The following is a 55,788-nucleotide window of genomic DNA, read 5'->3' on the forward strand; positions in this document are numbered from 1 at the left end:
GTCAGCGAGACGCACATCTCGGTCGCGGACACGCAGACCGGTCGGGCCGCCTACAGCGCGTTCCGCGACGCGGTCCAGTCGTACAACGAGCGACAGATGGCCCACGAGGAGAACCAGTCCGCGGCGTTCCCGGTCGTCGTCGACCTCCAGTACCGCGAGCGCGCCGCGCTCGTCCCGGCCGGAAGCCGCGTCGACGGCGGCGCAGGTGGAGGAGGTGGCGGAGTCGGAACCGGCGACGGCGGGGGAGCCGGAACCGGTGGCGGCGGAGCCGACACCGGAACCGATGGCGGAACCGCTGACGACGCGGGCGGAACATCCGCCGACGGCCCGGACGCGTCCGACGCCGCGGCGGCCGACGACGGCGGCGTCGACGCCCCGTCGCTTGGTGGGATAGCGGGCCTCTTCGGCGGCGACACCAGCGGGTCGCCGGCGAGCATTAGCCCGCCGTTTCCGTTCGCCTCGCTCGTCCTCGCATTCGCTTTCCTCGTGCCGATGAACTTCGTGATTCAGGCCTACGGGTCGAGCGTCCTCAACGAGCGCATCAACCGCCGCGGCGAACTGCTCCTCGTCGCGCCCATCTCGCCGAGCGACATCGTCGCCGGCAAGACGCTGCCGTACCTGCTCGGCACGGTCGCTATCACCGTCGCTATCGCGGCGGCGGTCGGCGGTGGCGTCGTCTCGGTGGCCGCGGTCGTCCCCATCGGCCTCCTGTTTCTCGCGTCGACGTTCGTCGGCGCGATGTTCGCCCGCTCGTTCAAGGAACTCACGTTCGTCACGGTGACGGTGTCTGTGTTCCTGACGACGTACACGTTCGTCCCGGCCATCTTCACGAACGTCACGCCCATCGCGCTCATCTCGCCGTTGACGCTCGTCGTGCGCGACCTCGCGGGCGAGTCGATTCCGCTCGGCGAGTTCCTGTTTTCGGTCGGGCCGATTCTCCTCGCCGCGGGCGTGTTGTTCCTCCTCGGCGTCGGCGTCTACCGCGAGGAAGACATGTTCACCCAGCGGCCGGTCCCGCTGAAGTTCCTCGATGCGCTCGACAGCCGAATCTCGCGGGCGCGTTCCGTGGCGACCCTGTCGGCGCTGTCGATTCCGTTCGTCTTCATCGCCGAACTGCTGGCCATCGCGGTGCTGTTCGTCCTCCCGGTGGACCTGACCGTCCCGATGATTCTTCTCGCGGTCGCGATCATCGAGGAGTTGGCCAAGAGCCTCCACGTTCTCGCGGCCTTCGAGAAGGCGCGCTTTTCCCGGACGCTCCGGTCGTCGCTCGTCCTCGGTGGGCTCTCCGGGCTCGGCTTCTTCGTCGGCGAGAAGTTCACCGCTATCGCCCAACTCGCCGGGTTGCAGTCGCTCACACTGGGACAGACCGCCTTCGCGCCCTCCGGGGTCGGTATCGGCGACGGCACCGGCGTGAGCGCCCTCGTCGTCCTCGGACTGTTCCTCGCGCCGCTGGCACTCCACGCGGTGACCGCCAGCGTGACCGCCCTCGGGGCGAGTCGGGGGCGCTCGGCCTACGGTGTCGCGCTCGTGGGTGCCATCGTGATTCACCTCGTCTACAACCTCCAGGTGGTGAACGCCCTTGGGTAGCCCGCGACTCGCCATCGCCCGGCGCGAACTCGGCAGTCTCCGCAAGGAAAAGACCATCGTGCTGGCGCTGGCCATCCAGCTGTTCGTCGCGGCGTTCTCGTCGTTCCTCGTCGTCGGGCTCGTCTCGTTGTACGACCCCGGCGCGGCGAGCTATCAGGTCGACGTGGCCGTCACGGGCGACGAGGAGGCAGTCGAGGACCTGCTTCGCGCCGTCGGGTCCGAAGACGGGCTCAGCGGGCGACCGTACGACTCCACGTCGGCTGCGATGACGGCGTTCCAAGAGCGGGAGGTCGATGCCGTCTTAGCGGCGTCCACGGGCGAGGACGGCAGGATACGAATCGCGGCGGTCGCGCCCGATACGGGCGTGGAGACGACGGCGGTCGTCACCCGCCTCCGCGACGCGCTCCGCGAACTGGAGCGCAACGAGCGCGAAGAGTGGAGCGCGTTCCTCGCCACGGACCCGCTTTCCCTCCCGCCGGCGGCGGAGTCGAGCCCGTACTTCGGCTTCACCTACACGGTGCTCGTCCCGCTGTTGTTGTTCCTGCCCGTGTTCATCTCGGGGTCGCTGGTGGTCGATTCGCTCACGGAAGAGGTCGCCCGCGGGACGCTCGAACTCCTGCGGGTCGCGCCTGTGAGCTTCGCGGCCGTCGTGGACGGGAAGCTCCTCGCGGCCGGCGGACTGGCCCCGGTGCAGGCGGTGGCGTGGATGCTCCTCCTCCAACTGAACGGGTCGACTATCGAGAGCGTTCCGTGGCTGTTCGGCATGGTCGCCGGGCTCTCGGCCGTCGTCGTCACCCTCGGCGCGGCGGTGGCGATCACCTCGCCCGACCGTCGGGTCGCCCAACTCCTGTACTCCATCGGCGTGCTCCTCGTCTTCGCGGGCGCGTCGCTGCTGCCCCTGAACCCCGCGAACACGGCCGCGCGACTGGCCCTCGGGACCGCGGGCGTCGGCGCAAAGGTCGCCGTCGCGGGACTCGTCTTCGTCGGCGTCGTCGCGCTCGTCGGCCTCCGGTTCGTCGTCGACCGGGTTGACCCGAACGAACTCGGCTGAGGTCCGGTCCCTCAGTTCCGCTCTCGGCGTTCGCGTCCGTCGCTCCGACATCGCACCGGAAGTCGTACAAGCCCCGAGTCCGAGAGGCGAAACATGGCACTCGGAGGAACCGCGAAGAAGCTCCAGAAGGTCGCAGAGATGGCCGAAGACGTGTACAAGAAGCTCAACGAACTGCGCGAGCAGGTCGTTGAAGTCCGCGAGACGGTCAACGAGACGAAGTCGCGCGTCGACCGGCTCGAAGCCGAGAACGCCGAACAGCGGGCGATTCTCGAAGCAATCGCGGAAGAACAGGGCGTCGACCTCGACGCCGCCATCGCGCAGGCGCACATCTCCGAAGCCGAGGAGGACACCGCCGGAGACGAGGCCGACGCGTCTGACGGCGACGCCGACGCGTCGAGCGACGCCGCCACCGACGAAGCGTAGGCCGACCGACCCCTCCGTCCCTCTCGTTCGCTTTCGGCATTGGTCCCCTGCCACAGCCCCGCTTCCAGTCTCAAAGACGGTGCTTTCGACCGGCCTCAACCGCTCCGACCCCGAGCCGACTGTCGATGAGGTGGTGAATCGGGATGAAAACGTTCAGGGCCAGGGGCAACTTTTGCCCACGTATGACCACGCACCGCGACCCTCTCGACTCGGTGCTCGACACCGTCGGCGAGACGCCGCTCGTCAGAGTCCACGCGTCGCCCGACGAGGTGCCCGTCTACGCGAAGCTCGAATCGTTCAACCCGGGCGCGAGCGTCAAGGACCGCATCGGGACGTACATGCTCGAACAAATGCTCGAATCGGGTGAGCTCCCCGAGGGCGGCACTATCGTCGAGCCGACCGCCGGCAACACCGGCATCGGCTTCGCCGTCGGGGCCGGACAGCTCGGCATCCGCGCGGTGTTCGTCGTCCCCGAGCGGTTCAGCGTCGAAAAACAGACGCTCATGCGCGCGCTCGGTGCCGACGTGGTGAACACGCCCACGGAGGACGGGATGGGCGGCGCTATCGACCGCGCCCACAAGCTCGCCGACGAACTCGACGACGCCGTCGTCCCCCAGCAGTTCTCCAACCCGCTCAACCCCGAGGCGCACTACAAGACGACCGCGCCCGAGGTTTACGACGCGCTCGACGGCGAAGTGGGCGCGCTCGTCGCCGGCTGCGGCACCGCGGGCACGCTCATGGGAATGGCGCGCTACGGCCGCGAGCACCACGAAGACACGTTCGTCACCGCCGTCGAACCCGAAGGCTCGCTCTACGCCCGGCTCCACGGCCGCGACGTGGCGGAGGCGTCGTACAAGACCGAGGGCATCGGGACGCACGACCCCGCGACGAACGAGCTGTTCGACCCCGAACTGGTGGACGAAATCGTCCAAATCGCCGACCGCGACACCCACGACGAGATGCAACGCCTCGCCGCCGAGGAGGGCCACCTCGTCGCGTCGAGCGCCGCCGCCAACTCGCTGGCCGCCGTCGACGTGGCCGAGCGCGCCGCCGCCGGCGACCTCGACCTCCCGTACGACACCGTCGTCACCGTCTTCCCCGACTCCTCGGAGCGATACCTCTCGAAGGGCGTCTACGGCGACTTCGAGTCGTGGGAAGGGTAAAAACGGCGGTTCAGCGGCCGGCTCCGACCGACTCGTCGCTCCGCCGCCCGCTCAGGCGAGCCGCGAGTGCTCGACTTTGAAGCACTTGTCCTGAACGAACGAGAGTCCCGCCTCCTCGGCGCGGGCGGCCGCGTCGTCGTCGCGGATGCCGAGTTGGAGCCAGACGGCCGCCACGTCGCCGCGGTCGGCGGCGCGCTCGATTGCGGTGTCGACGATGTCGCCAGCCTCCTCGGACGGTCGGAACACGTCCACGAGGTCGATGTCCTCGTCCACGTCGGCGAGCGAGTCGTACGCCGTCTCGCCGAGGATTTCGTCGTGGAAGGGGTTGACCGGAACGACGCGGTAGCCGTGGCGCTGCATGTACGCCGGGATGTCGTGGGCGGGCTTGCCGGGCGTGGCCGAACAGCCGACGACCGCGATGGTCTCGGCGTCGAGCAGCACGCGGATGTCGTCGTCGCTGGTGATGGGCATACCTACGACGTGGCCGGCTGCGGATAAAAACGTCAGGCGGGTGTGCGGCGCGGCCGTCGTCCCAGTCGGGACACCCGGACTCCCGTCTCAGTGGTCCGCGATGCGGATGTCCGGCGGCGCGTCCTCGTGGGTCGTGATGATGCCGTCGAAGAGCTGTTTGATGGTGTTCATCGTCCGGTCGTCGTGGGCGTCGGCGTCGATGGTGAACAGGCCGAGGCCGCCCACGCTCTGGATGCGGCCGGTGAACACGTGGAGAAATCGGAAGACAGTCTGGAGGTCGGCGTACATCAGGAGCGTCGACAGCGAGTGGAGCATGATACGGTTCTCCGGGAGCCCGCGGTCCTGGTAGTACTCCTTGAGAATCTCCGAGAGCTTGATTCCGATTCCGGTCATGTCGACCGGCGACGACGTGTATCGGATTCGGTCGTCGTCGCGGACCTCGCCGACACCCTGCTGTTTCGTGACGCAGTCGACGATCGCGACGGGTTTGCCCTCGTAGTCGAGTCGCTTACCGAAGTCGTTGAGAATGCGGTCCGCGCCGTCTTTGGTCGTGACGATAACCGCGCCCTCGCCGTTTCGAGTGCCCTCGGCAAGGATGTCGAGCGCCAGTGAGCGCTTGCCGGTCAGTGGCGGTCCGACGAGAAGGAGGTTCGTCCCCGGTTCGACCTCGACGTCGAGGTCAGCGCCTAGCTTATACATGCGGGTACCTCGGTTCGACGGTATCGACTCCGAGGAACGCAATCGCGTGACGCTTCCGCTCGCCGAGGGTCATCGGATAGTACGACCATTCGGTGAGCCGGTAATATTCTTTTTGATTGGCGGATAGAACGCCCTCCGTTCGTCGGCGCGTTCCCCGGAATCCGACCGATTGTTCGTCCGCATACATTTATATGGTTCCTCCAGTCTGCGCCGTCGCCCGTCCGACGATGAAGGCGAACGCCGCTAAAAACATCCCGTATTTGAGTCGGCGCTGGGCGGCGGCCGGGTCGGCGAACGCCCGCGTCGCGGCAGCAAGCATGACCGCGTCGGCGGGGACGACGACGCCGAGGTACGCCAGCCCGAACCCGCCCCAGATGAACGGCACTGCGCTCGCCGCGACGGCCACGACCAAGACGACCGCGCCGAGCCACAGCGACGCCTCCTCGCCGACGACGATGGGAAGCGTCCGCAGTCCCTCTTCCCTGTCGCCACCGATGTCCTCCACGTCTTTGACGATTTCGCGGGTCAGCGTCGCCAGCGCGGCGAGCACACAGAGGACGACCGCGCCCAACGGCTCGCCGATGGCCGCGCCGCCGAAGAGGAACGTCGAGCCGGTGAGCGCGGCGACGACGACGTTGCCGATACCCGGGAGCCCCTTGAAGAACTCCGTGTACGCGAGGAGCGCAACGAGGTTGACGACGGCGATGGCGATGGCGACGACCGGGAGGACGAACGCCGAGACGACCGCCCCGCCGAACAGCGCGACGCTGAACCACTTCGCCTCGGCCGCGGTCACCGCGCCGCGCGGAATCGGCCGGTCGGGGCGGTTGATGCGGTCGATATCGCGGTCGAAATAGTCGTTGATGGCGTTGCCCGCACCCGTGGCGAACACGGTGGCGAGCATCGCCGCAACGACGACGAGCGCGTCGCTCGGGGCCGCCCCGGCGACGAACGCCCCGGTGAACGTGAGGACGCCGGCAGCGACGGCGTTTCCCGGTCGGGTGAGTTCGACGAACCCGCGCGCTCGCGTACCGAGAGACATACCCCGTACTGTTCGGAGGTCGGGTATAAATCGCGCGGAGTCGCCGCCTCGAATCAATCCATTTAAAACAGTCCACAACAGACGAAGTCATGTAGGGCGCTTAGCTCAGTCTGGACAGAGTGCTTGGCTTCGGACCAAGTTGCCGTGGGTTCAAATCCTGCAGCGCCCATGATTCTTCCGCGAACAACGTGAGTGGAGAATCATCTCCGCGAAATATTGGAATCGGTGAGCGACGGAAGTGAGCGACCGCTGTTCACAATCCTCTAGGTCCGAGAGACCGCCCGCCGCCGGGCGCACCGCTCGCCTTTCGGGTGCTCGTCGGAGCCGCCGTACCGACCCTCGGCTTTCTCGCTTAACTGGGCCGCCGACTCGTCTTCGGAATCAAAACTCACGCCGCGTCGAAAGCCCGATTCTCCTAGGCACAACCGAGTTAGGTACGGCTCCCCTCATATTTACCCCCATGGACCGGACCGAATACGCGATACTCACGGTCATCGCACTCGCGACGGTCGGCATCGGCGTGTTCACGACCACGGAGCCGCTGGGGACGTTCCTCGTCGAGAGCGCCCGAGAGGCGCTTTCGACCACCGCGGCCATGGCGTGGGTGACGTGGTGGGCACTCGTCGTCGGCTTCGCAATCGCCGGCGGCGTGGAGGCGTGGACCTCGAGCGAGGAGGTCTCGGAGCTACTGGAGGGCCACGGCCCGCGGGAAATCGGCTACGGCTCGCTGTTCGGCTTCGTCTCCTCGTCGTGTTCCTACAGCGCCATCGCCACGGCGAAGAACCTGTTCAAGAAGGGCGGATCGGCGGCGGCGACCCTCGGGGCGTTCATGTTCGCCTCGACCAATCTCGTCATCGAAATCGGCGCGGTCATCTGGATTCTGCTCGGCTGGCAGTTCCTCGTGGCCGACATCCTCGGCGGGTTCATTCTCATCGGGCTGATGGCGTTCGGCTTCGTCTACCTCGTGCCCGACGAGGTGGTCGAACAGGCCCGACAGAACGTCCAAGACGAGGGCTCGGAGACCGTCCGCGACCCAGTCTGCGGGATGGAGGTGAATCCCGACGAGACCGAGTACTCCGTCGAACACGACGGGCGGACGTTCTACTTCTGCTCGGAGTCGTGCAAGGAGAGCTTCGACCCCGAGGAGGCCAACACGACGGTCCGCGAGCGGGCGACGTCGCTGTCGGGGTGGAAGGCGCTCGCCGACAAGCAGTGGAAGGAGTGGGGCATGCTCTGGGACGAAATCGCTATCGGGTTCATCTTCGCCGGCCTCATCGCCGGGTTCATCCCCGAGTCGGTGTGGACCTCGGTGTTCTCGGGGCCGGCGTTCGGGCTTCCGGTGTACGTCTTTTGGACCGCGGTCCTCGGGGCCGTCATCGGCGTCGTCACCTTCGTCTGCTCGGTCGGGAACGTCCCGTTCGGGGCGGTCCTGTTCTCGAACGGTCTGCCGTTCGGGAGCGTCCTGAGCTACATCTACGCGGACCTCATCGTCCCGCCCATCATGGACGCCTACCGCGAGTACTACGGGACGACGTTCGCGGCCGTCCTCTCGGGGATGATATTCGTCGCGGCGGTCTTGACGGGCGTCGTCATCCACTTCGTCTTCCTCGGCGCGGGGCTCATCCCGGCGCCCGAGAGCGTCCAAATCGCCGAGGTACGCATCGAGGCGGATTACAAGCTCGCGTTGAACGTGTTCGCCACCGGCCTGTTCGGCGTCCTCTACTGGCTCCACCGCTCGGAGTCGGTCGGCGACGACGGCCACGGCGGCCACGACGAGGTAACCCAGGCCGGCGACTAAGCCGGTAACTCGACCCGTGACCCGCAAAAAACGAAGTCGTCCCCGAACCGCCGAACCCTCGACTTACGCCTCGAGGTGTTCGATACCCTGCTTCGAGACGTTCGCCCGAGTGACGTAGTCGTCCATCCACTCGGGGGCGTCGTCGTCTTTCTCCTCGGTCCACGCCCACCCCTCGTAGACGTGGACGCGGTCGGTTCCCCGCTCGCGGAGCCTGAGCGTCGCTTTCCCGTCGATGTCATCGGGGCTCGGGGCGGGGTGGAGCCGTCGAGCGGCCTTCAGCGCTGCCTGCCGGGGATACGTTCCGCTGAACACGCTCGTCTCCTCGCCGTCTTCGACGAGGACGAAGTTTCGCTTGCCGTCTTCTCGTACCATGCTTGTCCCTACCACGCACTCCGAATTAGTAGTTCGTGTCGGCGCGGGGCGCGGCGCGCCTTCGAATGGAGTCGACGGCACCGACTCCGAGCGGGGTTACAACAGCGCGTCGAGTCGGTTCAGATGGAAGTCGAGCGCGGCCGCCCCGGTCCGCTCGGGATAGCCGGGACGGGTGACTTCCCCCGCCGAATCGACCGCCGAGTGGACGACGGCGGCGACCCGATAGGCGCGCGGAACCGCCGGGGGCGGCCGGACCGACTCGTAGCCCGCCCGGAACGCCCGGCGAAGTGGCGCGCCGTCTTCGACGTACCAGTCGGCGACGAGGTGTTCGACCTTGGCGACGGCAAGCCCCGGCGCGGCGGCCATCGGCTGTCCCCAGTCGAGCACGGCGGTCACGCGGCCGTCGGCGACGAGCGCGTTCCCCGGTCTGAAATCCCACGGGTAGAGGCGGGACGGCGGGTTCGCGGGGAGCGACGCGGCCGCGACGGCGTCCGCCAACCGCTCTCGAAGCCCGTCGAACTCGGTCGGAAGCGCGGCGATTCCCTCGCGGGCGTAGGCGGAGAACCACGTCTCCCAGTCGCTGCCGTCGGCGCTCGCGGCGTCGAACCCGCGGTCGGTCAGCGAGTCGACGACACCACAACCGCCACCGTCGGCCCGCGGTCTCCCGCGGGCCGACCGTCCGAGCCGACCGTACCCCCCGAAAGAGAACGCTTCGTGAAGCTGGCCGAGACCGACGCCGAAGGACCGGGCGACCCGTCGCCGGGCCGCCGAATCGAGCGAGACGAACCGCTCGTGGAGTTCGTCGCCGGCGGCGCGCTCGACGACGACGTATCCGAACCCGTCGAGCGCGCCCGACGCGAGAATGCGGGGGACCGGAATCGTCGTGCGCTCGCGGACCGCCCGCGAGAGGTCGGCTTCGAGGGCCAGCGCCGCGGCGTCGGTCGCCGTCTGGACGACGACTTCCCCGCCGTCGGCGAACGTCGCCACCGCGGTCCGCTTGTGGTTCCCGTTCGGCACGCGGGCCGTCGCCGCGACGCGTCGCTCGGGAAACTCGCGGGCGAGCACGGTTGCGACGGGGTCCATGGAGCCACTCTAGGGGCGACGCCAACAAAGGTCCAGCGGACGGCGCACGGGCGGGCGGCCGGCGGCGACCCCAGCCGTCGTCACCGCCTGTCGTCGAGAATCGCCAAAAACTCGGTGAGCGACCGGAGGACGTACGCTGGGGCGTGCGCCCCGGCGTCCGGGGCGTTCGCACCGTCCGCCTCCGTTTCGACCGGGCACCACGCGGCGTCGAGGCCGGCGCGATGGGCACCGTCAACGTCGAACTCCAGCGAGTCACCGACGTGGAGGCTCGCGTTCGCCTCGGCGTCGAGGTCGGCGAGCGCCCGGTCGAACGGGTCGGGATGGGGTTTTCGTCGCGGCATGTCGCCCGCGAAGACGACCGCGTCGAACGCGTCGGCGATGCCGAGCGCGTCGAGTTTGATGGACTGCCGCCGCTCGGGCCCGTTGGTGACGAGGCCGACCGACGCGTGGTCGCGGGCGGCGGCGAGCGCGGCCTCGGCACCGGGACGGAACGAGACGGCGGAGTAGTCGACCGTCTCGACGAACCCGCGGGCCAGCGCCCGAACGTCAACCCCCTCGCGGTCGTGCTTCGCCGCGACGCGCTCGAAGCCGTCGGCGAGGTAGCCCTCGTGGTCGTCGTGGTCCGGCGGGCCGTCGAGCGCGGTCCAGAGGTCCGACGGCTCGCCGAAGCGGTCGAGACCGGCGGCGTCGAACGCGCCGGCGTAGATGGTCTCGCCGCTCTGGTCGTTCGTACAGAGCGTGTTGTCGAGGTCGAAGAGAATCGCGTCGAACGGTGCCACACTCTCCCTTGGAGCGGCGGCGGTAAAACCTCGTCCACGAGTGATGTCGTCCGCGGCGGCGGCCAGACGCCGCGAGCCGCGGGCAGTCTCAGACCCGACTCAGAACCCCTTGCCGAGCAGTTCGCGGGCGATGATATTCTTCTGAATCTCCGTAGTACCCTCGTAAATCTGCGTGATTTTCGCGTCGCGGTAGAGCCGCTCGACGTCGTGGTCGTTGACGAAGCCGGCCCCGCCGTGAATCTGGACGGCCTCGTCGGCCACGTCGGTGGCGACGTTCGAGGCGAACTCCTTAGCCATCGACGCGAGCGCAGTCAGTTGGTCCTCGTCGTTGTCGACGCTCCACGCCGACTTGTAGGTCAACTGTCGGGCGGCCTCGGTCGCGGTGTGCATCTCCGCGAGCTTGTGTTGAATCGCCTGAAAGTCGCCGATGGGGCGGCCGAACTGCTCGCGCTCTTTGGCGTAGTCGAGCGCCCGCTCGCAGGCACCCTTGGCGATGCCGACCGCCTGCGCGGCCACCGCGGTCCGGGTCTCGTCGAAAAACTGCATGAGCTGGAGGAAGCCCATCCCCTCGGTGCCGACGAGGTTCTCCTCGGGCACGCGCACGTCGTCGAAGACGAGTTCGGCCGTATCGCTGGCGCGGATGCCCATCTTCCCCGTTATCTTGTCCGCGGAGAACCCGTCGCGGTCGGCCTCGACGATAAGCTGCGAGAAGCCCGCGTAGCGGTCGTCCGCGTCGGGGTCGGTCTGGCACATGACGACGAAGTAGTCGCCGACGCTCCCGTTCGTTATCCACATCTTGGTGCCGTTTATGATCCACTCGTCGCCGTCCTTCTCGGCGCGGGTCCGCACCGAGGTCACGTCGGACCCCGCCTGCGGCTCGCTGATGGCCGCACCCATGACGGATTTACCCTCGGTAATGGGCGGCAGGAAGCGCTCTTTCTGGTCGTCGGTGCCGAAGCTGATGATGGCCTCCGCGCCGAACCCGGCGCTCGTGATGCAGAGCCCGATTCCGGGGTCGACTGCGAACAGTTCCTCGGTGACGAGTGCGTTCTCCAGCGAGGAGTAGCCGACGCCGCCGTACTCGACGGGGAAGTGCGCCCCAGTCAACCCCATCTCCGACGCCTTGCGGACGGCCTCAGCGGGGTACTTCTCGGCCTCGTCGTACTCGCCCGCGACCGGTGCGACCTCGTTTTCGGCGAACCGTCGAACCTCCTCGCGGATGGCCCGCTGTTCGTCCGAGAGCGAATATTCCATGATTGTTAATCACATACATATCCGATAACAGTTGTCACACAGCGGGAAACGTGCGGTGAGTTGATCCGACGGACGGTGCGCCAGCCGCGACCGGGTCGCTCAGTCCGCGGCTTCGACGGTCACGAGCGGGAGTTCGATGACGAAGACGCTCCCCCGCGGTTCGTTGTCCTCGATATGCACGGTGCCGCCGAAGTTCGTGACGATGGTCTCGACGAGGTACAGTCCCGTTCCGGTGCCGGGGCTTTCGAGCCCCTTCGCGCCCTTCCCGAAGACGACCGACTTCCGCTCGTCGGAGATGCCTGGGCCGTCGTCGGCGATGCGGACGGTGACGCACCCGTCGTCCACCGCCGCCGAGACGGCGACCGACGGCTCGTCGCGGTCGCTGTGGACGACCGCGTTCTTCAGGACGTTCACGAACACGGAGTCGAGCAGGTCGTTAGCGGACACCGTCGCAGACGGGAGGTCGCCGACCTCGAACATCGCGTTCGAATAGCCCTCGCGCACGTCTTCGACGGCCTCTCGGAGCGTGGCCCCGACGTCGAGGTGACGGCGGCGCTCGTCGTCGTTCGTCGCGCGCATCAACTGTCCGAGTACGTCGGTGAGGTCGACGGTGTTGAGCGCCCGCCGGAGCGCGGTCTCCAACTGCGACCGCGCCTCGTCGGACAGCGGCTCGTGTTTGAGGACGATGTCGATGTACGCCGTCACGAGCTGCATGTCGTTTCGGATGTCGTGGCGGACGATGCGGTTGAGCACCTCCAGTTCGTCGTTCCTCGACTCCAAGGCGAGTTCGTAGTGCTTCCGCGGCGTCACGTCCCGGACTGAAATCACCCAGCCGAGTGGGTCGCCGGCTTGGTCGAGCGGGATGCGCGTCAACTCGACGTAGCGTTCGCCCTCGACCAGTACGTCGCACGACGAGCGACCGTCGCCGAGGTCGTCGTAGTTCGGGAGGGCCTCGCTCGCCGAGCGGCCGAGGAGCGGGTCGCCGGTGCCCAACAGCGGGCGGACGTGGTCGTTGACGTGGACGACGACCTCGTTGGCGTCGAGGACGATGAGACCGTCGGCCGAGTGCGCGCCGGCGGTCGCGTAGGCGAGCGGGAGGATGTCGAGGAGCTTGTAGCGGTAGACGGCGATGCCGAACGTCACCGAGGGGACCGCGAGCGAGGCGGGGATGAGATTGATCCCTCCGGCGAGTGGCGGCGTGCCGGTGAGTTCGAGCGCGGCGACGACCGACGGCACGAGCATCCCGACGATGAGGAGCGTCGCCTGCGTCCGGTAGGGGCGGTCGAGTTCGAGGGCGTACTGACCGATGATGCCGAGTCCGAGAAACAGCAGGACGAAGCCGTAGACGAGGCCGAACACGCTCACCGGGCCGTCGGCGACGGAGAGTATAGTCACGCCGTCGACGGTCGACAGCTCCCAGCCGGTGTAGCCCAACTCCAGCGGGTTGGTGAAGAGGACGACGAGGAACACCGCGGGGACGACGTACAGCGACGCCACCACGTGCCTGTCGAGCAGTTCCCGGCGGTCGGTGTACGCGAGGGCGAAGACGAAGAACGTCGGCGCGGCGGCCATCGCACCGACGTGGAGGAACTTGTACGCGAGCAGTTTCGCCCCGGGGTCGACGAGGAATAGCTTGACCGCCGTCGTCGCGGTCCAGAGGCTGACGGCGGCTGTCAGCACGGCGAACGAGACGACGGTCGGGTTCCGCCCGCGGTGGCGGACGAACTGGACCGCGTAGGCCGAGAGGACGCCGGCGACCACCGCCGCGAAGACCATCGGGTAGGCGTAGGCGGTGTGCTGCCAGTTCATCGAACACCTCGCTCGTCAGTCACGGTTCGAGCGGTGCCCTCGGAGGCGTCGTCTCGGAGATGGTGCCCGGCATCGTTGACTATGGACGGCGATACTCCGCCATCGGATAAAGAACTTCTCAGGGGAACCCCTCGACTACGGGAGCGCTTCTGTCGGGGGCGGCGTCAGGCGTGCAGTTCCTCGTCGACGAGGTCGACCGCTCGCGAAATCGCGCCGACCGAGGTGAGGTGGCCGGCTCCGACGGTTGCCTTCATCGCCTTCGCGGCCTTCCCGCGGAAGATGCTCGGGCCGACCTGCGCGACCGCGCCGTCGCCGACCGAGACGATCCAGCCGGGCACTTCGAACCGGTAGGGGTCGGGCCGCGGCGCGAAGTCGTTCCCGTCGCCGTCGAGTTCGAACTCGACCTGCGCCGCGACGTTGCCGGCGACGGTTTTCGCCTCCCGGAGAGCCGCGGAGGCGCTCGCGGGGACCGGCTCGCCGTCGGCGTCGACCGCGCGGGCCGCGTCGCCGACGACGAACGTCCGCCGGTCGAGTCGGAGGTCCGCCCTGACGAAAGGTCGCTCGCCGCCCATCGCGTCGTCGCCGGCGATGCCGCCCGTCCAGACGAGTAGGTCGTAGTCGATGTCGCCGGTGTCGGTCGCGACGGTCGCGCCCGTCACCGACTCGACGGTCGTCTCGGTCCGAATCTCGACGCCCCTGTCAAGGAGTTCGTCGCGGACCGCCCGCTGGAACGACTCGGCGAACGACGGCGCGACGGCGTCCAGTTGTTCGACGAGAACGATATCGGCGTGCGCGTCCTCCTCGTCGCGGAGGGCGGCGAGCTCGCCGGCGACCTGCACGCCCGACAGCCCCGCGCCGCCGACGACGACGGTGCCGCCCTCGTCGCAGTCGTCGAGGAACCGCTTGCGGATGGTTTCGGCGTCGGCGACGCGCTTCAGCGGGACCGAGTGGGCTTCGAGACCGGGGATGCCGTGGTAGGCGGTCTCAGCGCCCAGACAGACCGCGCAGTAGTCGTAGTCGAGGGCGTCGCCCTCGGCCAGTTGGACGGTCCGCGCGTCGCGGTCGACGCCCGTCACACGGCCGACGACGACCTCGGCGCGGTCGAGCGCCTCGTCGAGGGGAACCTGAATCGCGTCGGCGACCGCCGGCCGCCGAATCGCGCGGTGAACTTCGTGTTGGACGAGGTGGTGGGGGGAGTCGTTCACCACGGTCAGGTCGGCGTCGGCGGGAAGTCGGCGTTCGAGGTCGCGGGCGAGCGTGAGGCCCGCGTACCCGGCACCGAGAACCAGGACACGCATGACTGACGGGTAGGGCGCGAGAGAAAAGAGGGTGACGGCGGGTGCAGCCGGCGCGTTCGCGACCGCTCAGAACAGCGCTTCGGACTCGTCGAGCACTTCGGCGGGGCCGCCGACACCCCACACGTCGGTCTCGACGCCGCAGTCGGCGACGGCTTTCTCGACGCGGTCGACGTGCTCCTCGGTCGTGTTGACGTAGACGCTCGCGCCGGTGTCGGTCGAGAAGTAGACCGGCACGTCTTCTTCGTTCCGGAGCCTGCGGACGGCGTTGAAGACGGCGATGGTGCGCGGCTGCCAGTAGACCCAGCCGGCGGGGCCGGTCATCGTCGTCGCCGCGAGCGACAGCGAGTCGTGCTCAGCGAGTTCGAAGGCGGCGTCGAAGTCGCCGTCGTACAGCGCGTCGCGCATGTCGTCTATCTGGGCGTGGATGTGGGCCATCCGCGCCTGGAACATGTGGCTGTCGGCGGCCTCGGCGTGGGCCTGCTCGGTCTCCTTGTAGGCGGGGACGTGCGCGGCGACGATGCGCAGGTCGTCTTCGAGGTCGGTCTCGATGCGCTCGGAGCGACAGTCGGTGTCGTTCATCCCCGAGTAGAGGTGCGACACCGCGCCCGTGACGGCGCGAGCGGCGGACGCCGACCCGCGGCGGGCGATGGTCGAGACTTCGGGGCGCGTCATGTCGAGGCCGGCCGCCTCGGCGAGCGCCATCGCGGCCGCGGCGAACCCGGACGCCGACGAGCCGAACCCGATGTTCGAAGGGAAGGAGTTCTCGCTTTCGAGGCGGACGCGGTGGTCGAAGCCGGCCAGTTCGCGGACCCGGTCGACGACGGCTTGGATGCGCTCCGCGCCGCGCCCTTCGACTTCCTCGCCGCCGATGACGTAGACGTCTTCGTCGGCGTCGGGGAGGAACTCGACGGTCGTCTTCGTGTGGCTCGGTGCCGTACAGACGCTGATGCTGTCGTGGTACGGCATCCGGCGTTCCGTGTCTCGCATCCCGTGATACTTCACGAGGCCCTGAATCGGGTGGGCCTTGGCGGTGGCCTTCATGTTCGAACGCCCGTCGGACTCGGGGTTAAACGTCCCGATAGGTGTCGGCTCCGGCGGGTAACGAGTCCAGCCGGTCGGACGGGTACAGTCGGTCGGAAATCGAGTGCGCGCCGGCGGAACGGCCGGCGCGAGTCGGTCGCAACGGTGCGCAGGAAGGACGCACGTTCTCCCTCTCCAGCGGGAGGCGGTCGAGTTCGATGCAGTCGGTCGATCGGTCGGTTACGTGGGTCGTTGTATCGTGTTGGCTGTCTCGTGGTTGATTCGCTGGGTTCGTTTCGATTGGTTGGCTGGTTGGTCGAGTTCGGTGCGAGTGGTTCGTTGCTGTTCGGTCGGTTCGTTGCTGTTCGGTCGGTTCGTTGCTGTTCGGTCGGTTCGTTACGGTTCGATTAGTTGGCTGGTCGGTCGATTCGATGCGTGTGGTTCGTTGCTGTTCGTCGTCGTGCGATTGGTTCTGCCCGGCTATTCTGTGGACTCGGATTCGTGTCCTCGCTCCCAGACGTTCGTGACACTCTCGCCTGTCGGCGGTGTGTGGCTGACGTCTCGCATCGTCGCATTCGGGCGGTCACTTGTGTTGCTCATGTGTTGCCTTGGTAATTGCTACCACGGTTCGCGGATAAAGATTTCGGCGATATTATATTACGACTTATTAGCATACTAGGAGATATGAGGGGTGAGTCGAGCCGGACCCGAACGCGGGTGGAGCGCACGCCTGAGGGGCGGCGACTGGTCGTTTCCCGGCGGATTTCGGCTCCCGCGGCGGCGGCGTGGGACGTGTTGGTGTCGGTCGCCGACTGGCCCGACTGGGGGCCGAGCGTGTCGGCCGTCCGCGGCGTCGACGGGCGCATCGAGGCAGGCAGTCGCGGCGAGGTCCGCGTCGCCGGCGTCTGGGTGCCGTTCAGCATCGAGACGTGCGACGACGAGTCCCATCGGTGGACGTGGCACGTGGCCGGGATTCCGGCGACGGGACACCGAGTGGAGTCGGTCGGGGCCGACCGCTGCGAGGCGGGGTTCGAAGTGCCGGTTCTCGCAGGGCCGTACGCCGCGGTCTGTGCGCTCGCGCTGCGCAGAATCGAGCGGCTCGCGAAGCGTCGCGCTCGCGGGTGAGACGGGTCGCAGGGAAGACAGGTCGCAGGGAAGGCAGAATGTGTGAGTAAGCGACCCCAAACGCCGTTCAGAACGGCCCGAACAGCACGAACGCCGCCGCGACCGCCGCGATGACCACGGCCGCGACGAGGAGCGCGAGCGCGCGACCGGACCCCGCGTCCGACGCGGCGTCCGCCTCGGCCGCAGCGCGGGCTTCCTCGGCGTCAATCTCGTCGACGATGTCCTCGAACTCCGGTTCGTGCGGCTCGTGGTACTCGTCGATGATGTCCTCGTCGAGGTCGGCGTCTTCGAGCGCCTCCACGAGGTCGGGAAGCGCCACGAGGTCGATGGGGCGTTCGACCTCGTCGGGGTCGACGAGGAGCGCCCGGTCGCCGTCCTCGTCGGGCTCGTCGAGCTGCTCGTCGGTCGCGAACGCGAGGGCGAGCGTCTCCGCGGCCTGCGCTTCGTCGCCGGTCGTCAGGAGCGTCCCGTCGATGCCGCGGTCGTCGCAGCGCTCAGCGAACGCCTCGACACTCCGGGCGTCGAACGCGGCTTCCACGTCTATCCAGACGACCTCGGTCGGTTGTGACTCGCCTTCGGGGGCCGCAAAGAGGAACGTCCGCCCGTCGCGGACGCTCCGTTTCGTTCGTTCCCCACGGGTCGCGCGGACCCGCTCGACGACGGTCGCGGCGTCATCGGTTTCGAGAAACGAGAGTACGCTCGACAACGACACGTCGCTCATTGGTTCGACAGACTCCGTATCCCGCGATAAATCTTCGCGCCCCATTATCAATTTTCGATAACGGGAGGGTCGTCGGAGCGGTTCCGTCGGAAGGGGCTAGTCCGGGCGGACGAGTTCGAACCGGTCGTCGGTCGTCGCGTACTCGTTGCCCGCCAGGCGGCCGACCGCGTCGAGTTTCCTCGTGTCGAGTTTACCGTCGGTCAGCACCTCGTCGGCGACGTGCGCGTGGACGACCTCGCCGAGGACGAGCGTCGATGAGCCAACCTCCATGCTGTCGTAGAGGGTGCACTCGAAGACGACTTTGGCGTCGGCGACGCGGGGGGCGTCGACCCGGACGGCCTCGGCCTTCTCGATGCCGGCGTGTTCGAACTCGTCCACGCCGGGCGGGACCGTCGCGGCGGTCTCGTTCATCGCTTCCACGAGGTCGCGGGTGACGACGTTGACGACGAACTCGCCGCGGGAGATAGCGTTTCGCGGCGTGTCCTTCAGCGACGGGCCGCGGCCGACCGGCGCGAAGACGAGCACCGGCGGGTCGACGCTGGCGACGGTGGAGAAACTGTACGGCGCGAGGTTGTCGGCGTCGTCGCCGCGGGTGCTCACCCACGCGATGGGGCGCGGGACGACGGCCCCCGAGAGCAGGCGGTACGGGGAGCCGAAGGCGTCGGGCGCGCCGTCCATCAGCGACCCCCCGCCGCGGGCGGTCGGGATCGGCTACTCGGCAGGTGACGAGGATGTGTCGAATCCGGTATTGCGTCGGTCACGAATGGGTATATGGTGGGTTCGGACGCCGATGAATCTGTGGGGCGGTGACGCCTCGGGAGTCCGCCGAGGTCGCGTCGGAACGCGCGTCAGGGTTCGTGTCGTGAGTTGCGTCGGCGGTCAGAACAGCGTCAGGCCGATGGCGTAGGACCACGTCGTCCCGCTGAGCGCGAGGAAGACGAGCGCGCCGCCGAGCATGACGACGTTCTTGAGGAAGCCGGTCATCTCGGACTCCTGTTGGTCCTCGGGGACCGCCCAGAAGTTGTGGAACACCGGCGTTCCGACGACGAGGAAGACGGCGACGGCCCCGGCGGCGAGCGCGGGGAAGACGCCAAGGGCGATACCGAGACCGCCGAACACGAGCATCCCGCCGGAGACGACGACGCCGAGGCGGGGTGCCGGCAGGCCCTTCATCTCCGCGTAGCCGGTCATGTGGTCGAGGTTCAGGAAGTGGTTGAGTCCCATGAACGCGAGCACCGCGCCGAAGAGGACGCGCGCGAGGAGGAACGCGATGTCCGCGCCGGGGGCGGCGAACTGGAGCGCGACGCTCATCTCGGCACCTCCGTCGCGTCGGTGGTCGTGTGGCGGTCCGTCGTCGGGGGTACTACTATCATTGCGTTACCTGGTACGAGACCGAACTGATATATGTGTTTGCTGGCATACATGTCACCGGGTAACCGTGCAGGTATCCGGTTACGTCGGCGTCACTCCACGTTGGTACGTCCGCAAAGAGTTCGGTCTTCGGTGACTGAATCGTCACACTCTGGGCAAGTAAGTGGGAGTGCGTCCCGTTCTCAGCCGATATATGGTACGTATATGGTAGTATTGTCCAACCCTCGAAAGATATACCACGCTTGCCATTGCATATCAGTACGGGACGTGTCAATCATGATGAAAACAACCAGCGGAGAGTCTCATTTATGACCGAGACGTGGGATTCCGCGGGGTATATCGCGAGTTCCCGGTACCGACTGGCCGTGTGTCGGTACCTCTCGGAGCACGGTTCGGGACTGCCCTCTCGAATCGCCGCGGAGACCGACCTCGCACAGCCGCACGTGTCTCGAGCGCTCTCCGAGCTGCGGGAGCGGGGCATCGTCGAACTGTTGGTACCCGAGTCACAGCAGAAAGGGCGACTCTACGGATTGACGGACCTCGGCCAACTCGCCTACGAGCGGGTCGCACTCGACCAACAAGCGGACATTACCGTCGTCGAATCGGGTGAGTTCCCCGCGCCAGAGCTATCATCTGGTCTACAGGAAGCGTACGGAGATGCGCTCCGGGCAATCGTGTGGTGCGAGCCGGTTCAGACGCGGGTTCGCTTCTTCGAGCAGTCGCTTCTCGACCGTTACGACGAAGACACCGTCAAGACGCTCGTCGCGACGCTCACGAACGAGGAGGCCATCGACCAACCGCTCGAAGACCTCCCAATCGGGGGTCCGGAGCTCGTCGCGTTCGCCATCGACGACGCACTCATCGTCAGGGTACCGCTCAACGACGGCGTAAAACTGCTCGTCTCGCTCGACGCGAGCATCGACGTGACGCTCGGTGAACTGCGCGACACCTGTCGGCAGATGACCGCTGTGGCTCTCGATTCCTGAACCCAGAGCTTTTCTCTCGCTCGACGGCGTAACTCGACTCGTGCCACAGCGATGCGTTTCCCCCGTTATCGGCGTCGACGGCTGCCGGTCGGGCTGGGTGTGCGCCGTCGCCGACACGGGCGGTCTCTCCGTGCGGGTCGTCTCTGATTTCGCCGCCGTCTGGAAACTCGCCCGCGAGCGGGACGCTGGGCGGGTACTCGTGGACATCCCTATCGGCCTGCCCGACTCCGACCGCCGCGCATGCGACCGCGAGGCTCGGGAACTGCTCGGCGCTCGGCGCGCTACCGTCTTCTTCGCCCCCGTCCGCGCCGTCCTCGACGCCGACTCCCACGAGGCGGCCAGCGCGGCGAACCGCGAGCGGACCGGGGCGGGACTCTCGATTCAGGCGTGGCACCTCGTGCCCAAAATCCGCGAGGTCGACGCCGTCCTCCGGGAGACGCCGCGCGCCAGAGACCGAGTGTTCGAATCCCATCCCGAACTCGCCTTTGCCGCCTTCGCCGGCGAACCGCTCTCGGACTCGAAATCGATGCCCGAGGGCCGCGCTCGCCGCCTCGACGTACTTCGGACGGCGTTCGCCGGAGGCGAGGAGAGAAACGGAGTCGGCGACCACGGTTCGAACGCCGACGCGACGGACGCGCCGAAGGTCGACGCCGAGCGCGCCTACCGCGAGACGCTGGACCGGACGCTCCGTCGCGACGTGGCCCGCGACGACGTGCTCAACGCGCTCGTCCTCGCGGCCGCAGCCCGGCGACCCCTCGCAACGCTCCCGAGCGACCCGCCGCGGGACGCCGCCGGACTGGAGATGGCGATTCGCGTTCCGACGAAGGCTCTCGGGGCGGATTTTGGGTTTGACAATCATGCATAACTATCTGTGATATCTTGAAACACACTAGTATATAGCCAACAATAGTAGTGGGTATTCTCAGGGGGAGAAGATATTTATGTACAGTGTTCAATCGAGTAAGTGGCGCGACCACTGTCGCCACCACAGAATACCCAGCCCAGCCCAATGCGTGATTCAGTGCCAGCACGCAGTCGGTCGCGCCTCCCGCTGCCTCTACTCGGGTTCGATGTCCCCGCCCCGGGCTCGAACCCGACCGTTTCAACGCCTTGAGCGTCGGCTCCAACCGGCTTGTAGCCCTGTTCCCGTCTGATTCCGAGCCTCGCGTCTCCGGCCCGAAGCTACATCTACGACCCATCCTAACCCCGCGTATGTACACCGGCAGGACGGACCAGCCCTGCTGTCTCTGCGACGACCCGAAGACGGTCGCCCGCATCGCGGTCCCGCCGCGGGCGGTGACGCTCATGGAGAACGCGGCTCCCATCGCGTGGCGCGACATCGTCGGCGACGTGACGCTCCAGTTCTGCGAGAGCGACTGGGAACTCGTCACCGAGTTGGTCTTGGACCTCGGCATGCACCCCCTCTCTCGGTGTAACGTCGCCCGTGCGGACTTCAGCATCCGTGAGGACTTCGAGGCGCTCCTGAACAGCACCCGCGAGGAACCAGACCAGACCGAACAGGAAGACCGCATGCTCGCCGAGGCCCGCGCCGTCATCGACGACGCCGACGACCCGATGGTCGAGGAACGCGACCTCGTAGAGGCCCACGTCGTGGTCCGCGCGATGGCCGAACTCGGCGTCGACCGGACCGCGTGAGTCGTCACCGGTGAGGTCACCGGAACCGACGACGCGAACGTTCTCACCCGGCTGACAGTCTCGCGGAGGCCGAACACCGTATTTCTCCGCAGGGGACGTATCAGGGACCAGTTGGGTCGGTCCGTCGCCGCCCCCGCGCCGATACCGCGGACCCGGACGCCGTCGGTGCCGCCCGCCGGGAGTCACGATGAAGAGTTACACCGCTGTCTTGGTCGCCGTACTGCTCGTCCTTGCCGCGCTCCCGACACCCGTCGCCGGCCAGCAAGCCGAACCGAACAACGTCCCCGTCTTCCGCGCCTACGTGGTCGACCCGGTGGTCGAACCCGGCGTCGAGACGACGGTACGAGTGGTGTTCGCCAACGACCCGGTCGACACCGAGGACGTAGCGAAGCCCGCCGATAACGTCCGCGTCAGGCTCGACCCGCGCAGCACGCCCTTCACCGTCAGGACCGGCGACCTGTTCGTCGGCACGATGAACGACAGCGACACCCGCGAGGTCGCCTTCCGGGTCGAGGCCCCCGAGAACGTCGCCGCGGGCGAGTACAACCTCCGCCTCGACGTGTTCTACGAGTTCGACAACGCCCACCGCCGCGTCTACCGCCTCGACGTGCCCATCAGAATCGAAGAGCGAGTGCGGTTCGCCGTCGTCGGCGCGGACTCGTCGGTCCCCGTCGGCGGCAGCGGCGCGGTCGCGCTGACCCTGCAGAACACGGGCGAACTCGACGCGCGGAACGCCGTGGTCGCGGTGACCGCTCAGTCGGCCGACGTGAGCTTCGACGGGGCACAGACCGCGAGCAGCTTCGCCGTCGACTGGCCTGCCGGCGAGAACCGGACCTTCGTCTACGACGCCACGCTCGATTCCGAGGCGTCCGTCCGCGGCTACGTCCTCGGCGTCGCCATCGCCTACGAGGACCCCGACGGCGCGCGCCGACAGTACCCCGACCTCGCCGCCGGGTTCATTCCCTCGCCTAAGCAGTCCTTTTCGGTTGCGGACGTGACGAGCACGCTCCGCGTCGGCGACGAGGGCCGAATCGAGGGCGTCGTCGTCAACGACGGAACGGCTCTCGCGCGCAACGCGGTCGTGACGCTCTCGCTCCCCGAGGGGAGCGCGACGGCGACCGAGACCGAGTTCGCCCTCGGCGACCTCGAACCCGGCGAGCGCGTCCCGTTCTCGTTCGACGTGGGAATCTCGGACGACGCGGACGCCGGCCCTCGGCAGTTCACCGCGACGGTCGCCTACCGTGACGCCGGAGGCGACCGGCGCACCGGCGACGACATCGACCTTCGGGTCGCCGTCGCCGCCGCGACCCCCGAGTTCGGCGTGACCGTCGACGAGGGTACCGTCGCGCCGGGCCGGAACGGACAACTCCGCGTGACGGTCGTCAACGACCGCGACGAGACGCTCACCGACATCTCCGCGAAGATATACCTCGAAGACCCCCTCTCGTCTGCCGACTCCGAGGCGTTCGTGGTCGAACTCGCGCCCGGCGAGTCGGCGACGCTCGTGTTCGACGTGTCGGCCGCCCGCGGCGCGCTGGAGAAGGACTACCCGGCCGAACTCGACTTCCGCTACGACGACGGCGCTGGCGAGACAACCATCTCCGACGCCTACCGCGTGCCCGTCCGGGTTGAGGCCCCCGAAGACAGTGGTGGCCTCCCGTTCGGTCTCTCGGTCCCGCTCGTCGGCGCGGCGGTCCTCCTCGCGGCGGTCGGCGGCGCGGGCTTCCTCGTCGTCTGCCGGCGGGGGCGGCGCTGAGCCGTGGCCCGACTGGAGTTCCAGCGCTTCGTCGACTGGGTCGACCACCGCATCGTCAACCGCTCGCGGCGTGTCATCCTCGTCTTCCTCGTCCTCACGCTGGTGTTCGGGGCGGGGCTAAGCGCCGTCTCGACCGAGGCGGGGACCGAGCAGTTCGCCGAGGAAGTGCCGGCCGAGGAGGCGTTCGCGCGCGTCTCCGAGGAGTTCTCGCCGCGCTTCGAGGCGGGGACCGGGAGCACGCAACTCATCCAGCGCGCGCCGAACGTCCTGACGAGGCGCGAACTCCTGCGGATGCTCGAAGCGCAAAAGCGCCTCTCGGACCGCGACGACCTCCGCGTCGTCGGCACCGCCAGCGCCGCCTCCGTGGTCGCAGAGACAATCGACCCCGACGCCGACGACCTCGACGAGCAGATTGCGGCGCTCGAACGCGCGACCGACCGTGAGGTCGCCGCCGCAGTCCGCGAGAACGCCGACAGCGAGCGCTTTACCGGCCTCCTCGCAGACGACTTCAACCCGACCGCGGCGAGCGCGTCGGCGACAATCGCGGTCGTCACCCACTCGATTCCGCTGGCCGACGAGACCGGCGCGGGGCAGGGTGGCGAGAGCCCGCTCACCCCGATTCAGCGGACCGCCGCGCGAGTCGTCGCCACCGTCGGCGGCGACATCTCCGTCTTCGGGTCGGGCGTCATCGCCGACGAGTTCGGGACGGTCATCGCCGACTCGCTCATCCTCGTCGTGCCCGCGGCCGTCGTCTTCATCCTCGTCTTCCTCGTCGTCGCCTACCGCGACCTCGTGGACCTGCTGTTGGGGACCGCCGCGCTCGGGATGGCCGTCGTCTGGACGTTCGGCTTCCTTGGCCTCGCGGGCATCCCGTTCAACCAGATTATGATCGCCGTGCCGCCGCTACTCCTCGCGGTCGGCATCGACTTCGGCATCCACGCGGTCAACCGCTACCGCGAGGACCGCGCCGACGGGTTGGCCGTCGGCGAGGCGATGCGACAGGCGACAGACCAGCTCCTCGTGGCGTTCTTCATCGTCACCGCGACCACCGTCATCGGCTTCCTCTCGAACCTCGTGAGCAACCTCACGCCGATTCGGGACTTCGGCGTCGTCGCGGCCATCGGCATCATCTTCACGTTCCTCGTGTTCGGCGTGTTCCTCCCGGCGACGAAAGTCGAGGTGGACAGGCTCCGCGAGCGCTACCCGATTCCGACGTTCAGCCAGTCGCCGCTCGGCCGCGAGGGGAGTTCGCTCGGGAGGATCCTCCGGATCGGCGTCGCGCCCGCCCTCCGCGCCCCCGCCGTCGTCCTCGTCGTCGCGCTCGTCCTCTCGGGATCGGCGATGTGGTACGCCACCGGCGTGGACACCGAGTTCGGTCAGGAGGACTTCTTGCCGCCCGCGGAGGCCCCGGCGTACCTGAAATCCCTCCCAGAGCCCTTCGCGCCGGGCGACTACAGCGTCGTCGCCGACATCGAGTTCCTCGAAGAACGATTTTCGTCCTCCCAGAGCGGGGTCGTGACGGTGTATCTGGAAGGCCGACCCACCGACGACGCCTACCTCGAAACGCTCGACCGGGTCGCACAGGACCCGCCGGACACCTTCATCGTCGAGGACCGCCGCGCCGACTCGACGAGCGTCCTCACCGTCATCGAGGACGAGGCCAGAGAGAACCCCGAGTTCGCCGCGCTCGTCGCCCGCCACGACCGGGACGGCGACGGCATCCCCGACCGCAACCTCGCCGAGGTGTACGACGCGCTGTTCGCCACCGACTCGGCCGCCCGCGCGGGCGCGTATCTCGCCGACGACTACCGGAGTTCGCGCGTGGACTACCGCGTGCGAGCCGACGCGGACGACGACGCGGTCGTCGCCGACGCCCGCGAGGTGGCCGCGCGCTTCCGCGGTCCGAGCACCGCCACCGGCGCGGTCGTCGTCTTCTCGGCCATCTCGGACCTCATCCTCGACTCCGCGGTGCAGAGCCTCGCCATCTCGATGGCCGGGACCGGCGCGTTCCTCGTGTTCGTCTACTGGTGGCTCGAACGCCGCCCGTCGCTCGCGCTCGCCAACCTCGTTCCCATCCTCGTCGCGGTCACGTTCGTCGCCGGGACGATGCGACTCGCCGGCATCTCGTTCAACGCCTTCACCGCGACGGTGCTCGCGCTGACCATCGGTCTCGGCGTGGACTACTCGGTCCACGTCGTCCACCGCTTCGTGGACGAGCGCGCCGACCACGACCTCGAAACCGCGCTCGACCGGACAGTCCGCGGCACCGGCGGCGCGCTCGCGGGCAGCATGCTCACGACCGTCTTCGGCCTCGGCGTGCTCGTCCTCGCGGTGCTCTCGGTCCTCGGCCAGTTCGGCCTACTCACCGCCGCGAGCATCGTCTACTCGTTCCTCGCGTCGCTACTGGTGTTGCCCTCGGCGCTGGTCCTCTGGGATCGCTTCAGCGGCAACGACCCGCTCGTTCCCCTCAGCGGCGTCGAACGCGAGTCCGGCGCGGCGGCGACCGCCGACTGAGAGTCGCGTCCACGCTCACGCCCCGCACGTATTCCCGCTCCTGCTCACATCCCGGTTCCCACGCCGAACAGCCGCGTCGACCCCCACGAGAGGACGACGATGCCGACGATGAACACCGCGAGCGCGGCCATCATCGGAAACGGGTCGAGCGACGGCCCGCCGAGGAACGGCCCGCGGACGATGAGAAACGAGGTGCCCATCGAGAGGCCGAGTCCGACGCTCGTCACGAGCGTGAAAAACAGTTTGGCGACGCCGATTCCCCGCGTGTCGTTCCGGAAGCGCATGGGGACACGTCCCCCGAACCCCGCTTGAACGATTTGGCCGTCTCGTTGATGTTATCGGCCGGTTGTCGGGTTTCGTCAGCGCTCGACGCGGAATCCGGTCTCGCCGTTCGGCTCCTCGTAGGAGACTTCCACGTCCTCGACGGACGCCATCGGACTCCCCTCGTGGCACCACTCGACCATCGCCTCCACGTCGTCGCGGGGGCCCTCGAAGACGGCCTCGACGCGGCCGTCCGAGAGGTTCTTCACCCAGCCGTCGACGCCGCGGTCGCGGGCGGTGTCGCGGGTCGTCGCCCGGTAGTAGACGCCCTGTACGTGTCCCGAGACGTAGACGTGCGCGCGGGTTCGACCGTGTTCGCTCATGGCTCCCGATTCGTCGCCCGTCGCCAAAGGCGTGCTGCCCCGGGCGGCCGGTTCGGCGTCTCCGCCGGTGGCCCGGTCGCCGTCGCTCTATCCCCCGCCGCGACCGCCGTGACCGCCCCGTGCGCCCGCCTCGCACGCATCCCGCGAACCGTCAGCATCTAAGTACGACCCCCACAACGCTGGACTATGGAACTCTTCGGCACCGCCGGTATCCGCGGGAGCGCGACGGAGCGAGTCACGCCGGAACTCGCCCTCAGCGTCGGCCGCGCCGCCGGCCTCGCCGCGCTCGAATCGGACGCGCCCGCCGAGTTCGTCGTCGGCCGCGACGGACGGACAACCGGGCAGGGCCTCGCCGCCGCCGTCGAGGCTGGCCTGCTCTCCGCCGGCGCGGACGTGACCCGCGTGGGCGTCGTCCCGACCCCGGCGCTCGCCTTCGCCTCGCGTGGTCGCCGCGGCGTCATGCTCACCGCCTCGCACAACCCCCCGACGGACAACGGCATCAAGATGTTCGTCGACGGGCAGGAGTACGACCGCGACCTCGAACGCGACATCGAGACGCGGGTCGAGGCGGACGCGCCCCCGGCCGACTGGGACGACTGGGGTTCGACGGGGACGAGCGGCGTCCTCGACGCCTACCGAAGCGCTATCGTCGCGTTCGCCGGCCGGCACGGGGCGGCCCTCGACGGCCTCAACGTCGCCGTCGACTGCGGCAACGGGATGTCCGCGCTCGGCACGCCGCAGGTCCTCCGCGACCTCGGCGCGCGCGTCGTCACGCTCAACGGGCAGATAGACGGCCACTTCCCCGGGCGCGAGTCGAAGCCGACGCCCGAAACGCTCGCGGACCTCATCGCGTTCGTCGCCGACGGTGACTTCGACTTCGGCATCGGCCACGACGGCGACGCCGACCGCATCGTCATCATCGACGGGAACGGCGAGGTCGTCCACGAGGACACCGTCATCGCCATCGTCGCCGAGCACTACGTCCGCGTCTCCGACGCCGACGACCCGGTCGTCGTCACGACGCCGAACGCCTCGGGCCGCATCGACGAGCGGGTCCGCGAGGCCGGCGGTCGCGTCGAACGCGTCCGCCTCGGCGCGCTCCACGAGGGCATCGCCAGCGCCCGCGCCGGCGGCGGCGACGTGGTGTTCGCGGCCGAGCCGTGGAAGCACATCCACCCGTCGCTCGGCGGCTGGATAGACGGCGTCGCGTCGGCGGCGCTCATCGCCCGTCTCGCCGCCGAATCCGGCATGGCCGGCCTGCGCGAACCAGTCACGGAGCGCCCGTACCGCAAAGTGAGCGTGCCGTGTCCCGACGAGAAGAAGCGGGCGGCGATGACGGCGCTCGAAACCTCGCTTCCCGACGCGATGGCCCCCGAGTCGGTCGACACCGAGTACGGCGTCCGACTGGAGTTCGCCGACGCGTCGTGGACGCTGGTCCGCCCGTCCGGCACGGAACCCTACATCCGCGTGTACGCGGAGGCCGACGACGTGGACGCGCTCGTCGACGAGGTGACAGCCGTCGTCGAGGCCGAAATAGAGGTCGCCTGAACGGGCTTCCCGGCGGTTTTACCCCGGCGGAGGTGACCGGTGAGGTGCGAACTCGACGCCCGCGGACGTGAACCGTAGACCCGTTCTCTAGGATTTGCAAACGTGGTGATGCGACGGCGCTGAAACCTCGAAACGACACCTTTATGCAATTTTCGCGGCCCCTGTCTCAATAGGAGTTCATAGATATGGACAGACGTTCTTTTGTCAAAGCGGCAGGGGTCGCGGGCATCGCGGGCCTCGCAGGTTGTACGGGCGGACCGTCCGAGGGGAGCCAGGAGACGACGGCGACGACGACCGAGGAATCCGGCGGCGAAGAGACCACCACGGCCGAGCAGACGACCGAGGAGTCCGGTCCGGCGGCCAACGTCGGCATGGTCTACGCGCTCGGCGGTCTCGGTGACAAGTCGTTCAACGACGCCGCGAAGCGCGGCATCGAACAGGCGGAATCGGAACTCGGCATCGCCTACGACGAGGCTCAGCCCTCGGCGGCGGAGGAGTTCCCGCAGTTCCAGCGCCGGTTCGCGCAGTCGTCGAACCCGGACTACGACCTCGTGTCGTGTATCGGCTACGCGCAGAAGTCCGCGCTCTCCGAAACCGCGCCGAGTTTCTCGGACCAGAAGTTCATGATCGTCGACGACGTGGTCGACGAGGACAACGTGGCGAGCTACCTGTTCCGCGAGGAACAGGGCTCGTTCCAAGTCGGTTACCTCGCCGGCCTCATCACGACCCAGGAGTTCTCGGCCGGCTCCGGCTCGACGACGGCTGACTCGAAGAGCGTCGGCTTCGTCGGCGGCACCGAGACTGAGCTCATCCGCAAGTTCCAGGCTGGCTACGAGGCTGGCGTGGCGCACGCGGACGAGGAAATCTCCGTCGACGTGGCCTACGTCGGGTCGTTCTCCGACTCCGCGAAGGGCAAGGAGATTGCCACCTCGATGTACGACAACGGCGCTGACGTCGTCTACCACGCGGCCGGCGGCAGCGGCCTCGGCGTCTTCCAGGCGGCCAAAGAGCAGGGCAAGTTTGCCATCGGCGTCGACTCCGACCAGTCGCAGACCGAGCCGAACTACGCCGACGTCATCCTCGCGTCGATGGTCAAGCGCGTCGAGTCGGCGGTGTACACCTCCGTCGAGAACGTCGTCAACGACGAGTTCAACGGCGGTTCCACCACGACGCTCGGCCTCGAAGAGGACGGCGTCGCCGCCGTCTACGGCGCGGAACTCGGCTCCGAAATCCCGCAGGACGTGAAGGATTCGCTCTCTGAGTCCCGCGAGGCTATTATCGCCGGCGACATCGAGATTCCGACGACGACCGAGTAACGCCGCACTCGACACTCGCATTTCTTTCGACGCCGCGCGCCGAGCGACAGGATCCCCAAATGTTGGAGTCAATGTTGCCGGTTTCGCACCACGGGCAGTCGAACATGCTCGCGGGTTGAACGTTCGAACCCCCCGAGAACCGCCGCGACGATCCGTGTGGACCACTCCCGCGCCGACTCGAATCCCACGAGTTTAAGCGAACCCCCCCGAAAAAAGGGTCAAGATGAGCACCGCTGTTCATCTCGACGAAATCACAAAACGGTTCTCCGGCGTCGTGGCGAACGACGACGTGGACCTGACCGTCGAGCGCGGCACGGTGCACGCACTTCTGGGAGAAAACGGGGCCGGCAAGACGACGTTGATGAACATCCTCTACGGGCTCTACGAACCCACTGAGGGGACCGTCCACGTGGACGGGGAACCGCGGGACTTCGATTCGCCCGCGGACGCCATCGACGCCGGAATCGGTATGATTCACCAGCACTTCATGCTGGTCGACCCCATGACGGTCGCCGAGAACATCGTCCTCGGCAACGAACCGCGCAAGTGGTTCGGTACGACCGTCGACCGGGAGCGTGCGCGCCAAGAGGTCATCGACCTCTCGAACCGATACGGATTCGACGTGAACCCCGACGACGCCATCGAGGACGTGAGCGTCGGCGTTCAACAGCGCGTCGAGATTCTGAAAGCACTCTACCGCGGGGCCGACATCCTCATTCTGGACGAGCCCACCGCGGTCCTCACCCCGCAGGAGGTCGAAGAGCTGTTCCGCGTCTTCGAGGAGCTGACCGCCCAAGGCAAGACGATTATCTTCATCAGCCACAAGCTCGGGGAGGCGATGCACGCCGCGGACGACATCACCGTCCTCCGAAACGGGAAGAACGTCGGCACCGTCAAGGCTGACGAGACCTCCAACGAGGAACTCGCCGAGCTGATGGTCGGCCGCGAGGTCCTCCTCGAACCGAAGGCCGAGCCGCAGGAACCGGGCGACGAGGTGCTCGCGGTGCAGCACCTCTCGGCCGAGGACAACCGCGGCATCCCCGCCGTCTCCGACGTGTCGTTCGACATTCGCGAGGGCGAGGTGTTCGGCATCGCCGGTGTCGACGGCAACGGCCAGTCGCAATTGGTCGAGGCCATCACCGGCCTGCGGACGCCGACCGAGGGCTCGATTTCCTACAAGGGCGGAGACATCACCGACGCCTCCCGCCGCTCCCGCATCGCCGACGGGATGGCGTACATCCCCGAGGACCGCCACGAGCGCGGGCTCGTGATGGACTTCGACCTCGTCCAAAACGGCATCCTCGGGAGCCAGCACAGCCCGACGTTCGCCGCCGACGGCCGGATAAATTGGTCCGACGCGCGCGACCACGCGGAACGAATCATCGACGAATACGACGTTCGACCGCCGCACGCCGACGCCGACGCGGAGTCCTTCTCCGGCGGCAACCAACAGAAGTTCATCGTCGGCCGCGAGTTCGAACGCGAACCGGACCTCGTCGTCGCCACCCACCCGACCCGCGGCGTGGACATCGGCGCGATGGAGTTCATCCACGAGCGGCTCTTGGACCTCCGAGCGGAGGGGAAGGCGGTTCTCCTCATCTCCTCGAAGCTCGACGAAGTGCAGGGTCTCTCGGACCGCCTCGGCGTCATGCACGACGGCGAACTCATGGACATCGTAGACCCACGCAACACCACCGAAGAAGAGATTGGCCTGCTCATGGCCGGCGAACGCCCGAACGCCGCCGAGACCGACGCGGAACCGCCGGTGGGTGACGCCAAATGAGCGCGGCCGAGAACGCGAAGGCAGTCCTCCGGCGGCTGACGGCCGCCTCTGCGACGGAGCGCATCCTCATCAGTTTCGCCGCGCTCATCATGGCCGTACTCGTCGGCGCGGTCATCATCCTCGTCTCCGGCCGCATCACGACGTGCCAGACCGCGGCGACGACGCTGTTCGGTACCGGCTTCTGTTACGACCCCGTCGAAGTGTACCTCGTGTTGTTCAACGGGGCGCTCGGCGAGCCGTTCCTCGTGAACAGCCCGGGGATTCTCAAACCGCTCAACCCCAACTGGAACCCGCTGAACTTCGGGTTCGCGCTCACGCTCAAGGAGACGACGCTCCTCATCTTCACCGGCCTCTCGGTCGCCGTCTCCTTCCGCGCGGGCCTGTTCAACATCGGGACGCAGGGACAGCTCATCCTCGGCGGCCTCGCGACGGCGCTGTTTTCGTTCTTCGTCGCGCCGCTGCTCCCGTCGGGGCTCGTCGGCGGCCTCATTCTGATTCCGCTCGCCATTGTCGTCGGCGCGCTCGTCGGCGGCCTCTACGGCGCGATTCCGGGGGCGCTCAAGGCCTACGCCGACGCCAACGAGGTCATCACGACCATCATGCTGAACTTCATCGCGGCGCAGATCGCGTTCGTCCTCGTCAGCGAGTTCTACGGTAACCCCGACTCGCAGGTCGTCGAGACGACGCCGATTCCCGACTGGGCGACGCTCCTCCCGGTGGCGTTCCCGCAGGGCGGCGACTTCTCGATTCTCGCGCTCGCGTTCGGCCTCGCGCTCGTCGTCGCCGTCTGGTTCCTGCTCGAACAGACCTCGTTCGGGTACGACCTCCGGACGAGCGGCGAACAGCCCGAGGCCGCCGAGTACGGCGGCGTCGACGCCAAGCGCACGACCGTCACGAGCATGTTCCTCTCCGGCGCGCTCGGCGGCATGGGCGGCGCTATCTGGGTGCTCATGGTCATGGGCAAGTGGCAGGCTGGCGTCCCCGCGCTCGGGTTCGACGGCATCACCGTCTCCATCCTCGCGGGGAACAACCCGTTCGGGGTCGTCCCGGCGGCGCTCCTGTTCGGGACGCTCAAATCCGGCTCCCTCGCGGTCCAGTTCGGGACCGGCGTCCCGAAGCAGCTCGTCGGCGTCCTCCGCGGACTCATCATCCTGTTCGTCGCGATGCCCGAGTTCTTCCGCATGCTCGGCTCCACCATCGACCTCGAACCGGACCGCGAGACCGTGGCCACGGACGGCGGCCGCCTCGGAGGTGACGACGAATGAGTACGACCACTATCGACCGGCTCCGCGACACCGAACTGTCTTACAGAGCGACCCTCGCCGGCGGGGCGCTGAGCGTCTTCCTGCTCATCGCGCTCCTCGGTCTCGCGTTCCCGAGCAGTATCTGGGGCAACTTCCTCGCCATCCTCACGAGTCGGAGCACGCTCTCGTCGGCGCTCCGGCTCTCGGTGCCCATCACCTTCGCCGCGCTCGGCGGTATCTTCTCCGAGAAGGCCGGCGTGGTGAACATCGGACTGGAAGGCCTCCTCATCATCTCGGCGTTCACCGCGGTCATCACGACGGCCGTCGTCGGCCCCGAGATGACCGTCGTCGGCCTCCCGGCCATCTGGATCGGCTTCTTCGCCGGCATCCTCTCGTCGGTGCTGTTCTCGGCGCTGTTCGCCGTGGTCTGCATCCGCTTCAAGGCCGACCAAATCATCGCCGGCCTCGCCGTCTGGCTCATCGCGCTCGGCCTCGCGCCGTTCGCGGCGACCGTCTACTACGGCGGCGTCAACACCGACAACCTCGGGACGACCCTCGGGACGTGGACGATTCCCGTCCTCTCGGACATCCCGTTTTTCGGCGCGTTCTTCGACGCCGACCCCGCGGTGTACATGATGCTCGTCGCAGTCCCGGCGTCGTGGTACGTCCTGAACCGCACGGCGTTCGGCCGCCACGTCCGCGCGTCCGGTGAGAACCCCAAGGCGCTCGACACTGTCGGCGTCGACGTGAGCCGCGTCCGCTACGCGGGCGTGCTCCTCTCGGGCTTCCTCGCCGGTGTCGGCGGCTCCGCGCTGTCGCTCGGCCTCGGACAGTTCGTCGGTAACAACCAGACGATGGTCAACGGGAAGGGCTTTATCGCCATCGTGGCGTACCTCTTCGGGAACTACAACCCCATCGGCGCGTTCGGCGCGTCGTTCCTCTTCGCGGGGCTGGAGGCCGCCCAGATTCGCCTCCAGCAGGTCCCCGGCTACGCCATCCCCGACTCGCTCATCCAGACGATTCCGTACGTGACGGTCCTCGTCGTCCTCGCGCTCGTCGGTCGCACCCGCATCCCGGAGGCGGCAGGCGAGCACTACGACACCGGCGACGACAACCGCTGAGCGACCCGGAACCCTCGGTTTCTCCGTTTTCTCTTTCCCGTTTCTCCGATTTCGCCCGTTCGAGCGTCGCATCCCGGCCGGGGCGGTTCCCGTCGAACTCGCTCCGCGCGGTCGGTGCGGGAGTAAAGAGTTTTCAGCCCGCGATATGGAGGTGATACCATGTCCACAGACGAGAACGACACCGCCGAGGAGTCCTCGGCGAGCCCACGGACCCAGTCCGTGGACGTGGTGGTCGTCGGCGCGGGAACCTCCGGCTGTTACGCCGCCGCCACCATCGCGAACGCGGGCTACGACGTGACCATCGTCGAGCGGAAGTCCGCGGAGGAAGCGGGACACATCGCCTGCGGGGACGCCCTGAAGGGCGCTGACGCCTTCCCCGAGGCGATTCCGAAGTCGAAAATCGAGCCCGCGTTCACCAACACCGAGGTCGACCACGGCCGCTTCGAGATTCCGCAGGAGGACACCGTCCTCGATATCCCGGTCCCCGGCGAACTCGCCGTCATCGACCGCTGGGAGTACGGCCGCCTCATCATCGAAGGCGCGGACGAGGCCGGTGTCGAACTCCACTACGACACGGTTGTCCAAGACGTGAAACAGGACGACGACGGCACCGTCACCGGCATCGTCGGCAAACACGACGGCGAGGTCGTCGAATACGACGCCGACATCGTCATCGACGGCGCTGGCTCGCTGTCGCTCCTCCAGGACAAGGTAGACTTTTCCGACGCCACCTTCGACACGAACGTCTCCTACCAGCACTTCTCGTCGGCGTACCGCGAGGTCGTCGAGGTTCCCGAACCCGTCGAGTGGTCGGACGCGCTCGTGTTCAAGCCAGCCGAGGTCGCCGCGGGCTACGTCTGGTACTTCCCGCGGACCGAGACCGAAATCAACGCTGGCCTCGGCTTCCAGATGACGGAGGAGCCGATGAAGCTCGTCGACGACCTGAAGAAAGACCTCCGGGAGCGTCCCGAGTTCGAGGGCGCGGAGGTCATCGACAAGCTCGGTGCCGCGCTCCCGACCCGTCGGCCCTACGACTCGGCGACTGCGCCGGGGTACATGGCCGTCGGCGACGCCGCGGCCCACGTCAACCCGACGACCGGCGGCGGCATCGCCGGCGCGGCCTACGCCGGCAAGTACGCCGGCGAGCAGGCTGCAATCGCGCTCGAAGCCGGCGACGTGAGCGAGGAGATGCTCTGGCGTTACAACCAGCGCGTCATGGACCACTTCGGCGGCCGCTACGCCAGCCTCGACGTGTACAACATCCTCTCGACCGCCGTTGACGTGGACGACCTGATGGGCCTTATCGCCTCCATCCCCGGCGAAAAGCTCGCAGAAGCGCTCTACTCCGGGACGACCTCGTTCGGTCCCGTCCTCCTCGCGCAGACCGCGGCGTCGAGCTACGGCCACTGGAGCCAGATTTACGAGTTCTTCAAAATCAAGCGCCTCGCCGACGAACTGCTGGCCCACTACGGCCGCTACCCGAGTCGGCCGAGCGCCCTCGAGGGCTGGAAGGTCGAGCGAGACCGCATCATGGACGACATCTACGAACTCACGGGCGCGGACCCGAAGTACTGACCTCGGTCTCCGCCGCAAACGAGACGTTTCGGAACTCGAACCGGGCACCGCCGTTTTCGCCGTCCGTCGCCGACACCTCCCAGCCGTGCGCGTCGGCGACGCCGGAGACGATAGCGAGGCCGAGGCCGGTCCCTCGCGAGTCGGTGCTGTAGCCCGACTCGAAGATGCGCTCGCGTTCTTCCGGCGGGATGCCGGGGCCGTCGTCCTCGACGAAGAAGCCGTCGTCCAGCGGGCCGACCCGGACGTTGACGCCGGGCGTTCCCCCGTCGGTGGCGTCCGGCACCGGTCGTCTGACTCCCGGGTTCGGTGCCTCGTCGGGCGACGGTCGACCACCTGCCGTGTCGCGCTCGGCTGGGTCGGACGCGGTCTGGTTGCCTGTCGAACTGCGTTCTACAGCGTCGTCGGATGAAATCCGACTGCCCGTCGAGTCATGCTCGACGGCGTCACCAGACGTAGTCTGGTTGCCTGTGGAACCGTGTTCCACAGCGTTCCGAAACAGGTTCTCGAAGACGGCGGTGAGCCGTCCCCTGTCGGCGAGCAGTTCCGCGTCGGCCTCGACGGTCAGGCCCGACGCGCCGAGACTGGTGTTCGTCACCGCGTCCGCGGCCACGGTGGCGAGGCTGACGCGCTCGACCTCGCCGACCGACTCGCCGGCTCGGGCGAGCTGTAACACGTCTTGGATGAGCGCCTCCATCCGGTCGTGGGCGTCGGCGACCGTCGAGAGGTGCTCGGTCCCGTGGCCGTCGCGGGCGAGTTCGAGCCGCATCTGGGCGACGTTCAGCGGGTTTCTGAGGTCGTGGGTGATGACCGAGGCGAACTGGTCGAGCCGGTCGTTGCGGCGGCGGAGGTCCGTCTCGCGGGCGTCGCGGTGGGTCGACCACCGGATCGCGCCGACCGCGAGCGCGACCGACCCGACGAGGAGCGTCCCGTCCTCGAAGACGAGCGTGAACGCTTCGGGCTGGACGACGACCTCGTCGACCGCGTCGCTGACGGCGTAGACGGCGACCAGCGCGGTTCCGACGTACAGCGGTCGCCAGACCGTCTGCACGTCGCGGACGCTCCCGACGACGAACGCACCGACGAGCGGAATCGGAACCAAGAGGAGTTCCACGGCGAACCGGAGCCAGTGAACCTCGGGGCTGTCGGGGAAGACGGCAACTTGGACGACCGCGACGCCGACGGCGATGCCGACGACTGCGAGACCCGGACGCAGGTCTGCGTCTTCGGTCGATTCACCTCCGAGGAGCCCCATCGCTGGCGGCTATGCACGGGGGGGACAAATAACCGCTGGCGGTTCGTCGCGGACGGTCCGGTCGATCGCGCGTCGGCTCAGACGAGTCGAGTCGGCCGAAAAACGCTCAAACGGCGCTCTCAGCTCGTCTCAGGTTCGTCTTCGTCGGCTCAGGGTCGGTCGGCCGCGATTCGTTTGACGCTGCCGGCGAGTACGTCGACGGCGATACCGATGGTCGCTTCGTCCACGTCGAACGTCCGGGTGTGGTGGCCGCCGGGGTGGTCGGTGCCGACGCCGACGTAGGCCGCGAGGCCGCCGCGGTCCTGGACGTACTGCATGAGGTAGGTCGCGTCCTCGCTGCCGCCGAGGTCGTCGCTTTCGAGAATCGAGGTGACGCCTTCGACTCCCTCGCTCACGCCGCCGACGATGGCCGCGAGCGCGTCGTCGCTCCGGGCGCTCGGGGCCTTCCCCTCGACCCCGATTTCGACCTCGCAGTCGTTCATCGCGGCGGCCGACTCGATGACGGTGTGGGCGCGGTCTTCCATGTACTCCATGAGTTCCGTCGTCGCGCCGCGCACCTCGCCTTCGATGAACGCCTCTTCGGCGACGATGTTCGTGGCCGTGCCGCCGCCCATCAGGCCGACGTTGACGCGGGTGGGTCCATCGGAGTGCCGGGAGATACCGTAGAGGTTCTGCGTGGCGGTCGCGGCCGCGAGGTTCGCGTTCTTTCCCTCCTCGGGTTTCGCGCCCGCGTGGGCCGGGGCGCCGGTGAACTCGGCGCGGAAGTGCGACACCGCGAGGAAGCCGCCGACGCCGCAGACGACCTCGCCGGTCGGGTGGTCGAGGCCGACGTGGACCGCGAGCAGGTAGTCCACGTCGTCGAGGTGGCCGCCCTCGGCGACGGCCTTCCCGCCGGCGACCTGCTCCTCGCTCGGCTGGAAGAACACCTTGAACGTCCCCTCGAAGTCGGAGTCGAGGACGGCGTCGAGGACGCCGATACCGATTGTCGCGTGGGCGTCGTGGCCGCAGGCGTGCATGAAGCCCTCGTTCTCGGAGCGGAAGCCCTCGGCGGCCGGGAGGTGGTCGCCGTCCTCGGACTCGGTGATGGGGAGCGCGTCGATGTCGACGCGGAGCCCGACGGTCGGGCCTTCGCCGCGTTCGACGACCGCGACCGCGCCGGTGTAGCCGCCTGTGAGGCGGTCGAGGACGTCCTCGCGCGCGCCGGCCTCGCGGGCCCGTTCGAACCACGCGTCGAGTTCGGCGTCGTCGGGGACGGCCATGCGCTCGTCGGCGTCGAGTATCTCCGGGCCGACGTAGAGCGCGTCGAGGTCGCGCGTCTCCAGTTCGTCGACGAGGCGGGCGGTGGTGTAGAACTCGCGCCATGCGGGTTCGGGGTGGCGGTGCAGGTCGCGGCGAAGCGAGACGAGGTCATCTATCGTCGCTCGGTTGCTCATGTCTGGACTCTTTTCTCCCGGCGATGATAAACGCTCCCGACGATTTGTGGCCGAGAAACTCAAGTTTGGAAGAAATAGTTGGAGGAAATTCGTGCCTATTATATATCACAGTCAATCTCTGACAAACGATGCCAGAAGAACCGGACATCGAGCTCAGTTTCCGTGGCGGGCGCCTCGTGAGCGCTCTGCCCATCGCCCTGTTCATCGCGTGGGCGATTTTCCAGAGTGGTATCCTCGGTATCGGCGATACGACCGGCCTCGTCGCGGGGATGCTGACAGGACTTATCGTGGGACTACTGTTCGTCCGGGGAGATTGGAAGGACTACGCGGACGTCATCTTCGCCGGCATGACCCGCCGGGTCGCCGCGACGGCGGTCGTCGCGTGGCTCTGGGCGGGCATGTTCGCCGAGACCATCCAGGTCGGCGGCTTCGTCGACGGCCTCGTCTGGGCAGCCACGGTCTTGAACGTCGGTCCGGGGCTGTTCCCGGCCGTGACGTTCCTGCTCGCGGCACTGTTGGCGACCGGTATCGGCACCGGCTACGGCACCGCAATCGCCTTCACGAGTCTCGTCTTCCCGGCGGGTCTCCTCCTCGGGGCGAACCCCGTGTTGCTGTTCGGTGCGATTCTCTCCGGCGCGGTGTTCGGAGACAACCTTGCGCCCGTCAGTGACACCACCATCGTCTCCGCGGTCACGCAGGACGCCGACATCGGCGGCGTCGTCGCCTCCCGCGTGAAGTACGCCGTCGTCGCCGCGACACTCGCAATCGCGGCGTACCTCGTCGCCGGCTTCGGAATCCCCGGCGTCTGGAGCGGCATGCCGTACGTCGACGTGGCCGGCGAGGTTTCCGCGTCGGTGTCGCCGTGGGGGCTCGTTCACCTCCTCGATATCGCCGTGGTCATCGCGCTCGCCGTCCGCGGTCGACACATCATCGAGGCCGTATCGTGGGGACTGCTCCTCGCGGCGGCGTTTAACCTCACGCTCGGCGCGGCGAACTTGGTGGACGTTTCGGCCGGGAGCATGCTCCTGTTCAGCGCGCCGCAGAACGGTCTCACGCAGGCGGTCGAGGCGCTTCCCCTCCTCGGGGCCGTCGTCGAGACCGTCCCCGCGGGACAGGTCGGCGTCGGCGGGAGCGTCTACTCCGGCGCGGCCGGCTTCTTCCCGCTTATCGTCCTGACGCTCCTGCTCGTCGCGGGCGCGGAAGTCATGCGCGCCGGTGGCGGCTTCGACGCGATTCAGGAGCTCGTCATCGACCGCGTCGCCACGACGGTCCGCCGCGCGGAGACCACGATGGTCGTCGGGACGGCGCTCGTCAACGCGACGGTCACCATCAACACGGCGGCCGAAATCGCCATCGCGCCCTACGTCGCCACGCTCGGCAAGCGCTTCAACATCAACGGCTACCGCCGCGCCAACATCCTCGACGCCAACACCTCGGCGCTCGGCTACATCTTCCCGTGGGGCGGCGGCCTACTCGCCGGCTACGGGGCCATGCAGGGCCTCGTCGGCGGCGAGGCGACGCCGTGGTTCACGGCGGAGATGCTCGTGAACCCCGCGTCGGTCTTCCCCTACGTGTTCCACGGCTGGTTCCTCGTGGCGGTGTTCCTGTTCGCCGCGTGGACCGGCTATGGCCGCGAGTACGTCTCCGACCGCACGAGTGAGGAGGTGAGCCGCGTATGAGCCGCCTCGATAAGCTCTTGGCCGGCTGGACGTTCCGCACCGCGACGCCGACGTTCGAACCCGGCGAGGTCATCACGGCCTACGTCAGCGAGCGCAACGGCGACGGTCTCACCGTCCGCATCGGCGACTCGGTCATCCGGGTCGAAGACGGCGGCGGCGCGGCCGTCGAAGACAAGGTTCGGCTGGAGGTCACGTCGTTCGACGCGACCAACCACGTCGGTACCGGCGAGGTAGTCGAAGTCCTCGGGCCGGACGCCTGAGCGGTCGAAAAAACGACAAAAAGCGCAGACCCGCGTCTTCTTTCGCGCTCCGTGACTACCGTCAGCGACGGTGACCGAGCGGTTTCTTCTGTTCGACTTCGATTTCGAGGTGGACGCTGTCGGGGAACTCCTTGAGACCGACCTCGCGGGCGATCTGGTCCGCGCCGTGGATTTCGAGCCGACGGGTGTACACGGGGTAGGACCACGACGAGAACTGGTCGCCGGGTTGGAGCGTCCGGTACTGCGGGACGCTCACCTGCTTCGGCTGGTCGGAGTGGGGGCCGCGGCACTCCGCGCCCTTCCGCTCGACGAACTGCTTGAGGTCGTCGACCACTCGGTCGAGGACCGCCTTATCACCGCTTTGAAAGGTGAGTTTTGTGACGAAGGCCATAGCTGGGTACTACTCCTTGTTGCACGCTCCGACGGTAAAAGCGCATCTACACGAACCGGGGACTCCGGGCCTCCGCCACCCGAATCCCGAACGAACGACCGTGCGAACGCGCTACAATCTCCGATACCCTCTTAAAGGGTGGCACGTTTATTTCGGGTAATGGCAGTCGAAGCGGTTAGCGCTGGAGCCATTCTCTTCCGCGACACCCGCGGCCGGAGGGAGTACTTACTCCTGAAGAGCCGTCCCGGGGACTGGGAGTTCCCGAAGGGCGGGGTCGAAGGGGACGAGGAGCTTCAGCAAACGGCAATCAGGGAGGTCAAAGAGGAGGCGGGAATCCAAGATTTCCGTCTCATCGATGGCTTCCGCGAGGACTACAGCTACGTCTTCGAGGCGAACGGTACGACGATTCACAAGACGGTCCACCTCTTTATCGCGCGCTCGTTCGAGGCGTCCGCGGAGCTCTCGACGGAGCACCGCGACCTCCAGTGGCGCGACTACGAGCAGGCCATCAACACCATCACGCAGGACGGCCCCCGCGAGATATTCGAGCGCGCCCACGAGTTCCTCGACGAACTCGCCGAGCGGAACGAGGGCGAACACAAGTACCTGAAGTAGCGTCGGTCGGTTCGGCCGACGCCCGAGACGCGACACCCACGAGCAACAGCGCCGCGATTCAGCGCGGGGGGCGCGGGCGGCGACACCCGCGGCGTCGTCGGGCCGGACTCAGAAGCCGCCCGACCGAAACGCCTTCGGCTCCCCGCCGCAACTCCCGGTCGTGAGCGACGCCGCCGACCGCGACCCCGAGTTCGCCTTCGAGCTACGGGTCTGCCGCTGGGCCGAGCGCGCGTGGCACCCCGACGGCCCGCGCCCCGCGTTCGTCGCCCGACAGCTCGGCACCCGAGAGCGCCGCTGGGACACCGTCGTCGTGGAGGTCGACCCCAAGGCGTTCGCCGCCCGGCGCGCCCTCTCGACCGACGGCTTCGACTCGGACCTCTTGCGCGTCGTCCGCCACGCGCCCGCCGAGTGGGCGTGGTACCGAGACGCCATCCCCGAACCCGACTTCCCGTGGCGACACGTCGTGCCGGCGGTCCACCGCGCCGCGGGGCTCGGACTGGTCCAAAAGCGCCGCGGCTCGCGGAATCGCGTCGAGTACCGGCGGACCGCGCCGTACCCCGACTGGGTCGAGCGCGTCGTCGCCATCGAGAACAAGCCTGACCTCGACGCCAGCGCCGCCCGCGCGCTCGCCGACCAACTCGAACACGACGTGTCGCGGGCGCTCGCCGACGAGGTCTGGGTCGCCACCGAGGTGACGGATCGGCGGGTCGAACCCGCCCTGTTGGAGGACCTACCGGTCGAAGTCGGCATCCTCGGCGTCGACGGCGACTCGGCGGAGGTGCTGTGGCACCCGAGTTCGCTCTCGCCCGACCCGGCCGACGCCCGGCGGCGACTCGTCCTCGCCGAGCGCGCCTACGACCGCGGCTGGCGGAACTACGTGGACACGATGCGACCCGACTGCCGGCACTTCGAACTCGACCGGCGCGGCCGGGCGCTCGTCCCGCGGTGCGCCGCAAAAGACTGTTATCAGAGCCAGCGCGAGTGCGCCCACTCGTGTCCGTCGTTCGAGCCCGAGCCGCCGTCGTGGCGGATGAAGGGCTGGCCTATCGAGGGCGGCCCCGGCAAGGGCGTGCGCCGGATTCTGGAGGCGCGGCGCGAACGCGCCAGAGACCGCGCCGAACGCGGTAGTGAGAACGCCTAAATTCGAGCCTCTCTGACCGACCGGTATGGAACGATTCCAGAACACGAGCCTGCCGGACTGGGACTGGTGGGGAAAGCTCTGGCCGACACCGGGCGAGACGCTTCGGGAACTCGGGCTGTCGTCGGGCGACACCGTCGTCGAAATCGGCTGTGGAAACGGCTACTTCGCGTTACCGGCGGCGCGAATCGTCGCGCCAGCCCCGGTGTACGGGGTCGATCTCGACGACGGACTGGTCGCGGAACTCGAACACCTCGCCGACCAGCAGCGCATCGACAACGTGGTGACGGTCCGCGGCGACGCCCGCGAGCTATCGACGCACCTCTCGGACCCCGTCGACGTGGCGCTGTTCGCGAACGCATTCCACGGGGTCGACGACCGCGACGAGTTCCTGACGGAAGTCGCGTCGGTCCTCGCCGACGACGGTCGGTTCGTCGTCGTCAACTGGCGGCCTCTCCCCCGGTCGGAGACGACCGTGGCCGGCGAGCCCCGGGGCCCCCCGACTGACCTGCGACTCGGTCCCGAGGAGACTGCAGCGATAGTCGAGGACGCGACCGACCTCGCGGTGACGGCGGAAATCGACATCCCGCCGTACCACTACGCGCTGGTGTTCGAGCGGCGAGCGTAGCGACCGCGGAAACGGGCGATTAGACGACTTCCACGTCGACCTCGTCGCGCTCGACGGCGAGGCGGAACGTGGGGACGGTCCGGTAGACGACCTCGATGACGCCCTTGCGACGGAGACTCTGGAGCGCCCGGCGCACGTCGTCCACGTCGGGGTCGATGTCGAACTCGTCTCGGAGCTTGTTGAGGACGCTGACGACGCTCTCGGAGCGCTCGTCGGGGCCGGCGACGACCTCGAAGACGCGGGCTTCGAGCGAGGGAACGCGGATGACGCTCGGTACGGATTCGGCCTCGTCGTCGCCCTCGACGCCGGGTTCGACGCCGACGAGTTCGGCGGCCTCGGCCGTCGCGCGGATGAGGCTGTTGTCGTCGCGGTAGTAGTAGTCTTTCAGCTCGGATTCGAGGTAGCGGTGGACTTCGCTCCCGCTTTCGAGGTCCCAGCGGTTCTGTAACTCCTTGTTCTTCGTCGGCTGGAGCCGGACGATGTCGGCGAGGCGTTCTTTCGCCTCGTCGGAGAGCGTCATATCGGTGGATTCGACGGAGGGGGTATAACGTTGTTCTGGATTCTTCAGCACGACCAGCAAACGTTAATTATTATCCCTGTCCCTTGCGTCGGCTCGACTATGAGCTGGGACACCCTCCAACTCGACTGGGACGGCGACGTGGCGACCATTACTATCGACCGCCCCGAGCAGATGAACGCGCTCAACGCGGACACACTCGACGCGCTCGAAGACGCCCTCGACGAGGCCGAAGACGGCGGCGCGCGGGTGGTCGTCCTCACCGGCGCGGGCGAGAAGGCGTTCATCGCGGGCGCGGACATCAGCTACATGAAGGACATCGGGTCGCCCGCCGCGCAGGCGTACGCCGAGCAGGGCCACCGCATCGCGACGCGCTTGGAGGAGTTCCCCGCGCCGACCGTCGCAGCCATCAACGGCTACGCCTTCGGTGGCGGCATGGAGTTCGCGCTGGCGTGCGACCTCCGAGTCGCCTCCGAGCGCGCGCTGCTCGGCCAGACTGAAATCGACCTCGGCATCATGCCCGGCTGGGGCGGGAGCGTCCGCCTGCCGGCGCTCGTCGGCGACGAAGTCGCGCGGCGACTCATCTTCTTCGGCGAGCGCATCGACGCCAGCGACGCCCACGAGTACGGCATCGTCGGCGAGGTCGTCGCTCACGACCAACTCGACTCGCACGTCGAGGAACTCGCCGCGGACCTCGCGTCGAAGCCGCGGCACGCCCTCGCGGGCGCGAAAGCCGCCATCAACATGTCCCACGATGCGCCGCGAGACGCCGCGCTCGACTTCGAGGCCCGCGTCTGGAGCGGCCTGTTCGGTACCCACGACCAGCGCGAGGGGATGGACGCCTTCCTCGACAAGCGCGACCCCGACTTCGAATAGGAAACGGGCGGGAAGCTCCTTTTCGACGGCGTAATCGGTAACTCAGCCCCGATTCCCCTCCGCCGAATCCGTGCTAGCACGGCTCCTGCAACTGCTAAGGCGCTGCATGTATAATGAATAATCGTGACAGAAACCATCACGCTCGGCCGCGTCGAATCCCTCCTCGAAGACCTCTCGTACCCGGTCTCGCGCCGGGACGCCGCGGCCTCCCTCGACGGTGTGACGGTGCTCATGGCCGACGGGAACGCCGACCTCGGCGAGTTGGTCGGGAACTGCCTTACGGCCGAGTTCGCCGACGCGAAGGACCTGTACTACGAACTGAACAACGCGATGCCCATCGAGGCGCTCGGCGAACCGGGGCAGTCCGACGGCGACGCCTGAGCCGCTCGTTCGACACCGGCTTTTTTCAGCGCTCACCCCGCGAGCGCGTCGCAATCCTGACGCTTAAGTCCTTCAAGCGGTAGGACGTACTATCATGGAGTTTTGCGACGACTGCGGGTCCCTGATGACGCCGCAAGACGGCGTCTGGGTCTGTCCGAACGGCCACGAGAAAGCGCGCGACAGCGAAAAGGAGAAGTCCATGGTCACGACCGAGGGCCAAGAGTCCAGCGAGGTCGTCGACATGTCCGACGTGGACAACGCCGACATCGGCCCGACGACGAAGACCATCTGTCCGAAGTGCGGCCACGACGTGGCGCGCTACGAGATGAAGCAGATTCGCTCCGCCGACGAGTCCGAGACGCGTTTCTTCACCTGCGTCGAGTGCGACCACAAGTGGCGCGAAGACGACCACTGAGCGACTCGCCTTTTTCAGCCCTCCGTCCGTAACGCGGGGCATGGCCGACGCGCTCGCCCCGCCGACGCTCCCGCCGCTCGACGGGTGGGTCCGCGTCAGCGACGCGACGGACCGCCCGTTCGAACTCGGCCCCGTCAGCGTCGTCGCCCGGACCGTCGTCTACGAGGACGCCGCCATTCGCGAGCGCGTCCCGGCGACCGCCGATGGCCCGTGGCGCTTCCTGTTCGCCACCCGCCTCGAAATCCGGCCGCACACGCCGCCGTCGAAGGCGCTGACGAAACTGGTCGTCAAGCGCGCGAGCGCCGGCTTCGAATCGCGCCTCGAAGCCCGCGGCTTCTCGGACGTTCGGCGCGTCGAGTCGCGGACGCTTCGGGTTCGGGTCGGCGGCGGTGGCGACAGAACCGACGACGGTCGGGGCGACGCGGAGAGCGAAGCCGAGGCCGACGTGGTTCGCTACGCCGCGACCGTCGAACTCGCCGGGGTCGAACTCGCCGCCGACGCCTACCTCGCGGTGACGCCGGTCGACGGCGAGTTCCTCCTGACCGGCGGCGCGTACCCCCGCGAAGTCCGCGGCGGCGACACCGAGACGGCGGCGTCGCTCCGCGAGGTCATCGAGCCGGAGCGGTTCAGAGAAGAGCTGTTTCGCGTGATTCGCCGCGTCGGGTGAGGCGAGGCGGGTGGGCCGAAAGAGAGGCTGGCCCGACCGCGTCGGTCTCGCTCACTCGTTGCGGGCGAAGACGAGGTAGCCGGTGTGGCCGACGCCGGCGGTCGAGGGTCGCGACCCGCGGTCGTTGAAGTCCATGTGCCGCTGAATCGTCTCGAACGTCTCCACGTCCGAGAGGCCAACCTCTCTGGCGGCTTCGACGGCCGCGCGCGTGCCCTCCACGAATGGGGAGTAGACGGCGACGTAGCCGCCGGTCACGAGCAGGTCGGGCGCGTGCCGGACGACCTCGGGCGCGTTCTCGGTGTCGAGGGTGAGCACGTCGAACTTCGAGTCCGCGAGGTCGTCGACCTCGTCGGTGATGTCGCCGGTGCGAACGTCGACGCGGTCTTCAACGCCGGCGAGCCGCATGTTCTCGCGGGCGACGTCGGCGAACTCGGCGTCGCGTTCGAACGTCGTCACGTCGACGCCGAGGCGACCGAGGTACGCCGAGAGGACGCCCGTGCCGGTACCCGCGTCGAGGACGCGCTCTCCGGCCGCGACGCCGGTGTGGCCGACGATGAGGCCGATGTCGCGCGGCATCATCGGCGCGCCGGTGCGCTCGAAGTGGTTGAAGAGGTCCGGGCCGCGCGGCTCGCGGACGAGGAACTCCTCGCCGATGTGGGTTTCGAGTGTCTGGCCGGCCTCCACGTCCTCGGGGACGGTGAGCATCCCGAGGTCGGTGTGCAGCTCGTCGCCGGGCGCCCGGAGGTACTCCCGGTCGCCGTGGACGAGGAGTATCACTCCAGTCGCGCGATGGCCGCGGCGAGGTCGCCGTCTTCGGCCTCCAGCGCTTCGCGGGCCTCGTCTTCGGGGACGCCGGCGCGCTGGGCCACGATGGCCACGTCGTCGGCCGGGATGGCGTCGGCGACTTCGTCGTTGTCGTCGCCGTCGTCACCGGCACCGAGTTCGCGCGTCTCGGGCTCGCCGACGATTTGGTAGGTCTCCTGGCCCTGCGCGTCCATGCGCGTGACCTGGGCGTCGCTGAAGACGAGTTCCTCGTCGGCCGTTTTGATGACGACCTCCTCGGCCTCGAGCTCCGTCACGTCGATGCCCATCTGCTTCATCATCTGCTTCATCTTTCGCGGGTTCATCCCGCCGCCTCCAAACATACCCGAAGGGTCGGGGTGGGCGCTCAAAAGCGTGGCGAACGTCGGTGCGCGGCGGTCGGACCGCGGGCCGGCGGTCGCGCGCTCACTCGACCCGCGTGCTGACCGCGAGGCCGTTGCCGACCGGGAGAACGATGGTCTCGTACCGCGGGTCGGCCCGCACCGCGTCGAGGAACGCCGCGATGCCGCGGGTGTCGGCGTCGGCCCCGTCCAGCGCCGCCGCGTCGCCCTCGCTCCAGTCGGTGAGCGCGCCGAAGTCGACCGGGCCGCGCATCACGTTGTCGGCGACGACGACGCCGCCTTCGGCGACGCGGTCAGAGACGAGGTCGAACGCCTCGGCGTAGCGGTGTTTCTGGTGGTCCAAGAGCACGAGGTCGAACTCGCCGTCGACGCCCTCAAACAGGTCGAGCGCGTCGCCTTCGAGGAACGTCGTCCGGTCGGCGAGGCCGGCGCGGTCGAGAAAGTCCCGCGCCATGTCGAGTTCGTGGGCATCGTGTTCGGTCAGGTAGAGTTCGGCGTCGTCGGCCATGCCCTCGGCGAACCACGTCGCGGAGTAGCCGAAGCCGGAGCCAAACTCGAACAGCCGCGTCGCGTCCGCGAGATGCGCGAGGACGCGGAGCACGCCGCCAGCCTCGGGACCGATGATGGGAAAGCCGTGCTCGTCGGCGTAGGTGGCCATCTCGGACTGCACCGCGTCGTGTTCCGGCGCGGTCGCCGCGAGGAACCGCCGCGTCTCGTCGGTCAGAATGTCCATGCCGATAGGGGGCGCGCGAGCGACATAAAATCGGTCGCCGCGGCCGCGTTCACGGGTTCGGCCGCTACGCTCGCGGTCGGAGATGGCGACCGATATCCGCCGACCCGCGTACGCTTAAGTAGGGACAAACCACATCTTCGACCATGTTTGATCCCGACGAGCTCGAAGAGATTCGGGAGGCGAAAGCCGAGTGGGAGGAGGAGACGCTGGGGCCGACCCTCGACCGCTTCGGGGAGCGCAAAGAGGAGTTCACGACCGACACGGGCGGCAACGTCGTTGAACGGCTCTACACCCCCGACGATGCCGACGTGGACTACGACGAGGACGTTGGCTTCCCGGGCGAAAAGCCTTACACGCGCGGGGTGTATCCGACGATGCACCGCGGGCGGCTCTGGACGATGCGGCAGTACGCCGGCTTCGGGACGGCCGCCGAGACGAACGAGCGGTTTCGCTACCTCATCGACAACGGCTCGTCGGGGCTGTCGCTCGCGTTCGACCTGCCGACGCAGATGGGCTACGACTCCGACGCGATGATGGCCGCCGGCGAGGTCGGGAAGTCGGGCGTCGCCATCGACAGCCTCCACGACATGGAGACGGTGTTCGACGGCATCGACCTCGGCGAGGTCTCCACGTCGATGACCATCAACGCCCCGGCGGCCGTGCTGCTGGCGATGTACGTCGCCCTCGGCGACAAGCAGGGCGTCCCCCGTGAGGAGCTTCGCGGCACCATCCAGAACGACATCATGAAGGAGTACATCGCGCGGAACCTCTACATCTTCCCGCCGGAGCCGTCGATGCGGCTCATCACGGACATCTTCGAGTTCTGCGCGGCGGAGACGCCGAAGTTCAACACCATCTCCATCTCCGGCTACCACATCCGCGAGGCCGGGTCGACCGCCGCCCAAGAGGTCGCGTTCACCCTCGGCAACGGCATCCAGTACGTGCAGGCCGCGGTCGACGCCGGTCTCGACGTGGACGACTTCGCCCCCCAGTTGTCCTTTTTCTTCAACGCCCACAACAACATCCTCGAAGAGGTGGCGAAGTTCCGCGCCGCCCGGCGGATGTGGGCGAAAATCATGGAAGAGCGCTTCGGCGCGGAGAACCCGAAGTCGATGCAGTTGAAGTTCCACACCCAGACCGGCGGGTCGACGCTCACCGCCCAGCAGGTCGAGAACAACGTCGTCCGGGTCGCCTATCAGGCGCTGGCGGCCGTCCTCGGGGGCACGCAGTCGCTGCACACCAACGGAAAGGACGAGGCGCTGTCGCTGCCGACCGAGAAGTCGGTCCGGACAGCGCTTCGGACCCAGCAGATTCTCGCCCACGAGTCGGGCGCGGCGGACACCATCGACCCGCTGGCGGGCAGTTACTACGTCGAGGCGCTGACCGACGACATCGAAGACGAGGCGTTCGACCTGCTCGACGAGGTGGACGACCGCGGCGGCATGCTCGACGCCGTGAAAAACCAGTGGGTCCAGCGAGAGATTCAGGACGTGGCCTACGAGCGCCAACGCGAGATAGAGGAGGGCGAGCGCGTCATCGTCGGCGTCAACGAGTATCAGGTGGACGAAGAGCCGACCGTCGAGGTCCAGGAGGTCGCCGAAGAAGATGAGAGCAAGCAGGTCGAGTCGCTCGAAGCCCGAAAGGACGACCGCGACGAGGAGGCCGTCGAGGCCGCCTTGGAGGACATCCGCGCCGCCGCGAACGGCGACGAGAACCTCCTCCCGCTCATCGTCACGGCGGTCAAGGCCTACGCGACGGTCGGCGAGATATGCGGCGTCCTCCGCGAGGAGTTCGGCGAGTACGAACCCGGCATGGCCTGACCTACCGCCCGACTCCCGAGCGGTCGGCGTCGCCGACGACCGCCCCGCGCCCCGTGCCAACGAGTCACTAACTCTATACTTTCACCCGGCTATCAAGTTTTATTGTCGAACCCCGTGTGGCCACATTCGAGGCTTATGATGCCGCTTATCGCATTCTAAACCCGTCACACGCCCGGCCGCTGTCTGTCGGCGCGAGGTTCGCGCCAGCAGTCGCTCGATTGTTCGAGCAGCTGCGGCCGTCGCGTTGCGGGGCTCTTCGACCGGAGAGCCCCCGGTATCGCATCCGATTGTCCACCTCACCAGACGAATGTCACGACAACGCCCCCGAGACAGTCGTACCGTCTCCGATTATCGCCCCTCGCATCACCGCCCCGCGCCCTCGCTGGCGACGCAGGCCGTCCTGCTCGCCTCGATGGCCGCGGTCGTCGCGGTCGTCACCTACCCCGCGGCGTCGCTCGCGGTCGCCATCACCGTCGCTGCCATTGTCGCCGTCGCCCGCGTCGTCGTCACCCGGGCCGACCGCTCGATGCTGACGGTCGACGTGCCTGGCGTCCCCGTCGAGGTCACGGTCGCCCGGACCGCCCGCGACTGAGGCTCGACCGAACGCCGTGAACCCCACGCCGACCCCGCCTGCACGACTTCGCGCCCTCACGCCCCACGCCCACTCGCGCCTCGCGTCCCGCTCTTGACGCGTCCTTTCGCGCTCGCTCTCCTCTCGTTCCCGACTCGTTTCGTTCCGTCTCGTCACCGATTGGACTCGGCGACCCGACCCCGGAGCACCCGAGCGACCGCCACGACGAGCATCGCTTGGAGGTAGCCGAAGACGGCGAGCGCCGGGTAGAACGTCGCCGTCTCGCGGACGCCGAACTCGTTGGCCGCGAGGGTGTCGAAGAAGAAGGCGGCCACGAGCGCGGGGTAGTCGATGACCCAAATCTCCCTCGGCAACACGCCGAAGAATCCGACTGCCCACACCGCCGCGAGTCCGGCGAAGACGGCGACTGTGGCCCGGGCTGTGGCGAGTCGGACGAACCCGTGTGCGAGCCGCCGTGGGTCTCGGGTGACCCGCTGGGTCGTCGGCATCACCGTCGGCTCACGCCACGTCGGCGTTCGACTCGGACGCCGATTCCGCGTCGGCGTCGCCGTCGGCGACGAGTGTGACGGCGGTCCCGTAGGCCAGAATCTCGGCCGCGCCCTGCGCCACCTCGGCGGTCACGTACCGGACGCCGACGACGGCGTCGGCACCCATCGCCTCCGCCTCGGCCACCATCCGGTCTGTCGCCTCGTCGCGTGCCTCGGCCATCAGCCCGGTGTAGGACTTGAGCTCGCCGCCGACGATGTTTCGGAGGCCCTGCGTGATGTCGCGACCGACGTTCCGAGCCCGAATCGTGTTCCCGCGGACGGCACCCAACGTCTCCTCGATGTCGCGGCCGACGACCGACTCAGTTGTAGTTACTATCATGACATGAGTATCGAACCGTCTGGGTTTATCCGTTGCGCCCGACGAACTGGAGACATGCACTTCGACCACGTCGGAATCGCCACCCCCGACGCCGCCGGGCTGGCCGCGCTGTTCGCGGAGCTGTTCGACGCGCCCGTGGCCCACGAGGAGACGTTCGACGGCATGTCGGTCGTCTTCCTCGAACTCGAAAACGGCTATTTCGAACTGCTCGAACCCCACGAGGAGGGTGCCATCTCGAAGTTCCTCGACAAGCGCGGCGGCGGCATCCACCACGTCGCCATCGAGACCGACGACATCGAGGCCGCGCTCCGGACCGCCGAGGCCGCCGGTATCGACCGTATCGACGAGGAACCGCGCCCCGGCGCGTGGGGCCACGAGGTCGCCTTCTTACACCCCAAGTCCACGGGCGGCGTCCTCGTCGAGTTCGTCTCGCACTAAGCGATGACGGGAGACTCCCCCGACGACACGGCCGACGACGACGCGCTCGCGGACGAGATTCCCGACGACATAGCTACTGGCGACGGCTCGACCGGCGACGATGGTGACGCCGCCGCGAACGATACTGACGCCGGAGGCCGCGGGTTCGCCGGACCGATGCGCGACTGGCTCTCCCACCGGGTCGCCGCGACGCCCGACCGAGAGGCGCTCATCCACGCCGCGACCGGCGACTCGTGGACCTTCCGCGAACTCGACGCGCTCGTGGACGAGACCGCCGGCCAGCTCGCCGCGCTCGGCGTCGAGGCCGGCGACCACCTCGGCGTCGTTCTCGACCCCGGTATCGACTACGTCCGACTCATCCACGCCGCGACGCGGCTCGGGGCGGTGCTCGTCCCCCTCAGCGACCGGCTCACGCCCGACGAGGTCGGCCGCAACGTCGAACTCGCGGACGTGACGACGCTCGTCTGCGGCGAGTCCACCGAGTCGACGGCGGTCGAGGCCACGACCGACGTGCCCGTCGTCTCCGTGGACGACCCGCGCTGGGAGGGCGTCATCAACCTCTCGTCTATCGCGCCGAAGCGGGTCGAACCCGCGGGCTGGTCGCTCTCGGAGACGATGCTCCTGCTTTTCACCTCGGGGACGACCGGGACGCCAAAGGCCGTGAAACTCACCATGGGCAACCTGCTCGCCAACGCCGTCGCCGGGGCGTTCCGACTCGGCGTCTCGCCCGACGACCGGTGGCTCGTCACGCTCTCGTTGCACCACATGGGCGGCATCGGCCCGATTCTCCGCGGCCCGCTGTACGGGACGACCGTCGTCCTCCGCGAGGGGTTCGACGCCGGCGGCGCGGCCGACGACATCGGCAAGTACGACGTGACGGGCGTCTCGCTCGTGCCGACGATGCTCAAGCGGATGCTCGACAGCAGGGGGACGCTCTCGGACTCGCTCCGCGTGGTGCTCCTCGGCGGCGCGCCCGCACCCGACGAACTCGTCGAGCGCTGTCGGAACTACTCGGTGCCGGTCTACCCGACCTACGGCATGACTGAGACGGCCTCGCAGGTCGCCACCGCGACCCCGGACGAGGCGTTCGCCGACCTGGGGACCGTCGGGCGACCGCTGTTTTTCACCGACCTCTGGGTCGTCGACGAGGACGGCACCGCCGTCGAACCCGGCACGCCGGGCGAAATCGTCGTCGCGGGACCGACCGTCTCGCCCGGCTACTACCGGAACCCCGAGGCGACCGCGGACGCCTTCACCGACGCCGGCCTCCGGACCGGCGACATCGGCTACCGCGGCGACGACGGCCTCCTGTACGTCCTGAACCGGAAGGACGACCGCATCATCACCGGCGGCGAGAACGTCGACCCCGGCGAGGTCGCTGCAGTCCTGCGGGAACACCCGACGGTGGACGATGTCGTCGTGCTGGGCGTCCCTGACTCCGAGTGGGGCGAGCGCGTCGCCGCGCTCGTCGTCCCCGCCGACCCGGAAGACCCCCCAGACGACGAAGACCTCGACGCCTTCTGCCGCGAGCGGCTCGCCGGGTTCAAATGTCCGCGACTGGTCGAGACCGCGGAGGAACTCCCGCGGACCGTCTCGGGGACTATCGACCGCGAGGCGGTCCGCGAGCGGCTGGTCGCGGCCCAACCGGTCGCGGAGGCCGAACCGGAGCGCGCGGCCGATCACGATGACGGTGACGGCGGTGACGACGACGAATTCGACGACAACGAGGCCGAAGTCGACGAGACGACGCCCGCGAGCGACGAGAGCGGAACCGACGGGGCCGCCATCGACGACGCCGAGACCGACGCGACCGTCGCGGACGCGGAACGCGGCGGAGACGACGATGCCGAGGCGATAGCCGACGACGGCGAGCGCGATGATGTCGAGAGTCCGGGGAGCGAAACTGACGACGGCGACGGCGACGACGACGCCGACGAACTCGCTCCCGACCGCGACGAGGAGTGAACGCGCCCGCGGGTGAAGCCAAATCCGCAGCCCGCGTCTCGCCGGATTGTGTCCAAACAATCATTACGTTTTACTGCAAGTGGACTGTATGGTAGGTGCTACCAACCAGACGCTTCGGCCGTTCCTGTGGCGCGCGGGCAAACTCTTTCCGGACCGCGAAATCGTCTCTCGGACCGCCGAAGGGCTGGAACGCTACACGTACGCGGAGTACGAGGGACGGGTGGCACAGCTCGCGGGGGCGCTTTCGGACGCCGGCATCGGGGACGGCGACCGGGTGGCGACGTTCTGCTGGAACCACAACCGACACTTCGAGACGTACTTCGGCGTGCCCTCGATGGGCGCGCAGTTGCACACCATCAACCCGCTTCTCCCCGACCACCACATCCAGTACATCGTCGAGAACGCGGCGGACCGAATCATCTTCGTGGACCCGTCGCTCGCGCCGAAACTCGCCGGCGCGGTCGACGAGGACGCCTTCGCCTCCGTCGAGCAGTTCGTCGTGATGGCCTCCGAGGTGCCGGACGACGTGGGGCTGTCCCCGGTGACTGACTACGAGTCGTTCGTCGCCGACTTCCCCGACGAGTACGACTGGCCGGACCTGCCGGAGGACCAACCGGCGGGGATGTGCTACACCTCGGGGACGACCGGCGAGCCGAAGGGCGTCGAGTACTCCCAGCAGATGCTGTGGGCACACACGATGGCGACGCTCCCCAAATCGGGTCTCGACATCGGTGCGGAGGACGTCATCATGCCGGTCGTGCCGATGTTCCACGTCAACGCGTGGGGCCTGCCGTTTTCGACGACTGCGGCGGGCGCGAAACACGTCTACCCCGGCCCGTCGCCGACGCCCGAGGACCTCGCGAAGCTCATCGAGGAGGAGGGCGTGACGATGACCGCGGGCGTGCCCACGGTGTGGCTCGGCCTGCTCGACTACCTCGACGAGCACGACGCGGACATCTCGTCGCTCGAACGCATCATCATCGGCGGGTCGGCCGCGCCCAAGTCGGTCATCCGCCGGTTCGACGAGGAACACGACGTGGACGTGCTCCACGCGTGGGGCATGACGGAGATGTCGCCGGTCGGCACCGTCGCCCACCTCAAGCCGGGAATGGAGGAACTCCCCGCCGAAGAGCAGTACGAAAAGCGCGCTAAGCAGGGCCTGCTCGCGCCGGGACTGGAGATGCGCGTCGTCGACGACGACGGGAACGAGGTCCCGTGGAACGGCGAGGACTTCGGCGAACTCTGGGTGCGCGGCCCGTGGGTGACGACCGAGTACTTCGAGCGCCCCGACGCGAACGAGGAGGACTACGAGGGCAACTGGCTGAAGACCGGCGACGTGGTCACGGTGGACGAAGACGGCTACGTGAAAATCGTCGACCGGGCGAAAGACGTCATCAAGTCCGGCGGGGAGTGGATTTCGTCGCTCGAACTGGAAAACAGCATTATGGCCCACGACGACGTGGCCGAGGCGACTGTCATCGGCGTCCCCCACGAGCGCTGGCAGGAGCGCCCCGTTGCGTTCATCGTCCCGAAGGGCGGCGTCGACGAGGACGCGCTCAAGGCCGAACTCGTCGCCCTCGTCGAAGACGAGTTCCCGAAGTGGTGGGCTCCCGACGAGGTCGTCTTCATCGAAGAGGTGCCGAAGACCGCGACCGGCAAGTTCGACAAGAAGGTACTCAGAGACCAGTACGACGACTCTTCGCTCATCGAGGGTAAGACGCCCGACGCGGAGGCCCCGTCGGACGAGTGAGCTCCGGGACGGTCGTGAATTCTAACGAAGAACCAGTTTGAAGTTTAGACTGGTTCCATACACTATTTTTACTGTACAATCCTATGTCGGGACATGGAACTTCTCGACGACTCCATCGTGCCCGAACACGCCCGCGACCTCAAGCAGGAGGCCCGGGAGTTCGCCGAAGAGCACATCGAACCGGTCGCGGAGGAATACTACGAGTCCGGCGAGTACCCCCACGAGGTTCTCCAGGCGGGGATGGACGCGGGACTCGTCGCGCAGGACATCTCCGAGGAGTACGGTGGGAAGGGCCTCGACCTCCAGCAGATTCTGGCAATCTCCGAGGAGTTCTACCGCGCCGACGCCGGCATCGCGCTGACGCTCCAACTCGCCTCGTTCGGGTGCGAGATTATGGAGGACTACGGCAGCGAAGAACAGAAGGAGAAGTGGCTCCGTCCGGTCGCCGAAAACGAGCAGATTTCGGGACTTGCGGTCTCCGAACCGCAGACCGGCTCCGACATGGCCGGCATGGAGACGACCGCGGAGAAGACCGACGACGGCTACGTCCTCAACGGCGAGAAGTACTGGGTCGGCAACGCCGTCGAGGCCGACTGGCTGACGGTGTACGCCAAGACCGCCGACACCGACGACCGCTACTCGAACTACTCGATGTTCATCGTGCCGACGGACACGCCCGGCTACGAGGCGGAACACATCCCCGAGAAGATGGGCATGCGTGCCTCCAAGCAGGGCCACATCGTCTTCGACGACTGCGAGGTGCCCGAGGAGAACCTCATCGGCACCGAAGGCGGCGGCTTCTACATGCTCGCGGACTTCTTCAACCACGGTCGCATCATCGTCGGCGGCCACAGCCTCGGCCTCGCCGCCGCCGCCATCGAGGAGGCGTGGGAGTTCGTCCACGAGCGGCGGGCGTTCGGCCGCAACGTCTCGGAGTTCCAGGCGGTCCAGCACATCCTCGCCGACATGCGCATGGAGTTCGAGGCGGCCCGCGCGCTC

57 protein-coding genes and 1 tRNA gene (1 of these 58 only partly in view) are annotated in these 55,788 nt (G+C 67.8%); 33 read left to right on the forward strand and 25 right to left on the reverse strand.

Going from position 1 to position 55,788, the window contains the following annotated elements; genetic code table 11:
• The 4 genes from AM590_RS07780 to AM590_RS07795 all read left to right on the forward strand — a co-directional run.
• The coding region (locus tag AM590_RS07780; protein ID WP_058826978.1) for an ABC transporter permease at nt 1–1,587 on the forward strand (1,587 nt) is incomplete at its 5' end.
• Nucleotides 1,580–2,638 (forward strand): ABC transporter permease, encoded by a 1,059-nt coding sequence (locus tag AM590_RS07785; protein ID WP_058826979.1) that lies wholly within the window; start codon nt 1,580–1,582, stop codon nt 2,636–2,638. The genes AM590_RS07780 and AM590_RS07785, both read left to right, overlap by 8 nt.
• A gap of 93 nt (nt 2,639–2,731) precedes the next feature.
• A complete protein-coding gene (locus tag AM590_RS07790; RefSeq protein WP_058826980.1) occupies nt 2,732–3,061 on the forward strand; it encodes a DUF5798 family protein in 330 nt (109 codons plus the stop codon).
• A gap of 182 nt (nt 3,062–3,243) precedes the next feature.
• Nucleotides 3,244–4,224, forward strand: a complete 981-nt coding sequence (locus AM590_RS07795; RefSeq protein ID WP_058826981.1) for a PLP-dependent cysteine synthase family protein — start codon at nt 3,244–3,246, stop codon at nt 4,222–4,224.
• A gap of 51 nt (nt 4,225–4,275) precedes the next feature.
• Here AM590_RS07795 and AM590_RS07800 read toward each other — a convergent pair whose 3' ends face one another.
• The 3 genes from AM590_RS07800 to AM590_RS07810 form a co-directional block, all read right to left on the reverse strand.
• Nucleotides 4,276–4,695 (reverse strand): CoA-binding protein, encoded by a 420-nt coding sequence (locus AM590_RS07800; RefSeq protein WP_058826982.1) that lies wholly within the window; start codon nt 4,693–4,695, stop codon nt 4,276–4,278.
• An 87-nt stretch (nt 4,696–4,782) separates the two neighbouring features.
• The gene (locus AM590_RS07805; protein WP_058826983.1) at nt 4,783–5,394 is read right to left on the reverse strand and encodes a hypothetical protein; all 612 of its coding nucleotides are present in this window, start codon (nt 5,392–5,394) and stop codon (nt 4,783–4,785) included.
• A 187-nt stretch (nt 5,395–5,581) separates the two neighbouring features.
• Nucleotides 5,582–6,436: a geranylgeranylglycerol-phosphate geranylgeranyltransferase gene (locus tag AM590_RS07810; RefSeq protein WP_058826984.1), complete on the reverse strand. Its 855-nt coding sequence runs from the start codon at nt 6,434–6,436 to the stop codon at nt 5,582–5,584.
• Between the two features lie 94 nt (nt 6,437–6,530).
• On the opposite strand from AM590_RS07810, the gene AM590_RS07815 reads away from it, so the two are divergent.
• A tRNA-Arg gene (locus tag AM590_RS07815) sits at nt 6,531–6,605 on the forward strand.
• A gap of 94 nt (nt 6,606–6,699) precedes the next feature.
• Here AM590_RS07815 and AM590_RS21250 read toward each other — a convergent pair.
• Entirely contained in the window at nt 6,700–6,828 is a 129-nt protein-coding gene (locus AM590_RS21250; protein ID WP_256364936.1) for a hypothetical protein, read from the reverse strand.
• A gap of 68 nt (nt 6,829–6,896) precedes the next feature.
• Between AM590_RS21250 and AM590_RS07820 the strand changes: the two genes are divergently transcribed.
• Nucleotides 6,897–8,234, forward strand: coding sequence for a permease (locus tag AM590_RS07820; protein ID WP_058826985.1), 1,338 nt, complete (start codon nt 6,897–6,899; stop codon nt 8,232–8,234).
• A gap of 63 nt (nt 8,235–8,297) precedes the next feature.
• Here the strand turns inward: AM590_RS07820 and AM590_RS07825 are convergent, their stop codons facing one another.
• From AM590_RS07825 to mvaD, 7 genes are all read right to left on the reverse strand, one after another.
• Nucleotides 8,298–8,606 carry a non-histone chromosomal MC1 family protein gene (locus tag AM590_RS07825; RefSeq protein ID WP_058826986.1) on the reverse strand — a complete coding sequence of 103 codons (309 nt, stop codon included), beginning with the start codon at nt 8,604–8,606 and terminating at the stop codon, nt 8,298–8,300.
• Nucleotides 8,607–8,702: 96 nt separating this feature from the next.
• Nucleotides 8,703–9,689: a phosphotransferase family protein gene (locus tag AM590_RS07830; RefSeq protein ID WP_058826987.1), complete on the reverse strand. Its 987-nt coding sequence runs from the start codon at nt 9,687–9,689 to the stop codon at nt 8,703–8,705.
• Between the two features lie 80 nt (nt 9,690–9,769).
• A complete protein-coding gene (locus AM590_RS07835) occupies nt 9,770–10,468 on the reverse strand; it encodes an HAD family hydrolase (RefSeq protein WP_058826988.1) in 699 nt (232 codons plus the stop codon).
• A gap of 99 nt (nt 10,469–10,567) precedes the next feature.
• Nucleotides 10,568–11,722 carry an acyl-CoA dehydrogenase family protein gene (locus AM590_RS07840; protein WP_058826989.1) on the reverse strand — a complete coding sequence of 385 codons (1,155 nt, stop codon included), beginning with the start codon at nt 11,720–11,722 and terminating at the stop codon, nt 10,568–10,570.
• 99 nt (nt 11,723–11,821) lie between these two features.
• Nucleotides 11,822–13,531 (reverse strand): histidine kinase N-terminal 7TM domain-containing protein, encoded by a 1,710-nt coding sequence (locus AM590_RS07845; protein WP_058826990.1) that lies wholly within the window; start codon nt 13,529–13,531, stop codon nt 11,822–11,824.
• 164 nt (nt 13,532–13,695) lie between these two features.
• Nucleotides 13,696–14,829: an NAD(P)/FAD-dependent oxidoreductase gene (locus AM590_RS07850; protein ID WP_058826991.1), complete on the reverse strand. Its 1,134-nt coding sequence runs from the start codon at nt 14,827–14,829 to the stop codon at nt 13,696–13,698.
• A 66-nt stretch (nt 14,830–14,895) separates the two neighbouring features.
• Entirely contained in the window at nt 14,896–15,870 is a 975-nt protein-coding gene (gene mvaD, locus AM590_RS07855; protein WP_058826992.1) for a phosphomevalonate decarboxylase MvaD, read from the reverse strand.
• 663 nt (nt 15,871–16,533) lie between these two features.
• Between mvaD and AM590_RS07860 the strand changes: the two genes are divergently transcribed.
• Nucleotides 16,534–16,974 (forward strand): SRPBCC family protein, encoded by a 441-nt coding sequence (locus AM590_RS07860; protein ID WP_253805903.1) that lies wholly within the window; start codon nt 16,534–16,536, stop codon nt 16,972–16,974.
• 67 nt (nt 16,975–17,041) lie between these two features.
• Here the strand turns inward: AM590_RS07860 and AM590_RS07865 are convergent, their stop codons facing one another.
• The 3 genes from AM590_RS07865 to AM590_RS07875 all read right to left on the reverse strand — a co-directional run bounded on the left by AM590_RS07865 (nt 17,042) and on the right by AM590_RS07875 (nt 19,006).
• Entirely contained in the window at nt 17,042–17,695 is a 654-nt protein-coding gene (locus AM590_RS07865; RefSeq protein ID WP_058826994.1) for a hypothetical protein, read from the reverse strand.
• Between the two features lie 96 nt (nt 17,696–17,791).
• Nucleotides 17,792–18,373 (reverse strand): flavin reductase family protein, encoded by a 582-nt coding sequence (locus AM590_RS07870; protein ID WP_058826995.1) that lies wholly within the window; start codon nt 18,371–18,373, stop codon nt 17,792–17,794.
• Nucleotides 18,374–18,574: 201 nt separating this feature from the next.
• Nucleotides 18,575–19,006 (reverse strand): DoxX family protein, encoded by a 432-nt coding sequence (locus AM590_RS07875; RefSeq protein WP_058567461.1) that lies wholly within the window; start codon nt 19,004–19,006, stop codon nt 18,575–18,577.
• Nucleotides 19,007–19,374: 368 nt separating this feature from the next.
• Here AM590_RS07875 and AM590_RS07880 point away from each other — a divergent pair, with 368 nt between their 5' ends.
• The 5 genes from AM590_RS07880 (at nt 19,375) to AM590_RS07900 (ending at nt 25,978) form a co-directional block, all read left to right on the forward strand.
• Nucleotides 19,375–20,052, forward strand: a complete 678-nt coding sequence (locus tag AM590_RS07880; RefSeq protein ID WP_058826996.1) for a winged helix-turn-helix domain-containing protein — start codon at nt 19,375–19,377, stop codon at nt 20,050–20,052.
• A 40-nt stretch (nt 20,053–20,092) separates the two neighbouring features.
• Nucleotides 20,093–20,917: a DUF429 domain-containing protein gene (locus tag AM590_RS07885; protein WP_058826997.1), complete on the forward strand. Its 825-nt coding sequence runs from the start codon at nt 20,093–20,095 to the stop codon at nt 20,915–20,917.
• A gap of 347 nt (nt 20,918–21,264) precedes the next feature.
• Entirely contained in the window at nt 21,265–21,708 is a 444-nt protein-coding gene (locus tag AM590_RS07890) for a hypothetical protein (protein ID WP_058826998.1), read from the forward strand.
• 187 nt (nt 21,709–21,895) lie between these two features.
• Nucleotides 21,896–23,464 (forward strand): COG1361 S-layer family protein, encoded by a 1,569-nt coding sequence (locus AM590_RS07895; RefSeq protein WP_058826999.1) that lies wholly within the window; start codon nt 21,896–21,898, stop codon nt 23,462–23,464.
• Between the two features lie 3 nt (nt 23,465–23,467).
• On the forward strand, nt 23,468–25,978 hold the full coding sequence (locus AM590_RS07900; protein WP_058827000.1) for an RND family transporter: 2,511 nt from the start codon (nt 23,468–23,470) through the stop codon (nt 25,976–25,978).
• A gap of 44 nt (nt 25,979–26,022) precedes the next feature.
• On the opposite strand, the gene AM590_RS07905 is transcribed toward AM590_RS07900, so the two are convergent.
• Together AM590_RS07905 and AM590_RS07910 are read right to left on the reverse strand one after the other, a co-directional pair.
• Nucleotides 26,023–26,262, reverse strand: a complete 240-nt coding sequence (locus AM590_RS07905; protein WP_058567456.1) for a hypothetical protein — start codon at nt 26,260–26,262, stop codon at nt 26,023–26,025.
• 75 nt (nt 26,263–26,337) lie between these two features.
• Nucleotides 26,338–26,622 carry an acylphosphatase gene (locus AM590_RS07910; RefSeq protein WP_058827001.1) on the reverse strand — a complete coding sequence of 95 codons (285 nt, stop codon included), beginning with the start codon at nt 26,620–26,622 and terminating at the stop codon, nt 26,338–26,340.
• A gap of 186 nt (nt 26,623–26,808) precedes the next feature.
• Here AM590_RS07910 and AM590_RS07915 point away from each other — a divergent pair, with 186 nt between their 5' ends.
• From AM590_RS07915 to AM590_RS07940, 6 genes are all read left to right on the forward strand, one after another.
• Nucleotides 26,809–28,170, forward strand: coding sequence for a phosphopentomutase/phosphoglucosamine mutase (locus AM590_RS07915; RefSeq protein WP_058827002.1), 1,362 nt, complete (start codon nt 26,809–26,811; stop codon nt 28,168–28,170).
• Nucleotides 28,171–28,355: 185 nt separating this feature from the next.
• Nucleotides 28,356–29,486: a BMP family protein gene (locus AM590_RS07920; protein ID WP_058827003.1), complete on the forward strand. Its 1,131-nt coding sequence runs from the start codon at nt 28,356–28,358 to the stop codon at nt 29,484–29,486.
• Nucleotides 29,487–29,709: 223 nt separating this feature from the next.
• On the forward strand, nt 29,710–31,269 hold the full coding sequence (locus tag AM590_RS07925) for an ABC transporter ATP-binding protein (protein ID WP_058827004.1): 1,560 nt from the start codon (nt 29,710–29,712) through the stop codon (nt 31,267–31,269).
• Nucleotides 31,266–32,534, forward strand: a complete 1,269-nt coding sequence (locus AM590_RS07930) for an ABC transporter permease (protein WP_058827005.1) — start codon at nt 31,266–31,268, stop codon at nt 32,532–32,534. The genes AM590_RS07925 and AM590_RS07930 overlap by 4 nt, the downstream gene beginning before the upstream one ends.
• Nucleotides 32,531–33,634, forward strand: a complete 1,104-nt coding sequence (locus AM590_RS07935; RefSeq protein WP_058827006.1) for an ABC transporter permease — start codon at nt 32,531–32,533, stop codon at nt 33,632–33,634. The genes AM590_RS07930 and AM590_RS07935 overlap by 4 nt, the downstream gene beginning before the upstream one ends.
• A gap of 159 nt (nt 33,635–33,793) precedes the next feature.
• Entirely contained in the window at nt 33,794–35,209 is a 1,416-nt protein-coding gene (locus AM590_RS07940; protein WP_058827007.1) for a geranylgeranyl reductase family protein, read from the forward strand.
• Here the strand turns inward: AM590_RS07940 and AM590_RS07945 are convergent.
• Together AM590_RS07945 and AM590_RS07950 are read right to left on the reverse strand one after the other, a co-directional pair.
• Complete coding sequence (locus AM590_RS07945; protein WP_058827008.1) at nt 35,184–36,461, reverse strand: HAMP domain-containing sensor histidine kinase; 1,278 nt, start codon at nt 36,459–36,461, stop codon at nt 35,184–35,186. The genes AM590_RS07940 and AM590_RS07945 overlap by 26 nt on opposite strands.
• 149 nt (nt 36,462–36,610) lie before the next feature.
• Entirely contained in the window at nt 36,611–37,894 is a 1,284-nt protein-coding gene (locus AM590_RS07950; protein ID WP_058827009.1) for an amidohydrolase, read from the reverse strand.
• 128 nt (nt 37,895–38,022) lie between these two features.
• Between AM590_RS07950 and AM590_RS07955 the strand changes: the two genes are divergently transcribed.
• Both AM590_RS07955 and AM590_RS07960 read left to right on the forward strand, forming a co-directional pair.
• Nucleotides 38,023–39,573, forward strand: a complete 1,551-nt coding sequence (locus AM590_RS07955) for a Na+/H+ antiporter NhaC family protein (protein WP_058827010.1) — start codon at nt 38,023–38,025, stop codon at nt 39,571–39,573.
• Nucleotides 39,570–39,833, forward strand: a complete 264-nt coding sequence (locus tag AM590_RS07960) for a hypothetical protein (RefSeq protein ID WP_058827011.1) — start codon at nt 39,570–39,572, stop codon at nt 39,831–39,833. The genes AM590_RS07955 and AM590_RS07960 overlap by 4 nt, the downstream gene beginning before the upstream one ends.
• 61 nt (nt 39,834–39,894) lie before the next feature.
• On the opposite strand, the gene AM590_RS07965 is transcribed toward AM590_RS07960, so the two are convergent.
• Nucleotides 39,895–40,224, reverse strand: a complete 330-nt coding sequence (locus tag AM590_RS07965) for an uS10/mL48 family ribosomal protein (protein WP_004977130.1) — start codon at nt 40,222–40,224, stop codon at nt 39,895–39,897.
• Nucleotides 40,225–40,383: 159 nt separating this feature from the next.
• Between AM590_RS07965 and AM590_RS07970 the strand changes: the two genes are divergently transcribed.
• From AM590_RS07970 to AM590_RS07980, 3 genes are all read left to right on the forward strand, one after another.
• Nucleotides 40,384–40,839 (forward strand): bis(5'-nucleosyl)-tetraphosphatase, encoded by a 456-nt coding sequence (locus tag AM590_RS07970; RefSeq protein WP_004977131.1) that lies wholly within the window; start codon nt 40,384–40,386, stop codon nt 40,837–40,839.
• Nucleotides 40,840–40,999: 160 nt separating this feature from the next.
• A complete protein-coding gene (locus tag AM590_RS07975) occupies nt 41,000–41,980 on the forward strand; it encodes a DUF5787 family protein (RefSeq protein ID WP_058827012.1) in 981 nt (326 codons plus the stop codon).
• Between the two features lie 25 nt (nt 41,981–42,005).
• The gene (locus AM590_RS07980) at nt 42,006–42,605 is read left to right on the forward strand and encodes a class I SAM-dependent methyltransferase (protein ID WP_058827013.1); all 600 of its coding nucleotides are present in this window, start codon (nt 42,006–42,008) and stop codon (nt 42,603–42,605) included.
• Between the two features lie 19 nt (nt 42,606–42,624).
• Here the strand turns inward: AM590_RS07980 and AM590_RS07985 are convergent, their stop codons facing one another.
• Nucleotides 42,625–43,125, reverse strand: a complete 501-nt coding sequence (locus tag AM590_RS07985; RefSeq protein ID WP_058567442.1) for a DUF5797 family protein — start codon at nt 43,123–43,125, stop codon at nt 42,625–42,627.
• Between the two features lie 99 nt (nt 43,126–43,224).
• On the opposite strand from AM590_RS07985, the gene AM590_RS07990 reads away from it, so the two are divergent.
• The 4 genes from AM590_RS07990 to AM590_RS08005 all read left to right on the forward strand — a co-directional run bounded on the left by AM590_RS07990 (nt 43,225) and on the right by AM590_RS08005 (nt 45,461).
• Nucleotides 43,225–43,998 carry an enoyl-CoA hydratase/isomerase family protein gene (locus tag AM590_RS07990; RefSeq protein ID WP_058827014.1) on the forward strand — a complete coding sequence of 258 codons (774 nt, stop codon included), beginning with the start codon at nt 43,225–43,227 and terminating at the stop codon, nt 43,996–43,998.
• A 123-nt stretch (nt 43,999–44,121) separates the two neighbouring features.
• Nucleotides 44,122–44,379 (forward strand): hypothetical protein, encoded by a 258-nt coding sequence (locus AM590_RS07995; protein ID WP_058827015.1) that lies wholly within the window; start codon nt 44,122–44,124, stop codon nt 44,377–44,379.
• Between the two features lie 94 nt (nt 44,380–44,473).
• Nucleotides 44,474–44,794, forward strand: a complete 321-nt coding sequence (locus tag AM590_RS08000) for a transcription factor S (protein WP_049905217.1) — start codon at nt 44,474–44,476, stop codon at nt 44,792–44,794.
• A gap of 40 nt (nt 44,795–44,834) precedes the next feature.
• Complete coding sequence (locus tag AM590_RS08005; protein ID WP_058827016.1) at nt 44,835–45,461, forward strand: DUF6517 family protein; 627 nt, start codon at nt 44,835–44,837, stop codon at nt 45,459–45,461.
• A 51-nt stretch (nt 45,462–45,512) separates the two neighbouring features.
• Here AM590_RS08005 and AM590_RS08010 read toward each other — a convergent pair whose 3' ends face one another.
• The 3 genes from AM590_RS08010 to AM590_RS08020 form a co-directional block, all read right to left on the reverse strand.
• Nucleotides 45,513–46,238, reverse strand: coding sequence for a tRNA (adenine-N1)-methyltransferase (locus tag AM590_RS08010; protein WP_058827017.1), 726 nt, complete (start codon nt 46,236–46,238; stop codon nt 45,513–45,515).
• Nucleotides 46,235–46,606: a nascent polypeptide-associated complex protein gene (locus AM590_RS08015; RefSeq protein WP_082677688.1), complete on the reverse strand. Its 372-nt coding sequence runs from the start codon at nt 46,604–46,606 to the stop codon at nt 46,235–46,237. Before AM590_RS08015 ends, AM590_RS08010 begins: the two co-directional genes overlap by 4 nt.
• Nucleotides 46,607–46,688: 82 nt before the next feature.
• Nucleotides 46,689–47,357: an O-methyltransferase gene (locus tag AM590_RS08020; protein WP_058827019.1), complete on the reverse strand. Its 669-nt coding sequence runs from the start codon at nt 47,355–47,357 to the stop codon at nt 46,689–46,691.
• A gap of 143 nt (nt 47,358–47,500) precedes the next feature.
• On the opposite strand from AM590_RS08020, the gene AM590_RS08025 reads away from it, so the two are divergent.
• Both AM590_RS08025 and AM590_RS21105 read left to right on the forward strand, forming a co-directional pair.
• Nucleotides 47,501–49,177, forward strand: a complete 1,677-nt coding sequence (locus AM590_RS08025) for a methylmalonyl-CoA mutase (RefSeq protein WP_058827020.1) — start codon at nt 47,501–47,503, stop codon at nt 49,175–49,177.
• Nucleotides 49,178–49,484: 307 nt separating this feature from the next.
• On the forward strand, nt 49,485–49,769 hold the full coding sequence (locus tag AM590_RS21105) for a hypothetical protein (RefSeq protein WP_253245354.1): 285 nt from the start codon (nt 49,485–49,487) through the stop codon (nt 49,767–49,769).
• A gap of 152 nt (nt 49,770–49,921) precedes the next feature.
• Here AM590_RS21105 and AM590_RS08035 read toward each other — a convergent pair whose 3' ends face one another.
• Both AM590_RS08035 and AM590_RS08040 read right to left on the reverse strand, forming a co-directional pair.
• Nucleotides 49,922–50,260, reverse strand: coding sequence for a hypothetical protein (locus tag AM590_RS08035; protein ID WP_058827022.1), 339 nt, complete (start codon nt 50,258–50,260; stop codon nt 49,922–49,924).
• A gap of 7 nt (nt 50,261–50,267) precedes the next feature.
• Nucleotides 50,268–50,636, reverse strand: coding sequence for a YbjQ family protein (locus AM590_RS08040; RefSeq protein WP_058827023.1), 369 nt, complete (start codon nt 50,634–50,636; stop codon nt 50,268–50,270).
• Between the two features lie 54 nt (nt 50,637–50,690).
• Between AM590_RS08040 and mce the strand changes: the two genes are divergently transcribed.
• The 4 genes from mce to AM590_RS08060 all read left to right on the forward strand — a co-directional run.
• Nucleotides 50,691–51,074, forward strand: a complete 384-nt coding sequence (gene mce, locus AM590_RS08045) for a methylmalonyl-CoA epimerase (protein ID WP_058827024.1) — start codon at nt 50,691–50,693, stop codon at nt 51,072–51,074.
• A gap of 3 nt (nt 51,075–51,077) precedes the next feature.
• The gene (gene menE / locus AM590_RS08050) at nt 51,078–53,039 is read left to right on the forward strand and encodes an o-succinylbenzoate--CoA ligase (RefSeq protein ID WP_082677689.1); all 1,962 of its coding nucleotides are present in this window, start codon (nt 51,078–51,080) and stop codon (nt 53,037–53,039) included.
• An 88-nt stretch (nt 53,040–53,127) separates the two neighbouring features.
• Nucleotides 53,128–54,789: a long-chain fatty acid--CoA ligase gene (locus AM590_RS08055; protein ID WP_058827025.1), complete on the forward strand. Its 1,662-nt coding sequence runs from the start codon at nt 53,128–53,130 to the stop codon at nt 54,787–54,789.
• A gap of 93 nt (nt 54,790–54,882) precedes the next feature.
• Nucleotides 54,883–55,788: the 5' portion of an acyl-CoA dehydrogenase family protein gene (locus tag AM590_RS08060; RefSeq protein ID WP_058827026.1), read on the forward strand. 246 nt of this gene lie beyond the right edge of the window; only the first 906 of its 1,152 coding nucleotides appear in the window; it begins with the start codon at nt 54,883–54,885; the stop codon falls past the right edge of the window.

It is taken from the genome of Haloferax sp. Q22 (assembly GCF_001482285.1).
Classification (GTDB): Archaea; Halobacteriota; Halobacteria; order Halobacteriales; family Haloferacaceae; genus Haloferax.

Coding starts and splice junctions, on each gene's coding strand:
- AM590_RS07790 (WP_058826980.1), top strand. CDS start 2,732: ATGGCACTCGGAGGAACCGCGAAGAAGCTCCAGAAGGTCGCAGAGATG.
- AM590_RS07795 (WP_058826981.1), top strand. CDS start 3,244: ATGACCACGCACCGCGACCCTCTCGACTCGGTGCTCGACACCGTCGGC.
- AM590_RS07800 (WP_058826982.1), bottom strand. CDS start 4,695: ATGCCCATCACCAGCGACGACGACATCCGCGTGCTGCTCGACGCCGAG.
- AM590_RS07805 (WP_058826983.1), bottom strand. CDS start 5,394: ATGTATAAGCTAGGCGCTGACCTCGACGTCGAGGTCGAACCGGGGACG.
- AM590_RS07810 (WP_058826984.1), bottom strand. CDS start 6,436: ATGTCTCTCGGTACGCGAGCGCGCGGGTTCGTCGAACTCACCCGACCG.
- AM590_RS07820 (WP_058826985.1), top strand. CDS start 6,897: ATGGACCGGACCGAATACGCGATACTCACGGTCATCGCACTCGCGACG.
- AM590_RS07825 (WP_058826986.1), bottom strand. CDS start 8,606: ATGGTACGAGAAGACGGCAAGCGAAACTTCGTCCTCGTCGAAGACGGC.
- AM590_RS07830 (WP_058826987.1), bottom strand. CDS start 9,689: ATGGACCCCGTCGCAACCGTGCTCGCCCGCGAGTTTCCCGAGCGACGC.
- AM590_RS07840 (WP_058826989.1), bottom strand. CDS start 11,722: ATGGAATATTCGCTCTCGGACGAACAGCGGGCCATCCGCGAGGAGGTT.
- AM590_RS07845 (WP_058826990.1), bottom strand. CDS start 13,531: ATGAACTGGCAGCACACCGCCTACGCCTACCCGATGGTCTTCGCGGCG.
- AM590_RS07850 (WP_058826991.1), bottom strand. CDS start 14,829: ATGCGTGTCCTGGTTCTCGGTGCCGGGTACGCGGGCCTCACGCTCGCC.
- mvaD (WP_058826992.1), bottom strand. CDS start 15,870: ATGAAGGCCACCGCCAAGGCCCACCCGATTCAGGGCCTCGTGAAGTAT.
- AM590_RS07860 (WP_253805903.1), top strand. CDS start 16,534: ATGAGGGGTGAGTCGAGCCGGACCCGAACGCGGGTGGAGCGCACGCCT.
- AM590_RS07865 (WP_058826994.1), bottom strand. CDS start 17,695: ATGAGCGACGTGTCGTTGTCGAGCGTACTCTCGTTTCTCGAAACCGAT.
- AM590_RS07870 (WP_058826995.1), bottom strand. CDS start 18,373: ATGGACGGCGCGCCCGACGCCTTCGGCTCCCCGTACCGCCTGCTCTCG.
- AM590_RS07875 (WP_058567461.1), bottom strand. CDS start 19,006: ATGAGCGTCGCGCTCCAGTTCGCCGCCCCCGGCGCGGACATCGCGTTC.
- AM590_RS07880 (WP_058826996.1), top strand. CDS start 19,375: ATGACCGAGACGTGGGATTCCGCGGGGTATATCGCGAGTTCCCGGTAC.
- AM590_RS07890 (WP_058826998.1), top strand. CDS start 21,265: ATGTACACCGGCAGGACGGACCAGCCCTGCTGTCTCTGCGACGACCCG.
- AM590_RS07895 (WP_058826999.1), top strand. CDS start 21,896: ATGAAGAGTTACACCGCTGTCTTGGTCGCCGTACTGCTCGTCCTTGCC.
- AM590_RS07905 (WP_058567456.1), bottom strand. CDS start 26,262: ATGCGCTTCCGGAACGACACGCGGGGAATCGGCGTCGCCAAACTGTTT.
- AM590_RS07910 (WP_058827001.1), bottom strand. CDS start 26,622: ATGAGCGAACACGGTCGAACCCGCGCGCACGTCTACGTCTCGGGACAC.
- AM590_RS07915 (WP_058827002.1), top strand. CDS start 26,809: ATGGAACTCTTCGGCACCGCCGGTATCCGCGGGAGCGCGACGGAGCGA.
- AM590_RS07920 (WP_058827003.1), top strand. CDS start 28,356: ATGGACAGACGTTCTTTTGTCAAAGCGGCAGGGGTCGCGGGCATCGCG.
- AM590_RS07925 (WP_058827004.1), top strand. CDS start 29,710: ATGAGCACCGCTGTTCATCTCGACGAAATCACAAAACGGTTCTCCGGC.
- AM590_RS07930 (WP_058827005.1), top strand. CDS start 31,266: ATGAGCGCGGCCGAGAACGCGAAGGCAGTCCTCCGGCGGCTGACGGCC.
- AM590_RS07935 (WP_058827006.1), top strand. CDS start 32,531: ATGAGTACGACCACTATCGACCGGCTCCGCGACACCGAACTGTCTTAC.
- AM590_RS07940 (WP_058827007.1), top strand. CDS start 33,794: ATGTCCACAGACGAGAACGACACCGCCGAGGAGTCCTCGGCGAGCCCA.
- AM590_RS07945 (WP_058827008.1), bottom strand. CDS start 36,461: ATGGGGCTCCTCGGAGGTGAATCGACCGAAGACGCAGACCTGCGTCCG.
- AM590_RS07950 (WP_058827009.1), bottom strand. CDS start 37,894: ATGAGCAACCGAGCGACGATAGATGACCTCGTCTCGCTTCGCCGCGAC.
- AM590_RS07955 (WP_058827010.1), top strand. CDS start 38,023: ATGCCAGAAGAACCGGACATCGAGCTCAGTTTCCGTGGCGGGCGCCTC.
- AM590_RS07960 (WP_058827011.1), top strand. CDS start 39,570: ATGAGCCGCCTCGATAAGCTCTTGGCCGGCTGGACGTTCCGCACCGCG.
- AM590_RS07965 (WP_004977130.1), bottom strand. CDS start 40,224: ATGGCCTTCGTCACAAAACTCACCTTTCAAAGCGGTGATAAGGCGGTC.
- AM590_RS07970 (WP_004977131.1), top strand. CDS start 40,384: ATGGCAGTCGAAGCGGTTAGCGCTGGAGCCATTCTCTTCCGCGACACC.
- AM590_RS07980 (WP_058827013.1), top strand. CDS start 42,006: ATGGAACGATTCCAGAACACGAGCCTGCCGGACTGGGACTGGTGGGGA.
- AM590_RS07985 (WP_058567442.1), bottom strand. CDS start 43,125: ATGACGCTCTCCGACGAGGCGAAAGAACGCCTCGCCGACATCGTCCGG.
- AM590_RS07990 (WP_058827014.1), top strand. CDS start 43,225: ATGAGCTGGGACACCCTCCAACTCGACTGGGACGGCGACGTGGCGACC.
- AM590_RS08000 (WP_049905217.1), top strand. CDS start 44,474: ATGGAGTTTTGCGACGACTGCGGGTCCCTGATGACGCCGCAAGACGGC.
- AM590_RS08005 (WP_058827016.1), top strand. CDS start 44,835: ATGGCCGACGCGCTCGCCCCGCCGACGCTCCCGCCGCTCGACGGGTGG.
- AM590_RS08015 (WP_082677688.1), bottom strand. CDS start 46,606: ATGTTTGGAGGCGGCGGGATGAACCCGCGAAAGATGAAGCAGATGATG.
- AM590_RS08020 (WP_058827019.1), bottom strand. CDS start 47,357: ATGGACATTCTGACCGACGAGACGCGGCGGTTCCTCGCGGCGACCGCG.
- AM590_RS08025 (WP_058827020.1), top strand. CDS start 47,501: ATGTTTGATCCCGACGAGCTCGAAGAGATTCGGGAGGCGAAAGCCGAG.
- AM590_RS21105 (WP_253245354.1), top strand. CDS start 49,485: ATGTCACGACAACGCCCCCGAGACAGTCGTACCGTCTCCGATTATCGC.
- AM590_RS08040 (WP_058827023.1), bottom strand. CDS start 50,636: ATGATAGTAACTACAACTGAGTCGGTCGTCGGCCGCGACATCGAGGAG.
- mce (WP_058827024.1), top strand. CDS start 50,691: ATGCACTTCGACCACGTCGGAATCGCCACCCCCGACGCCGCCGGGCTG.
- menE (WP_082677689.1), top strand. CDS start 51,078: ATGACGGGAGACTCCCCCGACGACACGGCCGACGACGACGCGCTCGCG.
- AM590_RS08055 (WP_058827025.1), top strand. CDS start 53,128: ATGGTAGGTGCTACCAACCAGACGCTTCGGCCGTTCCTGTGGCGCGCG.